General features: G+C 65.0%; 52 protein-coding genes and 2 tRNA genes (2 of these 54 running past the window's edge). 23 read left to right on the top strand and 31 right to left on the bottom strand.

Annotated elements, in window-relative coordinates:
- From NKH51_RS09090 to NKH51_RS09080, 3 genes are all read right to left on the bottom strand, one after another.
- Nucleotides 1-1,111 carry the 5' portion of a hypothetical protein gene (locus NKH51_RS09090; RefSeq protein ID WP_254765061.1) on the bottom strand. Its footprint begins 599 nt before the window's first position, so the window shows 1,111 of its 1,710 coding nt (coding positions 1-1,111); its start codon is at nucleotides 1,109-1,111; its stop codon lies off the left edge, out of view.
- Complete coding sequence (locus NKH51_RS09085) at nucleotides 1,108-2,382, bottom strand: Single-stranded DNA binding protein (protein ID WP_254765060.1); 1,275 nt, start codon at nucleotides 2,380-2,382, stop codon at nucleotides 1,108-1,110. The genes NKH51_RS09090 and NKH51_RS09085 overlap by 4 nt, the downstream gene beginning before the upstream one ends.
- A 93-nt stretch (nucleotides 2,383-2,475) precedes the next feature.
- Nucleotides 2,476-3,471, bottom strand: coding sequence for a phosphate signaling complex PhoU family protein (locus NKH51_RS09080; protein ID WP_254765059.1), 996 nt, complete (start codon nucleotides 3,469-3,471; stop codon nucleotides 2,476-2,478).
- Nucleotides 3,472-4,010: 539 nt separating this feature from the next.
- On the opposite strand from NKH51_RS09080, the gene NKH51_RS09075 reads away from it, so the two are divergent.
- The 11 genes from NKH51_RS09075 (at nucleotide 4,011) to NKH51_RS09025 (ending at nucleotide 17,000) form a co-directional block, all read left to right on the top strand.
- Nucleotides 4,011-5,069: a PstS family phosphate ABC transporter substrate-binding protein gene (locus NKH51_RS09075; RefSeq protein ID WP_254765058.1), complete on the top strand. Its 1,059-nt coding sequence runs from the start codon at nucleotides 4,011-4,013 to the stop codon at nucleotides 5,067-5,069.
- A gap of 71 nt (nucleotides 5,070-5,140) precedes the next feature.
- The gene (pstC, locus tag NKH51_RS09070) at nucleotides 5,141-6,259 is read left to right on the top strand and encodes a phosphate ABC transporter permease subunit PstC (protein ID WP_254765057.1); all 1,119 of its coding nucleotides are present in this window, start codon (nucleotides 5,141-5,143) and stop codon (nucleotides 6,257-6,259) included.
- Entirely contained in the window at nucleotides 6,256-8,439 is a 2,184-nt protein-coding gene (gene pstA, locus NKH51_RS09065) for a phosphate ABC transporter permease PstA (protein WP_254765056.1), read from the top strand. Before pstC (NKH51_RS09070) ends, pstA (NKH51_RS09065) begins: the two co-directional genes overlap by 4 nt.
- The gene (pstB, locus tag NKH51_RS09060; protein ID WP_254765055.1) at nucleotides 8,436-9,362 is read left to right on the top strand and encodes a phosphate ABC transporter ATP-binding protein PstB; all 927 of its coding nucleotides are present in this window, start codon (nucleotides 8,436-8,438) and stop codon (nucleotides 9,360-9,362) included. Before pstA (NKH51_RS09065) ends, pstB (NKH51_RS09060) begins: the two co-directional genes overlap by 4 nt.
- Before the next feature lie 4 nt (nucleotides 9,363-9,366).
- On the top strand, nucleotides 9,367-10,089 hold the full coding sequence (gene phoU / locus NKH51_RS09055; RefSeq protein ID WP_254765054.1) for a phosphate signaling complex protein PhoU: 723 nt from the start codon (nucleotides 9,367-9,369) through the stop codon (nucleotides 10,087-10,089).
- A 181-nt stretch (nucleotides 10,090-10,270) separates the two neighbouring features.
- Nucleotides 10,271-11,299: a PstS family phosphate ABC transporter substrate-binding protein gene (locus NKH51_RS09050; RefSeq protein ID WP_254765053.1), complete on the top strand. Its 1,029-nt coding sequence runs from the start codon at nucleotides 10,271-10,273 to the stop codon at nucleotides 11,297-11,299.
- A 492-nt stretch (nucleotides 11,300-11,791) separates the two neighbouring features.
- Nucleotides 11,792-12,772, top strand: coding sequence for a PstS family phosphate ABC transporter substrate-binding protein (locus NKH51_RS09045; RefSeq protein WP_254765052.1), 981 nt, complete (start codon nucleotides 11,792-11,794; stop codon nucleotides 12,770-12,772).
- 48 nt (nucleotides 12,773-12,820) lie between these two features.
- A complete protein-coding gene (gene pstC, locus NKH51_RS09040) occupies nucleotides 12,821-13,762 on the top strand; it encodes a phosphate ABC transporter permease subunit PstC (RefSeq protein WP_254765051.1) in 942 nt (313 codons plus the stop codon).
- Nucleotides 13,763-13,796: 34 nt separating this feature from the next.
- Complete coding sequence (gene pstA, locus NKH51_RS09035) at nucleotides 13,797-15,416, top strand: phosphate ABC transporter permease PstA (protein ID WP_254765050.1); 1,620 nt, start codon at nucleotides 13,797-13,799, stop codon at nucleotides 15,414-15,416.
- A gap of 3 nt (nucleotides 15,417-15,419) precedes the next feature.
- The gene (pstB, locus tag NKH51_RS09030; protein ID WP_254765049.1) at nucleotides 15,420-16,343 is read left to right on the top strand and encodes a phosphate ABC transporter ATP-binding protein PstB; all 924 of its coding nucleotides are present in this window, start codon (nucleotides 15,420-15,422) and stop codon (nucleotides 16,341-16,343) included.
- 165 nt (nucleotides 16,344-16,508) lie between these two features.
- Nucleotides 16,509-17,000, top strand: coding sequence for a metal-dependent hydrolase (locus tag NKH51_RS09025; RefSeq protein WP_254765048.1), 492 nt, complete (start codon nucleotides 16,509-16,511; stop codon nucleotides 16,998-17,000).
- Nucleotides 17,001-17,068: 68 nt separating this feature from the next.
- On the opposite strand, the gene NKH51_RS09020 is transcribed toward NKH51_RS09025, so the two are convergent.
- Nucleotides 17,069-17,518: a universal stress protein gene (locus NKH51_RS09020; RefSeq protein ID WP_254765047.1), complete on the bottom strand. Its 450-nt coding sequence runs from the start codon at nucleotides 17,516-17,518 to the stop codon at nucleotides 17,069-17,071.
- A gap of 171 nt (nucleotides 17,519-17,689) precedes the next feature.
- Between NKH51_RS09020 and phoU (NKH51_RS09015) the strand changes: the two genes are divergently transcribed.
- Nucleotides 17,690-18,361, top strand: a complete 672-nt coding sequence (gene phoU / locus NKH51_RS09015) for a phosphate signaling complex protein PhoU (protein ID WP_254765046.1) — start codon at nucleotides 17,690-17,692, stop codon at nucleotides 18,359-18,361.
- A 44-nt stretch (nucleotides 18,362-18,405) separates the two neighbouring features.
- Here phoU (NKH51_RS09015) and NKH51_RS09010 read toward each other — a convergent pair whose 3' ends face one another.
- The 6 genes from NKH51_RS09010 to NKH51_RS08985 all read right to left on the bottom strand — a co-directional run bounded on the left by NKH51_RS09010 (nucleotide 18,406) and on the right by NKH51_RS08985 (nucleotide 24,840).
- A complete protein-coding gene (locus tag NKH51_RS09010; RefSeq protein ID WP_254765134.1) occupies nucleotides 18,406-18,978 on the bottom strand; it encodes a hypothetical protein in 573 nt (190 codons plus the stop codon).
- A 170-nt stretch (nucleotides 18,979-19,148) separates the two neighbouring features.
- Nucleotides 19,149-19,643 (bottom strand): DUF8055 family protein, encoded by a 495-nt coding sequence (locus NKH51_RS09005; RefSeq protein ID WP_254765045.1) that lies wholly within the window; start codon nucleotides 19,641-19,643, stop codon nucleotides 19,149-19,151.
- 1 nt (nucleotide 19,644) lies between these two features.
- Nucleotides 19,645-21,318, bottom strand: a complete 1,674-nt coding sequence (locus NKH51_RS09000; protein WP_254765044.1) for an FAD-dependent monooxygenase — start codon at nucleotides 21,316-21,318, stop codon at nucleotides 19,645-19,647.
- Nucleotides 21,311-22,900, bottom strand: coding sequence for an electron transfer flavoprotein subunit alpha/FixB family protein (locus tag NKH51_RS08995; protein ID WP_254765043.1), 1,590 nt, complete (start codon nucleotides 22,898-22,900; stop codon nucleotides 21,311-21,313). The genes NKH51_RS09000 and NKH51_RS08995 overlap by 8 nt, the downstream gene beginning before the upstream one ends.
- Nucleotide 22,901: 1 nt before the next feature.
- Nucleotides 22,902-23,765 (bottom strand): electron transfer flavoprotein subunit beta/FixA family protein, encoded by an 864-nt coding sequence (locus tag NKH51_RS08990; RefSeq protein ID WP_254765042.1) that lies wholly within the window; start codon nucleotides 23,763-23,765, stop codon nucleotides 22,902-22,904.
- Nucleotides 23,766-23,982: 217 nt separating this feature from the next.
- The gene (locus NKH51_RS08985) at nucleotides 23,983-24,840 is read right to left on the bottom strand and encodes a polymer-forming cytoskeletal protein (protein WP_254765041.1); all 858 of its coding nucleotides are present in this window, start codon (nucleotides 24,838-24,840) and stop codon (nucleotides 23,983-23,985) included.
- Nucleotides 24,841-24,988: 148 nt separating this feature from the next.
- On the opposite strand from NKH51_RS08985, the gene NKH51_RS08980 reads away from it, so the two are divergent.
- On the top strand, nucleotides 24,989-25,186 hold the full coding sequence (locus NKH51_RS08980; protein WP_254765040.1) for a DUF5800 family protein: 198 nt from the start codon (nucleotides 24,989-24,991) through the stop codon (nucleotides 25,184-25,186).
- 22 nt (nucleotides 25,187-25,208) lie between these two features.
- Here the strand turns inward: NKH51_RS08980 and NKH51_RS08975 are convergent, their stop codons facing one another.
- The 3 genes from NKH51_RS08975 to NKH51_RS08965 form a co-directional block, all read right to left on the bottom strand.
- Nucleotides 25,209-25,772 (bottom strand): DUF420 domain-containing protein, encoded by a 564-nt coding sequence (locus NKH51_RS08975; RefSeq protein ID WP_254765039.1) that lies wholly within the window; start codon nucleotides 25,770-25,772, stop codon nucleotides 25,209-25,211.
- A gap of 160 nt (nucleotides 25,773-25,932) precedes the next feature.
- Nucleotides 25,933-26,070 carry a rubrerythrin-like domain-containing protein gene (locus NKH51_RS08970; protein WP_254765038.1) on the bottom strand — a complete coding sequence of 46 codons (138 nt, stop codon included), beginning with the start codon at nucleotides 26,068-26,070 and terminating at the stop codon, nucleotides 25,933-25,935.
- Between the two features lie 220 nt (nucleotides 26,071-26,290).
- A tRNA-Leu gene (locus tag NKH51_RS08965) sits at nucleotides 26,291-26,375 on the bottom strand.
- Between the two features lie 244 nt (nucleotides 26,376-26,619).
- Between NKH51_RS08965 and NKH51_RS08960 the strand changes: the two genes are divergently transcribed.
- The gene (locus NKH51_RS08960) at nucleotides 26,620-27,396 is read left to right on the top strand and encodes a TVP38/TMEM64 family protein (protein ID WP_254765037.1); all 777 of its coding nucleotides are present in this window, start codon (nucleotides 26,620-26,622) and stop codon (nucleotides 27,394-27,396) included.
- Nucleotides 27,397-27,457: 61 nt separating this feature from the next.
- Here the strand turns inward: NKH51_RS08960 and NKH51_RS08955 are convergent, their stop codons facing one another.
- From NKH51_RS08955 to NKH51_RS08945, 3 genes are all read right to left on the bottom strand, one after another.
- A complete protein-coding gene (locus NKH51_RS08955; protein ID WP_254765036.1) occupies nucleotides 27,458-27,982 on the bottom strand; it encodes a response regulator in 525 nt (174 codons plus the stop codon).
- Nucleotides 27,983-28,061: 79 nt separating this feature from the next.
- On the bottom strand, nucleotides 28,062-28,238 hold the full coding sequence (locus tag NKH51_RS08950) for an HVO_2523 family zinc finger protein (RefSeq protein WP_254765035.1): 177 nt from the start codon (nucleotides 28,236-28,238) through the stop codon (nucleotides 28,062-28,064).
- A gap of 112 nt (nucleotides 28,239-28,350) precedes the next feature.
- Complete coding sequence (locus NKH51_RS08945) at nucleotides 28,351-31,467, bottom strand: adenosylcobalamin-dependent ribonucleoside-diphosphate reductase (protein ID WP_254765034.1); 3,117 nt, start codon at nucleotides 31,465-31,467, stop codon at nucleotides 28,351-28,353.
- 437 nt (nucleotides 31,468-31,904) lie between these two features.
- On the opposite strand from NKH51_RS08945, the gene NKH51_RS08940 reads away from it, so the two are divergent.
- Nucleotides 31,905-32,090, top strand: coding sequence for a hypothetical protein (locus tag NKH51_RS08940; RefSeq protein WP_254765133.1), 186 nt, complete (start codon nucleotides 31,905-31,907; stop codon nucleotides 32,088-32,090).
- A 49-nt stretch (nucleotides 32,091-32,139) separates the two neighbouring features.
- On the opposite strand, the gene trpG is transcribed toward NKH51_RS08940, so the two are convergent.
- Genes trpG through trpD form a run of 4 tightly spaced genes read right to left on the bottom strand, consistent with a single transcriptional unit; the run spans nucleotide 32,140 to nucleotide 36,162 of the window.
- Complete coding sequence (gene trpG / locus NKH51_RS08935) at nucleotides 32,140-32,796, bottom strand: anthranilate synthase component II (protein ID WP_254765033.1); 657 nt, start codon at nucleotides 32,794-32,796, stop codon at nucleotides 32,140-32,142.
- The gene (gene trpE / locus NKH51_RS08930) at nucleotides 32,793-34,481 is read right to left on the bottom strand and encodes an anthranilate synthase component I (RefSeq protein WP_254765032.1); all 1,689 of its coding nucleotides are present in this window, start codon (nucleotides 34,479-34,481) and stop codon (nucleotides 32,793-32,795) included. The genes trpG and trpE overlap by 4 nt, the downstream gene beginning before the upstream one ends.
- A gap of 5 nt (nucleotides 34,482-34,486) precedes the next feature.
- On the bottom strand, nucleotides 34,487-35,143 hold the full coding sequence (locus tag NKH51_RS08925) for a phosphoribosylanthranilate isomerase (protein ID WP_254765031.1): 657 nt from the start codon (nucleotides 35,141-35,143) through the stop codon (nucleotides 34,487-34,489).
- A complete protein-coding gene (trpD, locus tag NKH51_RS08920; RefSeq protein ID WP_254765030.1) occupies nucleotides 35,140-36,162 on the bottom strand; it encodes an anthranilate phosphoribosyltransferase in 1,023 nt (340 codons plus the stop codon). Before trpD ends, NKH51_RS08925 begins: the two co-directional genes overlap by 4 nt.
- 190 nt (nucleotides 36,163-36,352) lie before the next feature.
- Here trpD and NKH51_RS08915 point away from each other — a divergent pair.
- A tRNA-Val gene (locus NKH51_RS08915) sits at nucleotides 36,353-36,427 on the top strand.
- 655 nt (nucleotides 36,428-37,082) lie between these two features.
- Nucleotides 37,083-37,991: an AEC family transporter gene (locus NKH51_RS08910; RefSeq protein WP_254765132.1), complete on the top strand. Its 909-nt coding sequence runs from the start codon at nucleotides 37,083-37,085 to the stop codon at nucleotides 37,989-37,991.
- Between the two features lie 57 nt (nucleotides 37,992-38,048).
- On the opposite strand, the gene NKH51_RS08905 is transcribed toward NKH51_RS08910, so the two are convergent.
- From NKH51_RS08905 to NKH51_RS08890, 4 genes are all read right to left on the bottom strand, one after another.
- Nucleotides 38,049-38,756, bottom strand: a complete 708-nt coding sequence (locus NKH51_RS08905; RefSeq protein ID WP_254765029.1) for a hypothetical protein — start codon at nucleotides 38,754-38,756, stop codon at nucleotides 38,049-38,051.
- Between the two features lie 104 nt (nucleotides 38,757-38,860).
- The gene (locus NKH51_RS08900) at nucleotides 38,861-39,643 is read right to left on the bottom strand and encodes a YihY/virulence factor BrkB family protein (protein WP_254765028.1); all 783 of its coding nucleotides are present in this window, start codon (nucleotides 39,641-39,643) and stop codon (nucleotides 38,861-38,863) included.
- 177 nt (nucleotides 39,644-39,820) lie between these two features.
- Entirely contained in the window at nucleotides 39,821-40,570 is a 750-nt protein-coding gene (locus NKH51_RS08895; RefSeq protein ID WP_254765027.1) for a CAP domain-containing protein, read from the bottom strand.
- A gap of 81 nt (nucleotides 40,571-40,651) precedes the next feature.
- A complete protein-coding gene (locus NKH51_RS08890) occupies nucleotides 40,652-40,972 on the bottom strand; it encodes a lycopene cyclase domain-containing protein (protein ID WP_254765026.1) in 321 nt (106 codons plus the stop codon).
- Between the two features lie 107 nt (nucleotides 40,973-41,079).
- Here NKH51_RS08890 and NKH51_RS08885 point away from each other — a divergent pair, with 107 nt between their 5' ends.
- Complete coding sequence (locus NKH51_RS08885) at nucleotides 41,080-42,237, top strand: CBS domain-containing protein (RefSeq protein ID WP_254765024.1); 1,158 nt, start codon at nucleotides 41,080-41,082, stop codon at nucleotides 42,235-42,237.
- 63 nt (nucleotides 42,238-42,300) lie between these two features.
- Here NKH51_RS08885 and radB read toward each other — a convergent pair whose 3' ends face one another.
- A complete protein-coding gene (gene radB, locus NKH51_RS08880) occupies nucleotides 42,301-43,041 on the bottom strand; it encodes a DNA repair and recombination protein RadB (RefSeq protein WP_254765022.1) in 741 nt (246 codons plus the stop codon).
- 178 nt (nucleotides 43,042-43,219) lie between these two features.
- Here radB and NKH51_RS08875 point away from each other — a divergent pair, with 178 nt between their 5' ends.
- Complete coding sequence (locus NKH51_RS08875) at nucleotides 43,220-43,957, top strand: RuvC family protein (protein ID WP_254765020.1); 738 nt, start codon at nucleotides 43,220-43,222, stop codon at nucleotides 43,955-43,957.
- A 19-nt stretch (nucleotides 43,958-43,976) separates the two neighbouring features.
- On the opposite strand, the gene glmS is transcribed toward NKH51_RS08875, so the two are convergent.
- The 3 genes from glmS to NKH51_RS08860 form a co-directional block, all read right to left on the bottom strand.
- Entirely contained in the window at nucleotides 43,977-45,773 is a 1,797-nt protein-coding gene (glmS, locus tag NKH51_RS08870; RefSeq protein ID WP_254765018.1) for a glutamine--fructose-6-phosphate transaminase (isomerizing), read from the bottom strand.
- A complete protein-coding gene (locus NKH51_RS08865) occupies nucleotides 45,773-46,957 on the bottom strand; it encodes a sugar phosphate nucleotidyltransferase (protein WP_254765016.1) in 1,185 nt (394 codons plus the stop codon). Before NKH51_RS08865 ends, glmS begins: the two co-directional genes overlap by 1 nt.
- A 114-nt stretch (nucleotides 46,958-47,071) precedes the next feature.
- Complete coding sequence (locus NKH51_RS08860; RefSeq protein WP_254765014.1) at nucleotides 47,072-48,145, bottom strand: DUF1616 domain-containing protein; 1,074 nt, start codon at nucleotides 48,143-48,145, stop codon at nucleotides 47,072-47,074.
- 476 nt (nucleotides 48,146-48,621) lie between these two features.
- On the opposite strand from NKH51_RS08860, the gene NKH51_RS08855 reads away from it, so the two are divergent.
- Nucleotides 48,622-49,524 (top strand): DUF7982 domain-containing protein, encoded by a 903-nt coding sequence (locus NKH51_RS08855; protein WP_254765012.1) that lies wholly within the window; start codon nucleotides 48,622-48,624, stop codon nucleotides 49,522-49,524.
- A gap of 45 nt (nucleotides 49,525-49,569) precedes the next feature.
- On the opposite strand, the gene NKH51_RS08850 is transcribed toward NKH51_RS08855, so the two are convergent.
- Complete coding sequence (locus NKH51_RS08850; protein WP_254765010.1) at nucleotides 49,570-49,848, bottom strand: DUF8044 family membrane protein; 279 nt, start codon at nucleotides 49,846-49,848, stop codon at nucleotides 49,570-49,572.
- 209 nt (nucleotides 49,849-50,057) lie between these two features.
- Between NKH51_RS08850 and NKH51_RS08845 the strand changes: the two genes are divergently transcribed.
- The 3 genes from NKH51_RS08845 (at nucleotide 50,058) to NKH51_RS08835 (ending at nucleotide 53,324) form a co-directional block, all read left to right on the top strand.
- Entirely contained in the window at nucleotides 50,058-50,213 is a 156-nt protein-coding gene (locus NKH51_RS08845) for a hypothetical protein (RefSeq protein ID WP_254765008.1), read from the top strand.
- Nucleotides 50,214-50,342: 129 nt separating this feature from the next.
- On the top strand, nucleotides 50,343-51,755 hold the full coding sequence (locus NKH51_RS08840; RefSeq protein ID WP_254765006.1) for a flippase: 1,413 nt from the start codon (nucleotides 50,343-50,345) through the stop codon (nucleotides 51,753-51,755).
- A 546-nt stretch (nucleotides 51,756-52,301) separates the two neighbouring features.
- Complete coding sequence (locus tag NKH51_RS08835; RefSeq protein ID WP_254765004.1) at nucleotides 52,302-53,324, top strand: peptidoglycan bridge formation glycyltransferase FemA/FemB family protein; 1,023 nt, start codon at nucleotides 52,302-52,304, stop codon at nucleotides 53,322-53,324.
- Between the two features lie 73 nt (nucleotides 53,325-53,397).
- Here NKH51_RS08835 and NKH51_RS08830 read toward each other — a convergent pair whose 3' ends face one another.
- A complete protein-coding gene (locus NKH51_RS08830; RefSeq protein ID WP_254765002.1) occupies nucleotides 53,398-54,441 on the bottom strand; it encodes a lipid II:glycine glycyltransferase FemX in 1,044 nt (347 codons plus the stop codon).
- Between the two features lie 180 nt (nucleotides 54,442-54,621).
- On the bottom strand, nucleotides 54,622-55,993 hold the 3' portion of the coding sequence (locus tag NKH51_RS08825) for a hypothetical protein (RefSeq protein ID WP_254765000.1). It continues 452 nt past the right edge of the window; 1,372 of the gene's 1,824 nt are visible here — the last part of the coding sequence; its start codon lies off the right edge, out of view; its stop codon occupies nucleotides 54,622-54,624.

Here is a 55,993-nt window from a genome sequence, read left to right as displayed (position 1 = left end):
TCCCGCCGTCGTCGGAGCCGGCGTCGAAATCGCCGAGGTCGTCGTCCGTCGCGGCGTCGTCGTCCGACGCCGCGTCGTCAGCCGTCGTTTCGATGTCGTCGTCGGTCGACTCGGTGGCCTCGCTCGCCGCCCCGTCGGCTTCGACGCCCGCCGATGCCGCCTCGGGTTCGGCGGCGTCGACCGTGACGGTTTCGCCCTCGTCGCTCGTCGCGGTTGCCGTGCCGGCCGCCGAGCCCGACGCTCCGTCTGATGCGGTCGCCGTCTCGCCGCCGGTCGCGACCGCCGCGGGCTCCGGCTCCGATGTCGGCTCCGATTCCGGTACGGATTCGGTCTCGCCGCCGGTCTCGAGCGCGTCGGCGTCGACACCGAAATCGGCGAGTGACTCGAACGTCGCGTCGAACTCGGGGCTCGTCGCGTCGGGCGCGAGGTCGAGTCCACTCACCTGATCGCGGTCGCCAGCGACGACCTCGCAGGCCTCGAGCGCACAGTCGCGCAGCGCCGCCAGATACGACGGCGTCGTCCCGTAGTGGTCCTGCGCGAGCGGGATTCCGGCCGCGAGGCCGGATTCGACGCCGGCCTCGAGCAGGGCGTCGGTCAGCGCCTCGCCGCTCGCGTCTATCCGGACGGCCGCGGCGTAAGTGCCGACGCGCTCTATGGTCTGCTCGGCCGCGCTGACGACCCAGCGGTCGCGGGTGTCCGCGTCGACCGTCGCGATGCTCTCCGGTCGGATCGACGTGTAGACCCGATCGGAGTCCTCGGGCTGGAAGGTCCGGGCCTTGCCCGTCACCGCGACGAACGCCGGCGGCTCGGTCTGCTCTAAGAAGGCCAGTTCGTCGGGCTGGTACTGGCCGGCGTAGACGACGAACGCGCCGGTCGGGTCGACGACGCGGGCACGGACCATCTCGTCGTTGACCGACGTGACTTCGGTCAGCGTCCCGACGGCGAACACGCGGTTGAGTCGCGCGCCGGTCGGCGAGATCACGTAGTTCGGCGCCCGCTCCTCGTCGCTTTCGGCGTAGGACAGCGAGGCATCGTCGTACTCGGCCGCGAACAGTCGGTACGCGATCTCTCTACCCGGAATCTCGTCGTCGCCGTCGCCGTTCGCGCTCATGCGTCCACCTCCTTGAGCAGGGCCGTCGCGCGGGCGGCCGGATCGTCCGCGCTCTCCTCGAAGGTCTCGGCGTCGAGGTTCGCGCCGTACTCGTCGACCGAAAGGTGACCGCGCACACGGTACTCGCGGCCGACGATACGCTCGCGGATCGTATCGGCGACGACCTCCTGGTCCATCGCCTCGCGGGCTTGCTCGAGGGCATCGTCCAAGGTGCCGCCGTAGACCCGCTCGGTCAGCTCGTCGTCGAGGACGACGGTGACCGTGCCGGTGCCGTCGTCGAGGATCGCTTTGACGCGTAGGTCATCGATCCCGTCGACATCGCCGTGGGTCCGGCACTGTCCCTTCTGGATGACGCGGTAACACTCCGGACAGCGCTGGATCAGTCCCGATCCGTCGCGGACCGCGAGTAGGTTCCCGACGACTTCGACGTCGTAGATGCCGCCCGTGCGGACGGCCTCGCCGACGTTCATGGTCGTCGTGTCGCTGCCGACATCGATCTCGCGCTCGAGCGCGGAGACCGTCGAGAACTCGGAGACGTTGACCTCGGGGACGCCCCGGAACTCCTGGACGTAGGCGTTTTCGATGCGAACCGTACCGCCGTCTTCGATCGCCGGCGCGGGGTCCCAGTTCGTAAAGGGGAGCCGCCCGCTCTCGTCGCCGAAGACGCCGCTCAAGATGTCTGTCTCGCCGTCGCGACCGTCGATCGTCTTGCGCTCGCACTCGAGGACCGAGACTTCGATCGTGACCGCGCGGTCGCCGGTCCGCAGGTCGGCCAGTTGGGCGTCGCCGCCGGTCTCGTAGGGGACCTCGAGCGGGTCGTCCACGAACGAAAGCGAGGTGCTCTCGCCGAGGTTGAGCTCGGGTTCGCCGTCCCATTCGCGAACGCCAGCGTTGCCCGCGGTGATCGTATCGCCCGGCGAGAGGCCGAAGTCCTCCCAGGCGGTGTAGTCGATGACGCCGGTCTCGTCGGCCAGTCGGCCTTCGACGATGACGTGATCGGAGCCCTGATAGCGGATCGACCGCTCGCCGGCCGTCAGGACGACGCCCGTGACCGTGACGTTGCCGTCCTCGGGCGTGATCTCGGCGATGTCTTTCGCCGACGGCGTGCCGCCACCGCCGCTTTGCCCGTCGCCGTACTTCCGTCGGAGGCTCTGTTTGGCTTCGTCGATCGGGACGCTGTACTCCACGAGGTTCTGCAGGTCGTCTTTGACCTCCTCTTTGTCAACACCGAGGTCGGAGGCGAGATCCTCGGCATGATCGTCGAGTTCCATCGTTTTCCTTTCGCAGTGGGGCTTAAAAAGCGTTCCCGGAGGAGGGCGACGTGAACGCGGCCGAGCGTCGGTTATCTGCGAGCCACCAGCAGATTATGGACGCGGTGCGGCCTTTTGCAGCGCCGTCTCGGCGATGTTCCCGCCGTAGTCGGCGCTGCGGGACAGCGAGTCGACGATCAGCCCCAGCGACTGCGCCTGAACGGGATCGAGGTCACGGAGGGTGTCGTCGATCTGGCGCGTGTGCTCGTCGATCTCGAGGACGGCTTCTCGAGCCTCGTGACCAAGTTGGTTTGCCTCCCCGGTTTCCTCGGCGAACAGCGCGTCCATGGACTTCTCGAGGACCGTAGAGGCGTCCGCCTGCAACTCCTCGAGCCCGTCGGCGACCTCCTGGGGGATCTCGTCGAGTTTGAGCGCGAGATTGCTGATCTTGGCCGCGTGATCGGCGACCCGCTCGAGTTGGCGGGCGCTGGAGTGGAAGTCGAAGCAGTCCTCGCGGGGAACGCCGAGTTCCTCGGCCGCACGCGGGGAACGCAGCGTCGCGCGGAAGATCCGCGAGACGACGAGCCAGAGGCGGTCGACGTCGTCGTCGCGCTCGATCACGTCTTGTGCGATGTCGTCGTCGTTCTCGATCAGCGCCCGCACGGCGTCCTCGAGCATCGATTGGGCGATCAGGCGCATGCGCGTGACGGCGTTGACGATCGAGAGCTCCGAGGAGTCGAGTAAGTCCTGAATGACCACGCTGTCGGTCGTCTCCTCTAACACTTCGACGCCGACGAGTCCTTGCGTCGCGTCGCGGATCGCCCGGCGCTGGTCGGTCGTGATGCGGCCGGCCTCGAGGCGGATGATGTCGAAGCCGCTGACGTACATCGTCATCACGGCCCGGGTCAGCCGCTCGCCCTCGAGACTCGAGATATCCAGCGAGCCTTCCTGTCGGTCCGTCTCGCTGCGGGGCGTCAGTAAGAGCGAATCGTCCTCCGGGTAGAACTCGACGGTCGTCCCGGCGCTGACGTCGTTTTTGGTCGCCCACGTCTTCGGAAGGGAGACCGTGTACGTCGAGCCGCCGGTTACCTGGACCTTTCGCGTCTCCATGAGACGGGCTTTCGACCGATCGAACATAAATATACGTGGATCTATAGAGAGGTGTCGGGTAGTCGGTAGAGAAGCGTTGTGGCCCCGTTTCTGGCCGGGCGTCGATCAGAGGAGTGTATACGAGTACGGTTGATGGGGGAGTAGAAAATAGCAGTATATAGTTATGGGTAGTCACTCGGGGTTCCCCCTTGCGAGCGGGGGCACCCGGTGTGGAGAGACGAATACCGAGATCGGCAGATTATCCTATAGCGTTCGTCCCGCACCCGCGAGTCACCGATGATGGGTATCGGCCGCGGTCGATCGCGTGATTGCTCGCTGCCGACCGACAGTAGCTGTACCGATAGCGCCCGAATTCGAGACGGCACCGCTCGGTTACCCGACGATGAACCGGCCGAACCTGTCGCGGTTCACCACTGGACGGCACCTGTTCGGCCGCTACCGCAATCGCCAACATATAACTATATAGGAATATGTGTCCACTGATCGGTATATATGGTTCATAGCATCCCTTTTTTATACCGTCTCGAATCAACCTCGTGATGGCAGACAACCAGTTCGGACGCGACGCAGTATCGCGACGGAAGTTCATCGCTGCGGCCGGTGTCACCGGTACCATGGCAGCAGCCGGTTGCCTCGGGAGCGACGGAGGAGGGGACGGTGGCACCAAGGCGCTGACGGCCGACGGCTCGTCGACCGTCTACCCAATTACCAACGACGCCGACTCGCTGTGGAACGGGAATCCGCCGGCGGACGATCAGGAGTACTGGGGACCAGGTCAGTACGATATCGATACGGACCAGAACCTCGCGGACTACTGGGCGGGCCTCTACGGCTTCGAACCGACGGAAGAACGCAGCGTTCCGCCGTTCCCGACGCAGGTAGCGTTGAGCCACTCCGGGACGGGTGTCGAGGGGGTCATCAACGAGCGCGTCGACATCGGTGACGCGAGTTCGACGGCCGAATCCATCCTCGGATCGGACCACGAAGAGCTAGACAACATCGTCGACCACGTGGTCGCAGTCGACGGCCAGCCGGTCGTCGTAAGCCGAGAGATCAAGGATGCTGGCGTCACTCAGGTCACTGGCGACGAACTCCGTGCAATCTACAAACAGGAGATCACGAACTGGAGCGAAATCGGCGGACCGGACAAGGAGATCTACGCGATCGGCCGCGCGGAAGACTCCGGTACCGACACGGCGTTCCGGGCGAACCTCTACGGCGACCCCGACGCGCCGATCGAACCTGACACCCGGAAGGGACAAAACCAGCAGGTCGCGACCCTCGTCGAGCAAAACGACAACGCGATCGCCTACATCGCGCTCGCGTTCGTCGAGCCCGACGGCGCCACGCCGCCGATCGGCCTCGAGCTGGACGGCACCCTCTACGAGTACGGCAAGAACCTCGGTGCGAAGGGGTACCCGCTCAGCCGTGATCTTCACTGCTACACCTACGACGGGACCGACAAACGCGAGAGCGCTTTCATCAACATGATCCTCTCGGAGTTCGGGCAGACGAACTTCGTCGAGCCGAACAACTACTTCAAGCTCCCGCCCGAGCGCCGCGAAGAGGAGCGAGGGAAGCTCGCGGACCAGGCCTAACAGGCGTTCCAGCGCGTCCGACCGGTTCTCGGTCGGTCCGACTCCGCTCAGGTTGGGGATCTTAAATTATCATGCTTGAGACTGTGGATATACGCACGACAATAACGCAAGCAGCGTCGCAGACGCGGCGCCGGGCGCTGTCGCTGTACCGGACGGCGGCGGAACTGGACCGGCCAAGTCTGCTCCTTGCGACGGTACAGATACTGTTGATCATCGCGGCGTTCGTCGGATTTGTCGTTCAGTCGGCGTGGACGGTCACGTTCTTGTACGGCTTCCTGTTGGCCACGGGCGTCGGCTGGGTCGCCCGACAGGCGCTGACGGCGAAGGTCGTGACCTTCCTGATGACGGCTGCAACGCTCTCCACGCTCGGGCTCATCGCGGCGTTTCTGGTGCTCGAGGCACTTCCGGCGTTTCGCCACGCCGGGCTCGACCTCATATCGCCGTTTGGCTCGAACGAGTGGAGCACCGCGCAGGGGCAATTCTCGCTCATCCCGATGCTCTGGGGAACCCTTCTCACGACGGTCATCGCGATTCTGGTCGCGGCCCCGTTCGGGGTCGCAGGCGCGCTGTTTATCAGCGATATCGCACCGGAGTGGCTGCGAGAGATCGTCAAGCCGGCTATCGAGCTGTTGGCTGGTATTCCGTCGATCGTCTACGGATTCATCGGATTCACGGTTATCAACCCGTACGTCGGCAATTTGCTCTCGATCAATCCCGGTGCGCTGTTCGCCATCGGTCTCGTGATCGGTTTCATGGCGCTTCCGACGGTCATCTCCGTCGCCGAAGACGCGCTGTCGGCAGTCCCGGAGTCGATGAAAGACGGCTCGATAGCGATGGGTGCGACGGAATGGCAGACGATGAAGAGCGTCTCGATCCCGACCGCCTTTTCGGGCGTTTCTGCGGCCGTTCTGCTGGGGATTGGCCGGGCGATCGGCGAGACCATGGCTGCGACGGTCATGATCTCACACAGTCGCCGATTGCCCCAGCCCGAACTGTACAACGTCTTCGATAGCACGGAAACGTTGACGACGTTTATCGCCTCTAGCTACGGGCACGTGACACCCGGACAGCTGTTCTGGAGCGCGCTGTTCGCAGCAGGTGTCCTCTTGATGATCATCGTGACGGGACTCGGTATCGCCTCCGAACTCATCGAACAGCGAATGCATCGTAAACTGGAGGGCGGTCAATGAGCGGAGCGCACGAGGTCCGTCTCGTCGAGACCGGCGGAACGACCTACGAACGGATGGCGATCGGTGTCGTCATCGGCTCGTTCGTGGCCTTCACGCTCAGCATCGGTGTACTGTTCGAGTGGATCGCAATCGATGGAACGGTAAGCGGCGTGCCAACGGCGATTTACTTCGGCGGTGCGCTGCTCTTTCTGGGGTCGGCGACCGGAGCGCTCGGCGCGTTTTCGCGGTGGAGCGGCGTTCGAACGACTCCCGACCGCTCGCCGGCTCTCAGCACGGTCGGCAGTCAGACGGTCCTCTGGACGATCACCGCTGCCTTCGTCGCCGGCAACACGCTGGGACTCGGCGCACTCGGATGGTTCGTCGCCGCGTTCGTGGGGCTGCTCGTCGCCTATCTCACGATCACCGCACGCGAGGACCTCGGCGCGACGGTACCCGCTGCAACCTTCGTCAGTTTCGTCGGCGTCCTCGTCCTGACCGGTGTGATATCTCCGACGTGGACGTGGCAACCAGCGGCGTTTGATGCCACCATTCCCGGCCAGCTCGCGATCCCCTTATTGGTGTTAATCGGGAGTCTCCTCACTGGTCAGTCGAGCGCGACTGCCTACGCGGGATTCGGAACACGCGGCAGACAAAACGGGGCGTTCCTGTTGATCTCGCTGGTCGTTCTGCTCACGCTCTCGGTGCTCCTGTTCCTCCTCGTGTTCGTTTTCGAGCGGGGGATACTGGTCGTACTCGAGAACCTCACGGTCAGTGCCGCGACGGTACTGTTCCTCCTGGCGGCGGTACTCGTCTCCCTGGTCCGGTACGGACACGTCAACCCCGCGACCGCGGACGGCACCGATACCCTCGTCTCGTTCGTCTCTCTCGCCGCGGCGAGCGTCGTTGGACTCATCGGCGTCGTTCTGGCGTCCGCTATCGCAACGAAGTACACCATCTCGGGATACGCGGTCACGATCGAACCAGCGGCCGTCGTCGGCGCGCTGCCGGGACTCGTGGTCGGCCTCGTCTTTCTGGACGTGCTTCGCCGGTCGGGTGGCTCGTGGACTCCCAACACGAAGACCGGTCACTCTCTCAGCCGCGCTCTCCGCGTCGTGCTGGGGCTCATGGGTGCGATCGTACTGATCGAGTTCCTCGTCGGAACGTCCCTCGCGCTCGGCGGTATCGGGATCGTTCCGATAGTCGCGATCGTCGTCGGCGGCGTTTCGATGATAACTCTCGTCGCGACCTGGGGAGCACGATTTACCGGGCGCACTCTCCCGTCGTGGATCCCGCCGCTGACGTGGACCGCGAGCATCGCTGCGGTGACGTTCGTCGTCTGCTGTCTCCACGCTATCGCCACGGGCGACTCGGTCGGCGGCACCGTTGGCATCGCCGCCAGCGGAGCCGTCGACTGGCCCTTCGTCATGAACCCGTCGCAGGGCCTCGGCATCCAGAAAGGCGTGATGCCGGCGATGCTAGGGACGATCTGGATCGTCCTCGGGGCCGTCGTCTTCGCCGTTCCGCTGGCAGTCGGTGCCGCCGTCTTCCTGACCGAGTACGCAGAGGATAGCCTCTTCACCCGCGCGGTCGACATCGCCACAAACGGTCTCTGGAGCACCCCCAGTATCGTCTTCGGTCTGTTCGGCCTCGCGTTCCTCGTGCCACGGTTCGGTGGCACGCCCTCCATCTTCGCCGCGCAGCTAGTACTCGGGTTCATGCTACTCCCCCTCGTGCTCATCACGAGTCGGGAGGCCATGAAGACCGTCCCCGACGAGTATCGGGACGCGAGCGCCGCACTGGGCGTCTCGAAGTGGGACACGATCCGGAGTGTCGTCATCCCCGCCTCGATGCCTGGCGTTATTACCGGGATTATCCTGGGCGTCGGCCGGATTGCGGGCGAAACCGCACCTCTGTTGCTCGTTCTCAACGGGCCGAATTTCCCGACCGCCTCTCCGGGAATTCTCTCCAGTTTCACGGTTAGCGTCGGTCTCCAGCCGCCGTTCGTCCACGTCTCCAATCCCGCGCTGCTCGAGCGAGCGAGCGCACTTCCCTATCAGCTGTACGCGATCATCACCGCCGGCGTCGGTGCCGAGGAGTCCTTCGGGTGGGGGACGGCGCTCGTCTTGCTCGGCGTCGTCCTCTCGTTCTTCGCGATGGGCATCGCGAGCCGACGGTACTTCAGGAGGAAACTACACCAATGACAGAATCAAGCATTCCCACCACGGCAACGGATCGAACCGATTCCGACGGAGCCCCGTCGAGCGACGAAACGACGACCGGTGAGAGCAACGAGCGCACGAAAGCGGAATGGCGCGAGTATTCGTTCCCAGGTGACCCGGTCCTATCGGTCGAGGATCTGAACGTCTGGTACGGCGACGACCACGCGCTCAAAGATATCTCGATCGACATTCCCGAGAAGAGCGTCACGGCGCTCATCGGTCCCTCGGGCTGTGGAAAATCCACGTTCCTCCGGTGTCTCAACCGGATGAACGATCGAATCAAAGCTGCTCGTATCGAGGGGGATGTTACCTTCAACGAGCAGAACATCTACGCCGACGGGGCCAACCTCGTCGAACTGCGGAAACGCATCGGCATGGTGTTCCAGCACCCGAACCCGTTCCCAAAGTCGATCCGCGAAAACGTCGCCTACGGCCCGCGAAAACACGGCGACCTCGAGCGTGGGCTGGTTCCCCGGTTGCTCGGACGCGACGACAAGGACAGGGAGGACGAGCTGGTCGAGCGGTGTCTTCGCAACGCAGCCCTCTGGGACGAGGTCGAAGACCGCCTCGGCGACAACGCGCTCGGCCTCTCCGGCGGCCAACAACAGCGACTCTGCATCGCGCGCTGTCTCGCCGTCGACCCCGAGGTCATCCTGATGGACGAGCCGGCGTCGGCGCTCGACCCGATCGCCACCGCGAAGATCGAGGATCTCATCGAAGACCTCGCCGAGGAGTACACGGTCGTCATCGTCACCCACAACATGCAGCAGGCCGCCCGCATCTCCGATCAGACGGCGGTCTTCCTGACCGGCGGCGAACTCGTCGAGTACGGCGACACCGATCAGGTGTTCGAGAACCCGCGGAGTCAGCGAGTCGAGGACTATATCACTGGTAAGTTCGGGTGAGGCGATGGCCCGCGAGGACTACCGGGAGCGCCTCGAGCGCCTCCGCGAGGCCGTCGTCACGATGGGCGATCTCGTCTACGAGCAGCTCGCCGACGGGTTTACCGCGCTGTTTACCGGCGATCGGTCGCTCGCACGCGATGTTATCGAGGGCGATCACACCGTCAACCGCCGCTCGCTCGAGCTCGAAAGCGAGTGTTTCGACCTGCTCGCGCTCTATCAGCCCCTCGCGGGCGACCTGCGGATCGTCGTCGCCGCGTTCAAGATCGCCACCGACCTCGAGCGTGTCGGCGATCTCGCGACCAATCTGGCGGAGTACGCCTTAGACGCGACCGAATCGTCGCCACCGCTTCCCGACGTGGATTTCGAGCGGACCGCCGCGCTCGCACTCGAGTTGCTCGAGGAGGCCCTCGAGGCCTTCGTCACGGAAGAGCCGGCGACCTGTTTCGCGGTCGCCGAGCGAGACGACGAACTCGACGATCGCTGTGTCAGCGTCGCCGAGCGCGTCGTCCGGACCTGTATCGACCTTCGGATCGAGGGCATCGACGCGACCGGCGGTCGGACGATCGGGTCCGATCCGGTCGGTGATCCGTCAGTGTCCGATCTCCTCGCTGACGTGTCGCGGACGCTCGTAATCGCTCGCGACATCGAACGCATCGGCGACCACGCCGTCAACGTCGCGGCACGGACGCTGTACGCCCTCGAGAACAGCGACGAACTGCTCTTCTGATACGTAAGCGACGCTCAAGCGCGTCGGCACTCGCGGCCGCGCGGTGGACTACCGAGAGTCGTCGGGCCGCCGATCGACCACCGCATCGAACGAGTCGATCGCGTATTCGAACACGGCTCTATTGAGCACTATACAGGTCTCATAGCATCCCTTTTTTATAGCCTTTCGAGTCCTTCACGTGATGCAGAACGACCGGTTCGGGCGGTCCGTCGAGAGCGTATCGCGACGCAAACTCCTCGTGGCTGTCGGCGGAGGCGGAACGGCCGCGCTTGCGGGATGTCTCTCGAGCGAGAGCGACGATGGCGACGAAACGGACCCCGACGGCGACGACGGTGGCGGCGAAACCGGCGGCGATGGACTCTCGGGCGAGGTCGTCGTCACGGGCTCGAGTACCGTCTTTCCGATCTCGCAGGCGATGCGCGATCGGTTCATGGACGAGCACCCGAACGTTACCGTCAGGGTCGAGTCGACCGGCAGTGGCGGCGGATTCGAGAATCACTTCTGTCCCGGCGATGCGGACATCAACGCGGCTTCGCGGCCGATCAAAACCGCCGAACGGGATCACTGTACCGGAAACGGCGTCACGCCAGTCGAGATGCAGATCGCAGGCGACGCCCTCACGATGGCCGTCAGCACCGAGAACGACTGGGTCGACTGCATGTCCTTCGATCAACTGGCGCGGGTCTGGAGCGAGGGCGGCGCGGAGACCTGGGCCGACATCGACTCCGACTGGCCGGACGAGCCGTTCGAACTCTACGGTCCCGACACGACCTCCGGGACCTACGACTGGTTTACCGCGAACGTCGTCGGCGACGCCGGCCACCGCAGCGATTACGTCGGGACGGAAGACGACACGACCATCGTGCAGGGACTCGAGGGCAGCCCGTACGCGATGGGCTACTTCGGTTACGGCTACTACGCCGAGAACGCGGAGCGCGTCAAAGCGCTCGAGATCAAAGCCAGCGAGAGCGACGCTTGCGCCGAGCCAACTCTCGAGGCGGCCAAAACAGGGTCGTATCCGATGGCACGCCCGCTCTTTATCTACCCATCCGAGGAAGCGCTGCAGCGCGAGGTCGTCTCCGAGTTCGTCCGGTTCTACCTCGAGAACTCGACCGCCGACTGGATCGCCGAGGAGGTCAACTACGTCCCTTCGAGCGAGGCGCAGGCCAGCGAGAATCTGAGCGCGCTCGAGGAGATCACGGGCGCGTAGTCCGGTCGGTTTCGAACTGCGCCGATCGTACTCGAGCGGTCGTCTTTTTCTGCGGCGGGTCCCCTTCGTCGTGCCGTCGACCTGAGCGAACCGATTCGGCTACCGGTCGGCGAGACGTCGACGGGACCGATCGCTCGAGGCGAAAACTCCACCAGTCGAAACTCGCAGCGGATCAATAGACGACCAGCCACTGTGAATCGGCCCGTATCGACGGCTTTGATGGCACGAGTGGGGTCGCACGTTATTGAGGTTTGTTCACACGGGGCAGCCACTATAGTTCGGGTGGATCTATAGTCCCATTTGGCTATAGTCTGCTATGTAATCGGTTATGATAGTGATCGTCGTCGTCACAACTGCCTATTCGTGCCAGAGAGGGGGTCAAATTCGATTATTCTGTTCGTCGGCCGGCTCCGATCGCGGCTATGGCCCAGTATGTAGCACTATATAGCTAACATAGCATCGTATTTCTATATACAGTCGGACGTTCACCTGATGACTGATACCAAGATGGATCGTTCGGTTCGCTCGTTTTCTCGACGGAAGTTTATCGCCGCGACGGGCGCAGTCGGCGCGCTCTCGCTGGCCGGCTGTACCGAGAACACCGGAAACGGGGCCGGAAGCGGCGGGGATCGTGAACGTGTCGTCGTCACCGGCAGTAGTACGGTGTTCCCGGTCTCCGACACGCTCGCCGAAGAGTTCATGAACGATCATCCTAAGGTAAACGTCCCAACCAACCCGACCGGTACCGGGGGCGGGTTCAGCAACAACTTCTGCCCCGGAAATTCCGACATTAACGGCGCATCGCGTCCGATTCAGGACGAGGAGCTCCAGAACTGTCAGGACAACGGCGTCGAGCCGATCGAGTTCCAGATCGGAAAGGACGCCGTCACGATGGCCGTCAACAATGACTCACCGATCGACTGTCTCAGCTACGACCAGCTCGCCCAGATCTGGAGACAGAACGGTGCGGAGACCTGGTCCGATGTCAACTCCGAGTGGCCCGACGCACAGATCAAGCGTTTCGGTCCGCCGTCGACTTCGGGAACCTTCGACTGGTTCAGGAACAACGTGATCGGCGACGCTGGGAGCCACATCCAGCAGTACGAAGCGACCGAAAACGACAACGAACTCGTTCAGGGAATCGAGACGACGCAGCACTCGATCGGCTACTTCGGCTACGCATACTATCGGGAGAACCAGGATCGGATCAAAGCGGTCGGAGTCCGTCAAGGCGAAAACGGCGAGTGTACCAAACCGAGCCTCGACGCCGCACAGTCGGGCGCATACCCGATGGCGCGGCCCCTGTACATCTACGTCAGCAAGGAATCGCTCCAGCGCGATCCGGTCTACAACTTCGTCGAGTTCTACCTCGAGCAGTCGTCGACGGACACCATCAGCGACGTCGGCTACGTCCCCGTCAGCGAGGAGCAGGCCCAGTCGAACCTCGAGAAGCTCGAGAACGCAGTCAACTGACGCGGCGAACCGAACGATTCACCATGCGACGACACCCACATCAGAGAAATGAGTGAGCAATCGATAGACGTCGATCTGACGCGATCATCGTCGAGTCAGGTCGTCAAAGAGCGAATCTACAAGTGGCTGCTGTTCGCTTGTGCCGCGCTGACGGTGTTCGTCACGGGGAGTATCATCGTCACGCTCGCGAGAGACGCGCTCGTGTTCTTCACCATGGTCTCCCCGGTGGAGTTTTTCACCGGCACGACGTGGTTCGTCCGCGGCGACAGCGGGACCTACGGCGTCTGGCCGCTCGTGAGCGCGACGCTGATCATCACCGTCGTCTCGGCACTCGTCTCGGTTCCGACCGGCGTCGCGGCCGCCGTCTATCTGAGCGAGTACGCGAGCGATCAGATGCGATCGGTCCTGAAACCGGCGCTCGAGGTGCTCGCCGGTATCCCGACGGTGGTCTACGGCTACCTCGCGCTGGTCTATCTGACGCCCGCGCTCCAGTGGGTCGGCATCCCGGTCAGCACGTTCAACCTGCTGTCCGCGTCGATCATGGTCGGGATCATGATCATTCCGATGGTGTCGTCGCTCTCCGAAGACGCGATGAGTTCCGTCCCCGACTCGCTTCGACAGGCGGGCTACGGGATGGGCGCGACGAAGTACGAGGTGTCGACCGGGATCGTCATCCCCGCGGCCGTCTCCGGCATCTTTTCGTCGTTCATCCTCGCGCTCTCGCGTGCGATCGGCGAAACGATGATCGTCGTCATGGCCGCCGGGCTCCGACCGCGGATGTTCAACTTCGCGAACCCGCTCGACAACTTGCTCAGTTCGGGACAGCCGATGACCGCCGGCATGGTCAACGCCGTAACGAGCGACGCGACCGGCGGCTCCTCGACGTACCTGAGCATGTTCGCCCTTGGACTGACACTGTTCGCGATTACGCTCGCGATGAACCTCGCGAGCGACTACGTCGCAGCGCGCTATCAGGAGGAGTACCAATGATCGGAATCGAGGCGATGACGGAGGTGTACAGCTAATGGCGACCGAACAGCAGGCCGGAACCGGGGGCTGGTACGGGACGGACGAAGCAGTCAGTCGGATTCGCGGCCAAGCGTTCAAGGCGCTCTGTCTGGGTGCGACGTTGCTCGCCCTGCTGGCCGTCTTCGTCCTCCTCGTGTACGTCGCATTCGACGCCTTCCAGCCGCTTACGGCTGACCGCGGCTGGCTACTGACGTTCGGTGTGACGGTCGTGCTCCCCCTGCTCGGTGCAACGGGCTACTACTACACGAGGGACACACGCGCCGGCGAAACCGCAACTATCGCCCTCGGCCTCCCGGTCGTCTCGCTGTTGCTCACCGGCGGCGTGTTCATCACGTTCGAACACATCGTCAGTGTCTATCGGTGGCTCGCGATCCTCGTCGCACTCTTCGTGGCCGGGACCGTCGTCTACGCGCACAGCCGAGCACGACCGACGGCTGACCTCGAGCGACTGCTCGTGGTCGTCGCCGTTCCGGTTCTTGCGCTCTATCTGATTCCGAGAGTCATTCTCTCGCTGCCCGTCTTGCCCACGGAATCGATCGCGCTGTTCGCCTCGTTCGTCCTGCCGGTCGCGGTCGCCGCCGGTTGGTTCGTGCGCAGACAGCGCGAGGACGACCGCGCCGGCGTTACCGCGGCGGTGCTGACGCTGCTCGCGGCGGCGATCGGCTTCGGTGCCGCGCCCGTCGTCGGCATCGATCCGTTCGTCTGGATGCTGCTCGTCGCGGTCACTGCCGTTCCCGTCGGGCTCTACGTCGAGAGTGTCGTTCGCCGCGGAGCCGGCGTCAGCGGGCTCGCGTTCCCGCTGCTCGTCGCGGGCGGGATCGTCGCCGGAGTCTTCGTGACGGACGCCCTCGGTTTCGCCGGACCGAACTCGTGGCTCGACTGGGGATTCCTGACGAGTGCCCCCTCGAGAACCCCCGAGGACGCCGGCTTCTACCCGCCGCTGGTTGGCTCGGTGATGATGCTGCTCGTGATCATCGTCTCCGCGTTCCCCGTCGGCGTCGGTGCCGCTATCTATCTCGAGGAGTACGCGCCGGAACGGGGCCGATGGGGCCGCCTCGTCGACCTGATCGAGGTCAACATCGGCAACCTCGCCGGTGTCCCGTCGGTCGTCTACGGTGTCCTCGGACTCGCATTGTTCATCCGCTGGGGCGGCCTCGGCTCCGGGACCGCACTGGTCGGCGGGTTTACCGTCGGGCTGCTCATCCTCCCGATCGTTATCATCTCCTCGCAGGAGGCGATCAGCGCTGTCCCCGACTCGATGCGGAGGGCGTCCTACGGGATGGGCGCGACCAAGTGGCAGACGACTCGCAACGTCGTCCTCCCGGAGGCCCTGCCGGGGATCATGACCGGGAACATCCTCGCGATGGGACGGGCGATCGGCGAGACGGCGCCGCTGCTTCTCATCGGCGCACCGGCCGTCGTCCGGCTCGCCCCGAATTCGTTCACGAACAAGTTCAGCGCGATGCCTCGCCAGATCTACACTTGGTCGAGCGAGATCGACGCGGCGTTCCGACACGGCGTGCTGGCGGCCGGCGTCGTCACGCTGCTGGTCGTGCTACTGCTGATGAACGGCGCTGCCATCATCATTCGTAACAAGTATCAACGCCGAGACTGACCCATGTCACAAGATCCTATGACTGACCCGAACAGCCGTACCGATACCCAACCGACCGACGAGGGGCGAGCGGACCTCGCGAGCGACGATCTCGACGGTTCCGATCCGACGAGCGAGCCCCTGGTCGACTCGTCGATCGATGTCGACGGTCGTTCGGGTACGCCCTCGAGCGCGAGTCAGACCGTCATCGAGTCGAAATCGCTCGACGTCTACTACGACGACGTGCAGGCGCTGCAGTCGATCGACATCGAGATCCCAGCAAAGCAGGTTACGGCGATCATCGGGCCATCCGGTTGCGGAAAGTCGACGTTCCTCCGGTGTATCAACCGGATGAACGACCTCGTCGACGCCGCACGGATCGACGGGGAATTGCTGTTCGAGGGGAAAAACGTCTACGACGATGATGTCGATCCGGTCGTGCTCCGTCGCAAGATCGGAATGGTGTTTCAGGCGCCGAACCCGTTCCCCAAGAGCATCTACGACAACGTCGCGTACGGACTGGAGGTCCAGGGTATCGACGGCGATTACGACGCGATCGTCGAGGACGCGCTCCGTCGCGCCGCCCTGTGGGACGAGGTAAAAGATCGCTTAGACGAAAGTGCGCTCGGTCTCTCGGGCGGCCAGCAACAGCGGCTGTGTATCGCACGCGCGATCGCGGTCGATCCCGACGTGCTGTTGATGGACGAGCCCGCGAGCGCGCTCGACCCGGTCGCGACCTCGCAGGTCGAGGACCTGATCGACGATCTCTCCGAAGAGTACACGGTCGTCATCGTCACCCACAACATGCAGCAGGCCGCGCGAATCTCCGATAAGACTGCCGTCTTCCTCACCGGCGGCGAGCTGGTCGAGTTCGACGACACGGAGAAGATCTTCGAGAACCCCGAGCACGATCGCGTCGAGGACTACATTACCGGCAAGTTCGGGTAGGCCCCAGCGAGGCCGATCGACGCGGGTCGTCGGCACACGGGTCTCGATTCTTGCGTCGTCTCCGTTCTCTCGAGTCAGTCTCTCCGGACCGGACAGTCCTAACGCCGTTCAGTGGCGAGTGCCGTCCGCGAGCTTATCCGTCGACGGATCGTGTTACTGTTGCACATGGTCGCCGACGGGGCGCACATCCTGGTCAGTCTCGCGCTGGTTCTGATCGTGTTCCGGTCGCGACGACCCGAACCGTACCTCGTGACCGCGCTGGCCGCCGCCTTCCCCGATATCGACATCGTCGTCTTCCATCCGTTGGTCGAACTCGGCTACGTCGACGGCGTCCTGTGGACCCATCGAGGACTAACCCACTCGCTGTCCGCCGCGGTAGTCGTAGTCGTCTTACTCTCGTACTTCGGTCCCTGGAGAGCCGCCGCCATCGGTTACGGCTCGCACATCCTCTTCGATTTCCTGACCGGCGGCGTTCGGCTGTTCGCGCCGTTCAATCACGTGCTGTACGGGCTCTCGTTCGATTGGCTACTCGCGAATCTGCTGGTGTCGGTCTTCTCCGTCGCCGTCATTCTCGGCGGTCTGCTCGGAATGAAGTACGTGCCCGAGATGGGGCTTCCGTCACCGACCGCACAGGCGGTCCTCGAGCGGTTCCAGTAGCGGCTGCGGCGGCGATCACCGCCGACCGGTTGGCGCGTCCCCGTCGATCATCGTCGGCACGCGGGAGCTCAGGCGGCGTCGACGCTCCCGTCCGGGCGGACCGTCACGACCGGAAGCGGGGCCGTTCGAACGACTTTATCGGTGACGCTCCCGAGGATCCGCCGTTCGAAGCCGCTCCGACCTGCCGTGCCGATGACGATCATGTCGGCGTCGATCTCCGTCGCGTACTCGACGATCTCGTCGGCGGGGGTTCCCGATCGGACGACCGCTTCCGCCTCGAGTCCCCGGGCTTCGGCGCTCGCGGTGAGCTCGTCGGCCCACTTCGCGGCGATCTTCGTCACGTCGTCTTTCGTTCGTGGCGGTCCGCCGCCCACCGACGAGACTTCCGTGAGGTTCACGTCGCCGACAGCGAGCGCGTGAACGGTCGCCCCCATTCGTTCTGCCAAATCGAATCCGACTTCGGATGCATTTTCGGCGTATTCGCTCCCGTCTGTTGGTATTAGTATAGAATTAGGCATCGATTGTATTCTTCATTGTAGAATTGCGGAACGATTGTATAATAGTTCTCTCCGTGGCAATACTTCCGAGGGCGTCCTCAAGCCAGTGTGTGGCGTACTCGCGCGCCCTCGCGGGGGGCTCGATCGTCGGTGAGCACAAGCTATATCTTCGCCCGGAAAGGTGCGTGAATCATGGCCAGAAAATCCTATCAGGAGAAGCTCACGGAGCTTCGCGAGGACGTGCTCTACATGAGCGAAGTCGTCATGGAACGCCTTCGCATGGGGCTCGACGCCTTGGAGCAGAAAGACGAGGAACTCGCCCGCGAAGTGATCGAGGGCGACGGCGAGATCAACCGGATGTACCTCGACTTGGAGAAAGACTGTATCGACCTGCTCGCGCTGCAACAGCCGGTCGCGAGCGACCTGCGGTTCATCGCGGCCTCGTTCAAGATCATCACCGATCTCGAGCGGGTCGCCGACCTCGCGACCAACCTCGGCGAGTACACGATCGACGCCGAGCGGGACCTGTTCCCCGACGTCGACGTCCAGGAGATGGGCGAACTCACCCTCGACATGCTCGAGGAGGCGATGGTCGCCTACGACACTGAAGACACCGAGCGGTGCCGAGCGCTCGCCGACCGCGACGACGAACTCGACCAGTTCGCCGAGCGGGCCAGCGAGATCGTCGTCCGGGACCTTATCGAGCGCGAACTCGAGTCGCCGGACGAGGTCGAACAGTTGCTACAGGACGTATCGCGGCTGCTGTTGACGATCCGCGACTTGGAACGCGTCGGTGATCACACGGTCAACATCGCCGCGCGGACGCTGTACATGGTCGAAAACGACGACGAACTCATCTACTGACCGTCTCGTCTGTACCAGCGAAACCGATCGACGGAGGCGAACTCTTACCCGGTCGTGTTGTTGCCGCCGGTCATGTTCCCGCTCTCGTTGTCGGACATGTTCTCACTCTCGTTGCCGGTCATGTTCCCGCTCTCATTTCCGGTTTCGTTGCCGCCGCCACCGCCGCCACCGCCGTCTTGGAGCTGGATCTCGCCTTCCATCGCGGGGTGGGGCTGACAGTTGTAGGTCGCGATCTCGTCGGTCGCCTCGAACTCAATGAACTGGTCTTGGGGATCAGTGACTGGATCACCGGTGGTGTACTCGTCGACGACTTCGCCGTTCGAGTTGCGCAGTTCCATGTTGTGAGCGGCACCGTCGCCTTCCGACCAGCCGATCTCGTAGGTTTCGCCGCTCTGGAGAATCAGCGTCGGGTTCTGCTCGCCCTCGATATCGGATGGTGCGAGCCCTTCCCAGTAACTGGTCTGGCCGCTGAAATCGATCTGTGTTCCGGGCTCGATCTCGTAGCCGCTACCGCCACCGCCGTTGCCGCCGTTACCACCGTTGCCGTTACCGTTACCGCCACCGCCGCAACCGGCGACGAACGCCGTCGATGTCGCGACACCTGTCAGCTTGAGCATCCGCCGTCGGGATAACCGATCGTCTCGTGCCATCAAGCTGACTTTGTGCTCAACCGGAATAGTCGAATACCCGTCTACTGCGTGGGAGTCAAGTGCGGGCCGATTCGAGACGCGTCTTTCGCTCGATTTTCGGCTCGTGGCGCGCGGGCGACAGCGAGGGGGCCCGGCCGTCACCCCGTCGGGGTCGACGCCGGCCGGCGCTCGGGAACGCGGGTCAACAGCTGTGCCGTATCGACGATGTTGCGCGTCTCGAGCAACAGTTCCGCCGCTTCCCGGACCGTAAACGACGCCTCGAGGTCGACGCCGTGGCAGGTGGCGTAACACTCGAGCCAGCGGTTCATCGCGCGCTCGAGCGCGTCGAACTCGGCCTCGCTGAACGGGACCAGCCGGCCGCCGGTGCGGGCCTCGACGTAGAGCCAGACGGCCTGTCCGGCCCCGTCGCGCAGATACTCGTCGGCGTCGGCAGGCGTCGCCTCCGTCTCGCGGGTCGCTTCGCTCCCCGCTCGCCCGTCCGGGGCGTCCTCAGAAGTGTGAAGCACTTCTGACGGGCTGCGAGAATCGCTTTGCGATTCTCGAGCGCTTCGCGCCTCGCTCTCCTCGAGCGCCGCCCGCTCGCGCTCGGCGCGGCGAGCCAGTGCGGCGATCCGGGGGCCGTATCGGCTCACGTTACCCCTCGCGGTACTCGACGCCCTTGCCGCCGCGGGGGTGTTCCCACTCTGTGTCGGCGACGATGGCGCAGGTGCCACACTCGACGCAGGGCTGAGTGTCGAGACTGACCAGGGTCTCCGCGGTACCGTTGGTCTTGACCGTCTCCGAGCGGTAGCAGCCGCCGCCGAAGTCCGCGGCGCTGACCGGGCAGGCGGTGACCGCCGTGCCGCTGGCGTCGAACGACTCGTCGAGCAGTTCGATGTGTGGGTTGCCCACGTCGGTGTCGTAGGTCAACTCGCCGATCCGCTCTTCGAGGCTCGGCGGCTCGATCTCGTTCTCCCAATGAATCGTCTTACCGTGTTCCTCGGCGATCAGCGTCGGCAGGGAGACGTAGCCGGTCTTCGTGTCGGGCAGCATCGACACGAGGAACGGCGAGTTGTAGGCGCGTTCGAGCAGCCGGTCGGCGATCGGGTTTCCGACCGCCAGCGAGCCGACCGGCGAGTCGAGCACCCGTTCGATCGCCGCGGTCACGGTATCGTTTTCGCCGACGGTCCGGCTGAGCTCGTAGCGCCGGGGCCGGAGCTTGTCCATCGTGCCCGAGTCCTCGAGCATCTTCGCGTACCGTCGCCCGGCGGCCTCGGAATCGGCGCTGCCGCGGGTGACGGCGAAGGCGTCCGCCGCGAGCGCGCCGGCGGTGATGGCGTGGTTCATCCCCTTGATGATCGGTCCCTGGGCCTGCATCTGGCCGGCGGCGTCGCCGACGAGGACGAGCCGGTCGCGGTAGGGGCTTCGGTGGGCCACCTTCTTCGAGTCGGGAACAAGCTTCGCCGCGTACTCGCGTTCGTGGTACTCGTTTTTGAACCAGCCCGCGAGCAACGGATGGGTCAGCAGGGCGTCGAGCAGTTCGTGGGGCTCTGCCTCCTGTTCGACGAGGCTGTCGAGGTGGAAGACGGTCCCGATCGACAGCGAGTCCTCGTTCGTGTAGAGGAAGCCGCCGCCGCGAACGTCCTCGAAGAGATCGCCCGAAAACAGGTGGGCGGCCCCCTCGTCGGGCTCGAGGTCGAACCGATCGTCGATCGCGTCGGGCTCCATGTCGACGACGGCCTTGACGCCCTGGAACCACTCGTCGGGCTCCTCCCAGTCCATCAGGCCGGCATCGCGGGCGAGTTCGGAGTTGACGCCGTCGGCCGCGACGACGAGGTCCGCTTTGATCGGGTCGAGTTCGTCGCAGGTGACGCCGACGATTTCGCCCCCTTCGCGCAGGAGGCCGTTCACCCGAACGTTCGTCAACACCCCGCCGCCGGTCTCGCTGGTCTTCTCGTGGACGCGGGCCTCGAGCCAGGAGTCCATCTCGCGGCGCAACACGGCGTCACACCAGTCGGTGTCGTGCTCGTGGAGGTCGACCAGGTCGTAGGTCTTGACCGTGTTCCCGGCGACGTTGTGGATGTAGTAGTCGGTAACGGGTCGTTCGGCGGCCGCCTCGCGGAAGCCGTCGAAGAGGTCGTCGATCGTGTACGGCGCGGAGTCCTCGGCGTAGATCAGTCCGCCGGAGACGTTCTTCGACCCCGCTTCGGCCCCGCGCTCGAGTACGAGCGTCTCGATGCCGTGATCAGCCAGCCGGGACGCCGCCGCGGCCCCGCCGGGGCCACAGCCGACGACGACCGCCTCGTAGTGCTCGTAGTCGTCAGTCATCGTCACCACCTCCGTCGGCGACGGCTTCGGGCTCGAGGGCCGTCTCACCCGATTTCACGGCCTCGGTGAGCCGCGGCAGGACCTCGAAGAGGTCGCCCTCGATGAAGTAGTCCGAGAAGTCCCGGATGCGGGCGTCGGTGTCGGTGTTGATCGCGACGATGGTGTCGGATTCGTCCATGCCGACTTTGTGCTGGACCGCGCCGGAGACGCCCGCCGCGATGTAGAGGTCGGGCGCGACGACCTGGCCCGTCTCGCCGATCTGGCGTTCCTCCTTCGAGTACTCCTCGACGTGGCCCTCGAACTGGTAGGAGGAGGTGACGATCCCGCGAGTGATGCCGAGTTCGGCGTTCTCGAAGGCGTCCACGAGATCGAGACCGAGTTCCATCCCTTCGGTGGGGGCGTCCGCGATCCCGCGGCCGAGACAGACGATCACGTCGTGGCCGGCGAGGTCGATCCCGGCCTCGAGCCGGTCGTACTCCTCGATCTCGACGCGGAACCAGTCGTCGTCCAGTTCCATGTCGTGTTCGACGACGAGCCCGTTCCGGTCGTGATCGGGCTCCATCGGCTCGAAGCTGCCGGGGATGACCGAACAGCCCTGCGGGTGGAACTCCCGGCCCGGATTGTCGAGACAGAGGATCGTCGAGTACTCGAAGCCCGAGAAGTCCGGCCGTTTCATGTGCAGGACCTTCTCGAAGGTCTTCTTGACGCCGGGCTCGCCGGTCTTGACCGGGTTCGAGACCTCGTTCTCCTCGATGAAGAGGTCCGAACAGTCCGAGGCCAGCCCGGAGTCTAGTTCGGCCTGCACCTTCGCCGAGAGGTCCCGTCCGTTGTTCGTCGCCGGGAACAGCACGTACCGGGGCTTGTCGTAGTCGCGCCAGTCGGTGCTCTCGACGGTGCCCTCGCCGCGGGCCATGTGCGACGAAATCTCGGTGTAGGGCTTGTGCAGGAACCGTTCCAACCTGCGGTCGTCGTGGTAGACCGCTACGTCGGCCCCGTAGGCGATACACTCCTCGGCCAGCCCCTCGCAGTCGTCGCCCATCAGGAACGCGACGACCCGCTCTTCGTCACCGTAATCCGCCGCGAACTGGTCCATCAACTCGCGGGCCTTGCCGAGCATCTCCTTCGAGACCTCGAGCAACTCGCCGCCCTGGGTCTCACAGAAGACCCACATGTCGGCGTACTCGCCGTCCGCGAGCGCGCGGACATGTCGCTTGTCGCGGGTGGGATGGGAGAGGTCGTCGTCCTCCTCGAGTTCGTCGTCCGCGTCGGCTTCGTCCCCGTCTGCCGATTCCGTCTCGGCTTCGTCGGCCGACTCCGTCTCAGTTGCTTCCTCGCCGTCGGCCTCGTCGCCGACGTCCTCTTTCGTCCCTTCGTACTCGCCTTCGGTCTCGGTGCCCGCCTCGATCCCCTCGAGGTCGGCACCGATCTCCGCGAGCCGATCGCGGACCGCCTCGCGGGCCGTCGTCCGATTTTGGCCGGAGCGTTCGGCCTCGAGGACCGATGTCAGTTCCTCCTCGTCGTCTACCGCCTCGAGTTCCTCGGTCAGTTCGTCGACGGTGTGGTCGTTCGGATCGATCGTCATCTCAATCACCCGCCTCCGCGGCGTAGGGGTGCATCTCCTCGAGTACGTCGCCCATCCCGTCGTCGGGGTCGATCATCGTCGCCTCCCGCTCGGACGGTGCTTTGGGGATCGGATCGACCGACGAGACGATCGTCGGCGAGCCGTCGAGCCCGATGTAGTCGGGATCGAGGTTCAGGTCGACGTGGTCCCACGTCGTCAGGTGCTCGTCGTGTTCGGCGGCTCGCTCTTCGGTCTCGGCCCGAAGCTGTTTGTGCGTTAGCCGGTGGGAAGCCTTTCGATAGGTCGGCTCGAACTCGGGATCGGTGATGACGAAACACGGCAGCGGCGCTTCGACCGTCTCGATCTCGTCGATATCGCCCTCGACGAGCCGTTTCGCGCGCAGCGTCCGCTCGTCGGGATCGATGTCGAGCGCGATGACGTGCGTGACGATCGGCCAGTCCATCGCCCAGCAGGTCTGGGGCCCAGTCTGGCCGGTCTCGCCGTCTGCCGTCTTGAACCCCGCGAAGACGATGTCGATGTCCGCGACCTCCTCCTGGTACTTCTCGAGGCCGGCCGAAAGCGTGATCGCCGTCGCCCACGTGTCGGAGGCGGCGAGTTCGCGGTCCGAGAGCAGGTAACTGTCGTCGGTGTAGACCGACTCCATCGCGTCTCTCAGCACGTCGGCGTATCCCGGCGGCCCCATACTCATCCCGCTGACCTCGCCGCCGTGACGTACCTTCGTCTGGAGCGCGGCCTCGAGCGCGAACGCGTCGTTGGGGTTCATCACCGTCGGCGTCTTCCCCCGCTCTAAGTGCCCGTCCTCGTCGAACGAGACGGCACCCTCCGAGAAGTCGGGGACGCCTTTCGTCAGCACGATCGATCGCATGGATACCTCCATCGGCCGTGTGTGGTTGACTGTAACATGCCTGTCGTCCCCTATCATATTATCAGTATTAAGAATAGGGGTCAAAATCGCCGATAGAAGGCGTCGCTCGTAACGCGGTAGGTTCGGGTGTTGTTCGGCTTCCGAGGGCGGTTCAGAACAGTCCGGCACACTCGAGCGGAGAATCGACACCGAAACCGATCGCTGCGGAGCGGCCAGCTTACTCGCGTTCGCGCTCGGTCGTCCCCATCGTGATCTCGCCGTCGGCTCGGATCGTGCCGTCGATCTCGGCGTCGGGGCCGAGCTCGAGGTCGTCACAGGAGACGTCGCCGAGGATGCGCGCGTCGCGTGCGATGGTGACGTCGCCGTCGCGGGTGGTCAGATCGCCGTGGATTCGGGTTCCCTCGCCGACGGTGATGTCGCCGCGGGCCCGCAGACTGCCGAAGATGTTGCAGTCCTGGCCGACGTCGATCGTCTCCGCGCGGACGTTGCCGTGGAGTCGGCAGTCGTCGCCGATCGTTGCGGGCGTCGAGACGCGCCAGGCGTCGTCGCCGACGGTCGCGTTGCGGGGGATCACGAGCGGCTCCGCTTCGGGCGCGTCGTCGTCGTCGTCCACGAGTTCGGAGATGACCCGCTGGGCGGCGTCTTCCTCGCCGATCAGGAGGAGGTGTTTGAGGTAGACGAACAGGAAGACGATCGTCGGCATCGGGTTCCGAATGACGATCCAGCCGTTGGCCTCGAACCCCTCCTCGATCTCCACGTCGTCGCCGATATCAAGATCGCCGGCGACTTTCAGTTTGCCGCCGATGTGGACCCGCTCGCCGATGTAGGCGTCCTGGCCGACCAGCACGTTTTCGGCCACGTCACACCACATATCGAGCCGGCAGTCGCCGTCGGCCTCGATCGCGCCGCCGAACTCGGCGGATTCGCCGGCCAGCACGTTTCGGCCGCGGACGCCGAACTCGACGGTCGCTCGACCGCCCACGAAGACATCCCCGTCGGTCACGAGGTCGCGTTCCTGCGCTTCCGTCCCGTCGGGAACGACGAGTTCGTCGAGGGGATCCCTGCTGAAGGCCACACTCGCATCCAAAGGGAACACCGCCTAATAAACCTCGCGCGTCGTCAGTCGTCCGTCTGACGCCTGGCTGCTCCTTCCCCCCGTTCGCGCCGGTTTCGTGGCGAGCCGACCCGCCTCCCTTTTACACCCCCACCGCATACCCCCGGACATGACTACGCTCGCGTTCGACGACGACGGCGTCGACGTCGTCTACGAAGGCACGGAATTTCGCCTCGAGAAAGCGCTCGTCGAAGAGGCCACCGAGAAGTCCTACTACGACGTGACCGATCACGAGGTGCTGAAGATCGTCGCCGAGCAGCCCAACCTGCAGGGCGAGCCCCGCCGTATCGGCGACATTTTGGACTAATCCGCGGTCCGTCGGGCTCGGCTCAGTAGACGACGTGGAGTAACACGAAGACGACGATACCGAGCGAAAAGGAGACCAGCCACAGCGTCGCCGCGACCCGACCGATGCGGGCGTGGCTCGTCCGTCGGAGTTCCGCGACCGGCCGCGAGAACGCGAGCAACAGAACGTAGTACAGCAGCGGGATGCAGACGATCGCCAGCAGGATGTGGATCGCGAGCAGCGGCAGGTAGACGAACTGGTAGACCGCCTCGGGGCCGGGAAACGGCTGCGGGCCGCCGGTGGCCGTCAGCCGGTAGAGATACAGCGCGAGAAACCCCACGAACAGCCCGAACGAAGAGAGCATCGCAATCCGGTGGCGTTCGACGTTCCCGCGTCGGATCGCCCGCCAGCCGACCGCGATCGTTCCGATGGCGGCCGCGCTGATGACGGCGTTGACCAGCGGAATCGTCTCGAGCACCCACTCCGGCGTGGCCGGCACGCTCGAGGACGGAATCCGGCCGCCCGCGGCCGCGAAGACCACCGCCAACGACACCACGCTCAACACGCCGGTCAGCAGGCGCACGCGCTCTCGAGGAACGTACTCCATGCGTGGTCGTTCGAGCGTAGCGGGAAAGCAGTTACCGTCTCGGTCCCACTACGGCGGCCATCGGGCCAGTGCCCCGCTCACTGGGTCGCCACTCGGCACTCGCCGACGGATCGCCGGGTCGCGCCTCGCGCCGGGTAACAGTGAGCGAGGCGGGTTCGACCTATTGCGTGACCACGTTTCGCACCTCGCTGCCGCAGCTCGGACACGTCGGCTGGTGGCTGGCCGCCGTCGTTCCGTAGTCGCAGTCGCGACACTCGAACCGTCTTTGCTCCGGCGTGTACGGATCTCTGCGAACCATGGTCGCGCCTCCACCGAACAGTGTGTTAAATCTTACCACGGTGGGCTCGAGCGGTCCGTGTGACTGCGGCCGTTGGCAGTGGTCTTCGACCGTGCCGGCCGTTCCGTGGGAGACGGAACTGTCGCTCGTCGGTGTAGCGTCGGAAAGGATTATGCGTGGGTGATGTCCACGAAGGGAAATCACCTGCATCGGTTGCGGTGGAGCTCAGCCACCTGTGCGATGCGTGGGACCGGATTCGAACCGGCGGACCCCTACGGGACAGCGCCCTCAACGCTGCGCCGTTGGCCTGGCTTGGCTACCCACGCTCGCGGTCTCTGTCTGCACTCAATCGTATCCAGTGTGATTATAAAAGCCCTTTCCTTTGGGTCGGAGACTGCGGCCGGGTCACACGACCGATCCGGCCCGCTGGTGACAGGTTCACCGACTGCTCGCACCGCCGACACGCGAGTACCAGCGGTGGCTTCGGTCACCCCCTACACCGCCGCCTCGAGCCCGCCCGCGCTCGCGAGAGACACAAAGGTTTCAACGCTCGAGGGACAGTTCCGACCGATGACACTGCCGGCGGTCCGAACGCGCGCGCTCGCGGGAGCGATCCCAGTAGTCGGGATGGTCGCCGCGGGGCTGCTCGTCTCGCCATCGACGCTGTTCGGAACCGTCGACTCGCTGGCGGCGGAGCCGGCCCTGTTCGGACTCGTCGTCGCGGGACTCTACCTCGTGCGGCCGCTGCTGGCCTGGCCCACGACGCCGCTGGCGGCGATCGTCGGCTACGGCTTCGGCGTCGCGGCCGGCGTCCCGATCGCGCTCGCCGGCGTCGTCGTGACCGTCCTGCCGGTCTTCTTCGTGGCCCGCTGGCTCGTCGCGGACGACGCCGCGGTCGCTCGAGCGACCGAGACCGACTGCGCCGCATCGACGGCGTCGCCGACCGAGGGTGCGGACGGCGACGGACTCCTCGAGCGCGCCGGCGAGACCGTGACGCACTACTACGACGCGACGGGGCCGCTGCGGGGCGTCACCGCCTCCCGGCTGGCTCCGATCCCGTCGGACGTGGCGACGTGTGCCGCCGCGGTCAGCGACGTCGAACCCCGCCATCTGGTCATCGGCACAGCCATCGGGGAACTGCCGTGGACGACCGCCGCGGTCGTCGTCGGCGCGTCGGCGGCGACGCTCACCTCGAGCGGGTTCGGCGAGTTCGGAATCGCGCTCTCGGCAGCCTGTGCTGTCGCTGCCGGACTCCTGCTGGCCGGGCCGGCGTACCGCGCGGTTCGAACCCGGCGTCGAACGCGACCGGAACGGACGGACGAGACGAGCCGCTCGACCGACACCTAAAATCGAAGACACGGTCCGAGAGGTTCAGCGGCGCCCGAGATACGGGCTCTCGCTCGGCGGCTCACTCGCCGTCGAGGTCCTCGACCAGCGAACCGCTCAGCTCCTTCAGATCCGACTCGAGGTCCTGATAGGCCTCGGTATCGGCTAACTCTTCGACGGAGTGTTCGTCCTCGAGGGTCTCCATCTTGTTCGAGAGCGATCGAAGTTCTCGCCGACCGTCGTCACCGTAGCGCGACTGCACACGGAGGTTCTCGATGATTCGCGTCAGCTGCGTCCGCGTCACGGGTTTCGTGACGTAGTCGTCGATGTCGAGTTCGACGATGTCGAGTCCGGGGTCGACCGCGGTCACCATGATCACCCAGCAGTCGTGGCCCGCCGCTCGAATCTCCTCGAGAACACGGTCGCCGGTGATGTCGGGCATGTGTCTGTCGAGCAACACGACATCTATCGCGTCGCTCACCTGTCCGAGCGCGGCTCGTCCGTCGTAGGCAGTGATCACCTCGTAATCTTCGCCGACCCACATCGCGTAGAGGTCGGCGAGTTCCCGCTCGTCGTCGACGACGAGGATCGTCGGTTGTGCAGACATAGAGATCGTTGACAGCAACCACCGACCGTCGTCTTGTAGGGGTTCCGGCCGACTCACGACTCGAGTCGGACGCTGAATCCTACCGGAAGGGATCACTGCAGTCGATGATGACTCCGTGCTGGGGACAGACGTACTTGCAGTGGCGTTTGAACATCGCCGCGTCGCAGTGTGGACAGCGCGGACTCCCCGCTGCTCGGTCGCTCGAGCCGTCCGCGTCGGCATCACCAGCGGAGCCCTCCCCGCCGTCGGCGCTCATACGACAGCGTTCACGGCGGTCGATGCTAAGTGTGGTGTTTCCGGCGGTCCGGTACGAGTCCGGCGAGAAAAACGACAGCAAAACAATACCGTGAAACGACCTCAGTCAGCGCTCAACACTCACTCCAGCCGCAGGACTCGCAGGTCTTGCAGCCTTCGGAGAAGTACAGCGACATCGACCCGCAGTCGGGACACTCGGGCGACTCGCCGGCGTCGATGAGGTCCTGGGTCGTATCGTCGGCGTCCGCGGGTCCGCTCTCGGCGGCGGCCGCGCCGCCATCGGTCTTGGGGCCGTCGTAGTCGGCGATCTCAGCGTCGGCAGATTCCTCTAAGGTCTGCTGTTTCGGGTACGGTTTGTCGATTTCGCCCTCCAAGTAGCGGCGCATCGCGGTGCCGATGGCGTCCGGGATGGACTGGATCTGCTCGCCCTTGTCCCAGGCGACCTTCGGCGAGCGAGTGCCACAGAGCTCGTCGACGATCTCCTCGGGGTCGACGCCCGAGCGCAGCGAGGTCGAGATGACCTTCGCCAGCGCCTCGGTAAAGGAGTTCGTGAAGCCGCCGGAGTGACCGATGTTGGCGAACAGCTCGAACGGCTGGCCGGTCTCGGGGTCCTCGTTGATCGTCACGTAGATCTTTCCGTAACCGGTGTCGATGCGCTGGCTGACGCCCTGTAAGGCATCCGGTCGCTCACGCTTCTCGGTGAAGTCGATCTGTGCGGGCTCGGCCTCGCCGAGCAGCGCGCCGACGTCTTCCTCGAGCACGTCCTGGACCTCCTGGCTCTCGAGGAACTGCTCTAAGCCGCCGAAGATTTCGTCGATCTGCTCGACCAGCGCCTCGGCCGCTTCGGTCTCGTCGGCGAAGTCAGCGTTGTCGGCGCGCGTGGTCAGCACCTGCTTGCTGCGGGTGCCGTCTCGGTAGTAGGTGACGCCCTTGCCGCCGTTCTCGTAGACCCACTCGAAGACCTCCTTGGCGTCCTCGAGCGTGGACTCGTTGGGCGCGTTGACCGTCTTCGAGATGGCGGAGTCGACGCCGTGCTGGCAGGCACACTGGACCGCCGCGTGCTGTTTCGCCGAGAGGTCGCTCGTGATGACGAACAGTTCGCCGATCGCGTCGGGCACTGTCGAGAGCCCTTCGACGCCGTCGAACTGGTTGGTCGCCATCTGCTCTTGGGCTTCCTCCTTGACCGCGTCCACGTCGATGTCGTTGGCCTCCAGCGTTCGGAGGAAGTAGTCGTCGAACTCGACCAACATCTCGTCGCCTTGCACGTCGTCGGTGACGTTCTTGTAGTAGGCGACGTTGTAAATCGGTTCGCAGCCGCCGGTGGTGTTGCCGACCATCGAGGTCGTCCCGGTCGGTGCGATAGTCGTGACGTTGTGGTTGCGGATCGGGAAGCCCTCGGCCCAGTCGTCGGCGTCCTCGCCGGTCTGCTTCTCGAACCACTCGCGGTACTCGGTCGGGGTCGCATACTTCGAGTCGTCCCAGTCGTTGAACGAACCCCGCTCGGTCGCGAGTTCGTGACTGGTCGCCTTCGCGCCGTGGTTGATGTGGGTCATCAGCTGGCGGGCGACCTCGTTACCCTCCTCGCTGCCGTACTTGATGCCGAGCTGGACGTACAGCTGCGCCAGCCCCATGACGCCGAGGCCGATCTTGCGCATGTCCCGGACCTTCTGCTCGATCTCCGGGACGGGGAAGTCCGACATCGTGACGACGTTCTCCAAAAAGCGCGTGCCGTACTCGATGCGCTCGTCGAACTCCTCGAAGTCGATGGCCTCCTCGAGGAAGGCCGCGACGGCCGCCTCCTGGGAGTCGTACTCGTCGCCGTGTTCGTCGGCCCAGACGCGCCAGTCGGGCGCATCGAGGTCCGCCAGCGTCGAGAGGTTGATGTGCCCGAGGTTGCAGGCCTCGTGTTCTTCCAGCGGCTGCTCGCCACAGGGGTTCGTCGCCAGAATCCGGTGGTCCTCCTGCTCTTCGATGTCGAAGGAGTGCTGTTTGTTGACTCGCTCGAGGTAGATGACGCCCGGCTCCCCGTTCTCGTGGGCACCGGAGACGATGCGTTCCCAGACGAGTTCCGCGGGGATCGAGAGGGGGTCGCCGACTTCGACGTGCTCGCCGAGGTCGTAGCGGCTGTACATCTCCTTGGTCTCCTCGGTGGCGATGTGGGGCTCCTCCGTGCGCGGGTTGGTGAAGGTGTACTCCTCGCCGTTCTGGACGGCCTCCATGAAGCCGTCGGTGACGCCGACGGAGATATTGAAATTCGAGAGGTGGCCCTCGACCGCGTTGCGCAGGTGCTTGGGCACGCGACCGTCGTCGTCGATCAGGTCGCGGGCCTCCTCGAGGGCCTCGCTGAAGCTCGTGTACGTGTAGTCGTCGGGGTCGTTGAGACGGAGACAGTGGGCCAGCGAGACGTCTTTGTTCTTGGCGTGGATGAACTCGATGACGTCGGGGTGGGAGACGCGCATGATGCCCATCTGGGCGCCGCGGCGGGTGCCGCCCTGAGCGATGGTCTCACAGAGCTGGTCGTAGGTCCGCATGAAGGTGATCGGCCCCGACGCGATGCCGCCGGTCGAGCCGACCGCGTCGCCGTAGGGGCGCAGCTGCCAGAAGCCGTAGCCGACGCCGCCGCCCGACTGGAAGACCTCCGCCGCCTTCTTGGCAGTTTCGTGGATGTCCGAGAGGTCGTCGTCGGGGGACATGACGAAACAGGCCGAGAGCTGCTGGAGTTCGTCGCCGGCGTTCATCAGGGTCGGCGAGTTCGGCATGAACGAGAGCGACTCCATGCCGTCGGTGAAGGTCTCGGCGACGTCTTCGACGTGTTCGCGTACCTCGTCGGGGAGCTCGGGAACGAGCGTCTCGTAGGCGAGCTTGTTGACGTTGCGCTCGGTGAGCACCGTTTCGGCGTCGTCTTCGACCGTGGTCCCGTCACCGAAGACTTCCTCGGCGAGCTCGTCCCGTCGTGGGTGGTCGGGCTTGAGCTGATCGGGCGTGACGGTGATCTCTACGTCGCGCTTCTCGGCTTCGTAAACGGCTTCGGCCAGCGCGATGTTCTTGCCGACGCGGTCGAAGAGGTCCTCCTGTTCCTCGATCAGATCGCCGTCGGCGTTCCGGCGGAGATATCGGGCCGGGAGAATGTTCTGGTAGGCGTTGTCGGTCAGTCGCTTCTCTAGGGTCTCCCCCTCGGTGCGTTTGATCGGAAGCGTGAGATCCGCCGCGGAGAGTTCTGCGTCGCTCATGCGCGGGCCACCTCGTCGCAATACCGCTGCAGCATGGTGATTCTGGCGTCAATCCGAGTCCTTGCTCTCATCATTCGTGACGAAGGTTCGGTATTCATGCATCCATCATAAAACGTGGTGTTGTTGTCCTACTTTTCTTGTAGTAGCACAAATTCAATTTCAAAGATGTCTCTGTGACCTTTCGTTTCTCGTTTCCCCCGGCCGACGAGACGGCCGCCTGTGTGGTCATTGAGTCCTACGTCGCCGACTCCCTTAACGATTTTCAGACCGGACTGAAAGTGGCCGGGAGAGACGGGATCGCGTCGCTTGCCGGCGGTTTTCTCTTTCACTACTTTGCGCTCTCGCCGGTTCCGACGGACGGCCGCCGTGTCAGTCACCACGGGTTGAAAATCACGATATCCAGAAAGATTACGTCCGTGCAGTGCGGGAGGGGACATATGATCGATGCAATACTGTCGGCCCCGCCGATCCTCCTGGTGTTGGCCGCCCTCGCCGTCTTCGCGGTCGCCGTCATCGCGATCCGAATCGCGATCAAACTGGCCGTCCGGGTGGGTATCGTCGCGGCAGTCGTCCTCGCGGCCCTCTACGCGGTCGGCAAACTCGAGCTGATTCCCGGTATCTGAGGCCAGGACTGACACCGGATACGCTCGGTTTTCGAACCAGAGAGAGCGCTCACTCGAGCGTCGCGAGGAAGTTCTCGATCACGTCGTGGCCCACCGCCGTGAGCACGCTCTCGGGGTGGAACTGCACGCACTCGAGGGGGTACTCCCGGTGGCGGACGCCCATGACGAGCGTTTCCTCGCCGTGTTCTGCGGTTGCAGTGACGTCGAGACAGTCCGGCACCTCTGTCGTGACGAGCGAGTGATACCGTCCCGCGCGAAAGCCCTGCTCGAGGCCCGCGAAGACGCCCTCGCCGTCGTGGTCGACCGACGAGGCCTTGCCGTGGATCGGCTCGGGTGCCCGGCCGACGCTCCCGCCGTACTCGTAGACGGCGGCCTCGAGGCCGAGACAGACCCCGAGCGTCGGCACGTCGGGTGTGACCTCCCGGAGGACGTCCATCGTGACGCCGACGTCGCGGTCGTTCTTCGGGTGGCCCGGCCCCGGACTGATGACGATCGCGTCGGGGTCGACCGCTCGAATATCCGCGAGCGAGGCGGTGTTCTTCAGGACCTCGGTTTCGGTCCCGGGGAGCTGGCTGACGTACTCGACGAGGTTGTACGTAAAGGAGTCGTAGTTGTCGACGAACAGGACGGTGACCGGTTCGGCGTCGCTGTCGCCGCTACCGACCTCGTCGGCGGGCTCCTCGCCGACAGCCGCGCGCTCGCTCATCGACCCACCTCCGGGGTCGCTTCGGTTTCCTGATCGGGAGCCGCGTCGTCGGGGAGTTCGATCGCCTCGAGCGCCGCCAAGACGCCGCCCATCTTCTGCTCGGTCTCCTCGTACTCGGCGGTGGGATCGCTGTCGGCGACCAGCCCCGCGCCGGCCTGGACGGTGATCCGGTCCCGATCACCTTCGTCTTCCACGGTCGCCGTTCGAATGACGATCGCGAAGTCCGCGTCGCCGGTCCACGAGTAGTAGCCGACGCCACCGCCGTAGAGGCCGCGCGCTTCGGACTCGAGGTCGTCGATGATCTCCATCGCACGGATCTTCGGCGCGCCCGAGAGGGTCCCGGCGGGGAACGACGCGCGGGTAGCGTCGAAGGCGTCCGCGTCAGCGGCCAGCCGGCCGGTCACGGTCGACTCGATGTGCTGGACGTGGCTGTACTTGAGGACGTTCATGAACTCGTCGACGCGGACCGAGCCCGGCTCCGAGACGCGGCGCACGTCGTTGCGCGCGAGGTCGACGAGCATCGTGTGCTCGGCGCGTTCCTTCCCGTCGGCCAGCATCTCGCCCGCGAGCCGGCGGTCCTCGACGGGGCTCGAGCCCCGGTCGCAGGTGCCGGCGATCGGATTGGACATGACCTCGCGCCCGCGGACGGAGATCAGGGTCTCGGGGCTCGCGCCGACGACGGTCAACTCGTCGTGGTCGAGCAGGTACATGTACGGCGACGGGTTCACGTCCCGCATCGCCGCGTAGAACCCGAGGGGATCGATATCGCCGTAGAGCTCCCGCGTTCGGGAGATGACGCCCTGATAGATGTCGCCATCGAGGACGTGCTCTTTGGCCCGACGGACGCTCTCCTCGTACTCGGTTTTCGGTCCGGCAATTTCCTCATCGCGGACGAATCCGCCCGTCTCGGGCGGCTCGGCCTCGCGTAGCGTCGCGGCGACGCGGGCGGCCTCCGCCCGGAGCGCGTCGTACACCGCGCCGGGATCGTCGTCGGCCTCGAGAACCGGCGTAAAGAGCAGCGAGACGGTGCCGTCGCGCTCGTCGAACGCCAGCGTCTTCGTCGTCAGGAGGAACTGCGCGTCGGGGAACCGCGAGTCGGGTCGCTCGAGGCCGACCTCCTCGAGCCAGAGGTCGTAGACCGCGTCGTACGCGAGGAAGCCGACCAGTCCGCCCTCGAGGTGCTGGCGGTCGTGATCCGGCACGTTCTCGAGGCGCACGTCGGGCATCGCGTCCCGCAGCGCGTCGACGGTGTCGCCGTCGTCGCCAGCCGGGCCCGCGCCCATTTCCGCCAGCGGCGCGTGGTCCGAAAGCGCCTCGACGGTGGCCTCCCCCGACTCGACGGTCACGACGGCCTCGGGGTCGTAGCCCACGTACGAGTAGCGCGCGTGACGCTCTGCGTCCGCGGTGCTCGGCCGGAAGGCCCCGTCCGGATCGCTCGAGGCGGTCTTCTCCGCGCTCTCGAGCAGGAACGCGTACGGCGATCGCTCGCGGTCGCTCGCCTCGGACCGCCCGGTGAGCGCGGCGTAGGCGGCCAGGGGGGTCGTCTCGGTCTCGAGCGTGGCGACGGTGCGAACGACGGCCGGCCGGTCCGCGCGGTCCGCACTCGAGCCCGCGTACTCGCGGAACGTCTCGCGGTCGATGTCGAACGCCGGCGGCTCGGAGCCGGCGGGGTCGGAGTCGTTCATACCCGTCACGGCTCCGCCTCCGCCGGGCGGCGAGCGCGCTTGGCTCGCTCGACGAACGATCGGACCGCGTCGACGTCCTTGACGCCGCCGCTGTCCTCGACGCCGCTGGCCACGTCGACGGCGAACGGGCCGACGGTTTCCACCGCGTCGGCGACGTTCTCGGGCGTGAGCCCGCCCGCGAGGATCAGCGGCGACTCGAGGTCCGTGGCGGCCAGTCGGGTCTGATCCCAGTCGTGGGTTCGACCGGTTCCACCGCCGCCGTCCTCGCCGGCCGTGTCGACGATCAGCCCGTCGACCACGTCGTCGTAGGTCTCGGCCGTCGTCGCGTCGTCGGCGTCGACCGCGAGCAGGAGTTCGACATCGAGTTTCGCGCGCAGGTAGGCGAGGTCGCCCGGTCGAATGCCGCCGTGGATCTGGACGGCGTCGGGCTCGATCGTTTCGACCAGTTCGATCGCGGCTTCGGGGTCGTCAACCATCGTCACCAGCACGCTGGTCACGAACGGTGGCGTAGCGGCCGCCAGCGCTGTGGCTTGCTCGAGGGAGACCTCCCGCGGCGTGTCGACCGGCACGTCGCAGATGATCCCCACTGCATCCGCGCCGGCGTCGACGGCGGCCGCGAGGTCGGCCTCGCTGGTCAGCCCGCAGATCTTGACGCGGGTCATCGTCCCTCGGCCGTCGGCTCCGCGGTCGCGCCGCGGAGTTGCTCGAGTTTTCGTACCGCCGCGCCGGAGTCGATGGCCTCGCGTGCGGCGTCCGCGCCCGCCTCAAGCGAGTCCGCCTCGCCGGCGACGTAGATCGCCGCGCCGGCGTTCGCGAGGATGACGTCGCGTTTCGCGCCGGTCACGTCGCCCGCGACGATGCCGCGCATGTCGGCCGCGTTCTCCGCGGGCGCGCCACCGGAAATATCCTCGATGTCATGCTCCGAGAGGCCGAGGTCGGCCGGCTCGAGCGTGTACTCCTCGACCGAATCGCCGTCGACCTCGGCGGCGACGGTGTCGCCGTGAATCGCGATCTCGTCGGTGCCCGCGCCGTGGACGACCAGCGCGCGGTCGACGTCCATCCGGGAGAGCGCGTCCGCGAGCACGGGAACCAGATCGGGATCGTAGACGCCGACGACCTGCGCGTCCGCGCCGGCGGGGTTCGTCAGCGGGCCGAGCACGTTGAAGATCGTCCGCATACCGAGTTCCTTGCGCGGCCCGATGACGGCCTTCATCGCCGGATGGAACACAGGCGCGAGCATGAACCCGATGCCGTCGGCTTCGATGGCCTCCTCGACGGCCGGCGGCTCGGCCTCGACGTTGACGCCGACCTCCTCGAGCACGTCCGCGCTGCCCGACGACGAGGAGACCGAGTAGTTGCCGTGTTTGGCGACCGGAACGCCGGCGCCGGCCGTGACGATCGCGCTCGTCGTCGAGACGTTGATCGTGTCGTAGTCGTCGCCGCCGGTGCCGCAGGTGTCGACCAGCGGCTCTCGGTCTGGCGAAATCGTTCGCGCCGCCGCGCGCATTCCTTCGGCGAAGCCGGCGATCTCGGCTTCGGTCTCGCCTTTCGCCCGTAGCGCCGCCAGCAGCGCGCCGATCTGTGCCTCCGTCGCGTCCTCGAACACGGCCGTCGAGGCCGCTCGAGCGTCTTCCTGCGTGAGATCCTGCCCCTCCGTGACTCGTTCGACGTATTCCTTCATTGTGGTCACCAATGTACGTTGTTGTCTTGTAATGCTCAAATCCGTACATCGACTTAAACGTATCGACCGCCCGCGTGGGGGCGACTCGCGTACGGCGGTCGATTCGAAACCTTCAATTGTGGTGGCGGGCAACGAACGAGTGCAGACAGCGTGACGCCGCGTGTCAGGCTGTGTGAACGCAAAACCAGGCGGGTTGGTGGTCTAGTCTGGTTATGACACCTCCTTGACATGGAGGAGGCCGGCAGTTCAAATCTGCCCCAACCCATTTTTGCTGACGCAACGACGAGGAGCGCAGCGACGAGTCTACGTCAGCAAAAATGGTCGGCAGTTTGAATTAGACGAGACGCGCACAGCGGAGCGAGCACGTCTCGGCGTAGTTCAAATCTGCCCCAACCCATTTCTGACGATACAACGACGACGAGCGGAGTCGTTCGAACCGGCAAAGCCTTTCGTGATGACGAAAGATGCGTCGTGTCTTTCGAACCACGACGAACTCTATCGGTCGAAATCAGTCGGCAGTTTGACCCGGACGAGTCCCAGCGCCCGAACGAAGCGAGGGCGGCCGTCCCGGCGTGGTTCGTATCTGCTCCGAGCCACCTTTTCCGCGACGATCAGCTACGAGCGCTCGCTCGATCGCCACGCTCTCTCGAGTGCTGACCACTACTCGGGACGGACCAGCCACCCGAGCGCGAGGAGTACCGCGACGGACACGACGAGAACGAGCAGGGTTTCCGACAGCCATTGGAGCGACCGAGGGTCGACGTTGCCGATCGCGACGAATGTTGGTCGTTGCTGTTAGCGTTCCGAGACGTGAGCCGATGCCGTCGACCGGTTCGTCGCGCGCTCGAGCGACGGCCGTCGTTCTCAGATCGCAGACCGGAACCGAACGGTACAAGCCGTCGAATCGACTCGAGCGTGACATGGATGTCGTCGGTCGGCTGCTGGCACTGCTCGCCGTGCTGTTGGTCGGCGCGGGCCTGCGGACGACCGGAATCCTCGACGGACGGCGGACCGAACTGCTGAACGCCGTCGCCTACTACGTCGCGCTGCCCGCGCTGATCTTCGTCTCGACGTACGACCGGTCGATCGACGAACTCCTCTCGCCCGCGTTGCTCGGCGGGCTCGTTTTCGTGGTGGTCGCGATCGCGGGGCTCGCGTGGCTGGTCCACCGGAATCGCGACTCGAGCGCGCGCCGGAGCGTCGCGATCGTGCAGTCGTACCACTCGAATCTCGGCTATCTCGGCCTGCCGCTGGTCGACGCGACGTTCGACGCGTCGGTGACGGCGATCGCGAGCGTCGTGCTTGGGGTCGTGACGCTGACCCAGTTACCGGCGACGATCCTCGTGCTCTCGACGCTCAACGGGACCGACGCCTCGGTCGCGGCCGAACTCCGCGGGCTGGCGACCAACCCCGTTCTGGGGACGCTGGTCGCCGGCCTCGTCGTCGGCTCGGTCGGCCTCGCCGTCCCCTCGCCGGTCGCGACCGGCCTCGAAGGCGTCGGCTCGCTGGCGTTGCCCGTCGCGTTGCTCTGTGTCGGGGCCTCCCTGCAGGTCGATCTGCCGTCGATCGACGTGGGTGCAACGGCCGCCGTCGTCGCGCTCAAAGTCGGTCTGATGCCGGCGCTGGCGTGGCTCGTCTTCTCCGCGCTTCCCGTCGGCTCCGCGGCGTTTACCGCCGCCGTGGTGATGCTCGGGACGCCCACTGCGGTCTCGACGTTCGTCTTCGCGAGCGAACTCGGCGGCGACCGGGAGTTCGCGTCGCTGAACGTCTTCGTCACGACGCTGTCCTCCGTCGTGACGCTGTTTGTCCTGATTACGCTCGTGGGCTAAGCGGGACGCGACCGCGCGACACTCGAGTCCGATCGCCCCGAAAACGACCCGGTGATCCTACCGCGAGAAGAACCGTTTGAGGCGCCCGAACAGTCCGGCCCCGTCGTCTTCGCCCCCATCGCCCCCGTCACTGCTCGCACCGCCGTCGATCGAGCCCGCGAGCGGGCCGGCGTCGTCGGGCCAGTCGTCTCCCGTGGTGCTGGTCCCCGAGGCCGTCTCGAGGTCGTCCAGCGAGAGGTCGACCTCGTCGATCTCGGGGGTCGACTCGCGTCCCTCGCCGGCCTCGGCCGCGCGAACGTCCGCGCCGGTGACGGTGCCGTCCTCGACGCGGGCGGCCAACTCCTCGAGCGAGGCGTCGGTGGCGTCGGCGGAGAGCGACGATGCAGCCGCGTCGACCGACGGCGAGTCGGCCGAGTCCGGTTCGTTCTCGGCCCTCTCGTCGGTCGCTTCGGGGTGGTCGGGTGTGTCGGCGTCGGCATCGGCTGTGGGCCCGTCGGCGTCGGCAACGTCGTCCTCGTCGAACTCGGTCACGACGGCGTCGCCCGCGTCGCTCGGTTCGGCGGCTTCGGCGGTGACGCCGTCGGACTCAGCCGGCTCCGGTTCCGTCGCGTCGAGCGAGTCGAGGATGTCGTCGACGCTCTGCTCGGAGACGACGCGCTGGGGGCCGCCGCCGGGCTCGAGGCTGTCGCTCGCCCCTGTCGTCTCGGCGTCGTCGTCCGCGCCGGTTTCGCCGGTCGCGCGAGAGGGTGCTTGCTCGTCGCTCATGGTGGTGGTCTGTCGCTGCCGGAGACATAATCTTTCCCCTGTACGACCGGTTCAGGAAGTAGCGTCGCGGTTCGCGCGCGCCGTTGTCGGGGACTGAAACGGCGCTACTCCGCGATCAGCGGATGTGCGCGGACGACGTTGAGGACGGCGCCGACGAGGATGATGATCCCGGCGAAGTAGAGCCAGGTGACGAAGAGGAGCACGGCACCGACGGCGCCGTAGGCCTGATACTGCGCGGCGTTCGACGCGTAGAGTTGAAACCCGAACTGGAGGACCGTCCAGCCGACGGCGGCGAAAATCGCGCCGGGGAGGATCTCGCTTACTTTGACTGGGATCGGCGGCAAGACGTAGTATATCGGGAGGAAGACGAGGACGAGCCCGACCAGTAACGCGAGCCAGCCTAGGGCACCGACGAACGGGAGGGTATCGGCCACGATCGTGAGCACGGCGCCGATGACGATCATCAACGCGAGCGCCCCCGCGCCGGCGGCGATCACGGTGAGGCCGTCGGTGAGCTGGCCGACGAGCGACTCCTCGGCAACCTCGTCGTAGACCTTGTCGAACGCCAGGCTCAGCCCCCGAAAGACCTTGAGCGCACCCCAGGCCGCGACCGCGATCGCGACGACGGTCGCCTCGGCGCGGCCGGATTCCGTCGTCAACGCCTGCGTGACCAACTCTTCGCCCGCTGTCGGAAGGTAGTCGCCGGCGGCCGTAACTAACCGCTGGGCTACCTGCTCGCCGCCCACCAGCGAGCCGACGACGATCGCGAGCAGGATGAGCGGAATCAACGAGACGAACGCGTAGTAGGCGAAGGCGGCCGCGAGAAAGGTCAGATCCCGATCGCTCGCCGTCCGATAGATCGCCATAGCCGTCCCGGAAACGTCCATAGGGGTCGTACGGCCTTCGGGACCAAGAACCTGTAAGTCGTTCGCAGTTACTGCATCCGATTCCGTCTCGTCGTTTCTATCGCGCCTGTCACTCGTCGCGCCTGTCACGGCTCGAGCGAGAGCGAGATGGAACGCAGCGCCGAGCGGGCCGCGAAGGTGCCGCGGCCGACCCCCGATTCACCACGTCTGACAGAAGTTCTGGCCCGCGTAGACCGCGCCGTCTTCGGTGATGTAGACGCCGACGCCGGCCCGATCCCACTGGGGCGTCTCCCCTCGCTCGAGGATCGCCCGCCGGTGTGGCGTGGAGTTCATCCACTGGTTGACGAGTCCGGTCGCGAGGCCCTCGGCAGTCCGGTGTCGGACGGTGCCGTCGCCGCCGGGTTGCCTGACGGGCCGGCCGATCCACGTCTTGGCGATGTTCTCGCCGTACCCCCGGCAGTAGCTGTCGACGTCGCTGAACCGATCGTAGGGCCCCTCACCGTCGGGGTTCGTGTGGGCGAAGTAATCCCGCCGGGCCATGTCGGAGCTGTGAGCGCGCGCGACGGACGCGACCGTCCCGTCCCACTGGAGGGGTTCGAGGCCGTGTTCGGCCCGTCGCTCGTTGACCTCGGCGTGGACGAAGTCTTCGACGGTCGCGGACCGGATCACTTCCACGTCGGTCTCGTAGCTCGAGTTCCCGGGGTCGTCCGGATCGGACACGGCGGGATCGCGATCGCCGGCCGGCGGCGGCTCTGCGCTGGGCGACGGCGGCTCCTCGAGGCCGAGGCCGGTGCCGTCGAGCAACTGCGGCGCGAACAACGCGGCACCGAGCGCGAGCGAGCAGACGAGGGCGACGGCGGCGAGGAAGTTGACCAGTCCCCGAAGCAGTGCACGGTCGTCACTCTCGTCCGTGTCCGTACTCACCGTTCCCGGCCGCCGACGATCCATTCAGTCGTCTCTTGGGCTGGCGGTACAAGACGGTCGCGGCCGCTCACAGTCAGTGAGACGATGATGTGGGCGAAGTGATAGTTAGGCCGTCGTTTCCGCCCCGTTGGCGTCGCCGAAGATCGTCTCGTGGATCCCGATGACGAGGCCGGGAACGACCGCCATAAAGAGATGTTCCTCGAGCGGGATGCCGGCGACGTCGATCCCCGTTCGGAGCTTGATGTCGAAAACGCCGACGGCGAGGGTATAGCGGTCCCAGACGTAGGCGATCGGATACAGTGCCAGGATGGTGACGGCCGCCTTCCGGCAGGCGTTCGCTCGCCGAAGGAGCACGGCGGCGACGGCTCCCCAGAGGAGCTCCGTGACGAGGTAGGTGTATCGACCGAAGACGCTGATGTCGTACATTACGGATGGGCTTCAACGGCCCGTACAAAAACCCCGCGGCTGAAGCCACCCGGACAAAACGGGGCAGTACGTTAAATACCTCGGCGACAGTACGTCTCGGTAGAAGGATGAATATCGCTGATATCGCCACCACGGAGTTTATCGAAGTCGACGTCGGGACGCGAATGGGGAAGGTCCGGTCTCTGTTCGAAGACGGCAATCCGAAAGGGTTCATCGTCACAAATGACGGGGAGTACGAGGGCGTCATCAGCGAACGGGAGGTGCTCCAGTCTCACGTCGAGGACGACGCCAAGGTTGCGGCACTCACCAAACCCAGCCGGAACGCGCCGGCACCCAAGGTCGACCGCCAGGAAGACGTTCGGGAGACCGCCCGTGTGCTCGTCGAGAGCAACGCCAAGGTCGCGCCGGTGTTCGAAAACGGCGAGCTCTGGGGCGTCATCACCGACGACGCCATCCTCGAGGCGGTCCTCGAGAACCTCGACGCGCTCACCGTCGAGGACATCTACACGGCAGATCCGGTCACGCTCGACGAGGACGACGGGATCGGCAAGGCGATCAATCTCCTGCGGGAACACGGCATCTCGCGGCTGCCGGTCATGAACGAGAACGGCTACCTCTCCGGCGTCGTGACGACCCACGACATCGCCGACTTCGTCATCCGGAAGAGCAACTCGACGACGACCGGCGACCGGGTCGGCGACAGCCAGCGGATGCTCGACGTACCGGTCTACGACATCATGAACAGCCCCGTCGAGACGATCACCCTCGAGGCGACCGCGAAGGAGGCCGTCGAGGCGATGCTCGAGCAGGACTTCGCGGGGCTGATGGTCACGCCGGACGACGACGATCGGATCGTCATCGGCGTCATCACGAAGACGGACGTCCTGCGCGCGCTGACGTTCACCGAAGAGGAGCACATGGACGTCCAGATCACGAACATCTCGATGCTCGACACCATCAGCCGGGAGTCGATCGTTCAGGGCGTCGAGGAGGTCGCGGACAAGTACGCCGACATGCAGGTGATGCACGCCCACGTTCGCTTCCACGAACACAACGAGAAGCTCCGTGGCACCCCGCTGGTTCAGTGTCAGATCCGCCTGCGCACCAATCAGGGCCAGGTCGCCGGCACCGGCGAGGGCTACGGCGCCGAGAACTCGTTCCGCGTCGCGCTGGACAAACTCGAGCGCAACGTCTTGGAACTCAAAGGCGTCACCAGCGACGAGGAGTACCGCGGCCAGCTCCTGCGGAAACTGAACGAGATCTAAAGATCTAACGCGGACGGCAACCCCGTCGCCGTCGATTGGTCCCTGTTTTTCGACCGCTTCGCGTCACGGGCGGGCCGCCCCGTCGCCGCCCTCGAGTCCCGCGTCCGTGATCTGGAACTGCGCCGACTCGCCGGCGGGCTTCGAGCGGTGTTTCTCGAGAGTCGCGCGCCGGTTGCCGCCCCGGAAGCGCTCGAGGCGGACGATCACGCCGGTCCAGTGCTCCAAGGTGTTCCCGCCGAGCCCCTTCGTACGGTCGGAGTCGGGATCGGCGAACACCTGATTCGTCAGGACGACGGCCAGATCGTGTTTGCGAGCCAGCGAGAGCAGGTGGGTCACCTGTCGAGTGACGCTGCGTAACGCCTCGCCCTCGTCGCCATCGCCGGTGCGCTCGAGGCGGTAGAATCCGGTCGCGCTGTCCAAGACGATCAGGTCCGCGCGCTCGGCGAACTCCTCGGCGTCGCGGACGGCTTCGGCCTGTTCCTCGAAGTCCAGCGCGTCCTCGATGACGATTCGCGAGGCGACGGCCTCGACGTCGTCGACCGACTCGTCGCCGCCGTCTCGCGCGGGCTCGTCGTCGACGGCGGCCTCGAGCAGCTGCTGGAAGCGGTCGACCGAGACCCCTTCGGTGTCGATGTAGACGACGGTGCCGCCGTCGACGGCCGTCTCCACGGCCGCCGACAGCGCGAGGTTCGTCTTCCCGGCGGCCGGCGGACCGTACAACTGCGTGACGGTGCCGCGTTCGAACCCCCCACCGAGCAACTCGTCGACCGGGCCACAGCCGGTTGGAATCGCCTCGTCGATCACGGTTCGAGTTGGCAGGGTACGCGCAAAAAGCCCCCGGAACGGGTCGATGATGGGCGGCGAGCCCGGATCGGGCCGAACTCGGGGTTCGTCCGGCCCCCCGAGCGAGTGCCGGTCCGACTACCGCGCCGGACGCGGGCAGGTCGCGCACGTTTATTGGCTGCGGGAGCGAAGCGCCGCTGTGATCGTCGTCGCGACGGCAGACTTCGAGGTGTACCACGGCGCCGTCAACGAGCTTCGCGACCGCGGGACGACGTTTACGACCGTCGAGCCCGACGAGGAGCTGCCGGAGCGAACGACGGTGGTCGTCACCGGAGCCGATCACGCCGACGACTTCGCCGACGTGCCGACGATCGTCGCCGACCCCGACGACCCCCGGCGCGCGGTCGATCAGGCCCTGGCCGCGGTCCGCGGCGACGGCGGCCGGACGATCATCGGCGTCGATCCCGGCCGCAAACCCGGCATCGCCGTCTGCACCGGCGAGACGATCGTCGCCGCCTTTCAGGTGCCGCTTGGCGACGCCGTCGACGTGATCCAGCGCGAGGCCGCCGAGGCCCCCTCTCCGATCGTCCGGATCGGCGACGGCTCGCGCCTCGAGAGCGCGAAACTCGTCACCGACCTCGAGGATGTCGAGGTCGAACTCGTCGACGAGACGGGGACGACGCCCTATCTCGGCACGGGCGCGCGAGGGATGGGCGACGTACTGGCTGCAGTCAACATCGCGCGACTCAAGGGAGAGGTCGTCGACGCACGCGAGATCGAGCCGACGGACGGCGAGATCCAGGTCATCAAAGACCGCTCGCGTGAGCAGAGTGAGCACAATCGAGCGATCGACGAGGTCCTCGCGCGGCGGGTCGCCGCCGGCGAGTTGACGATCGACGAGGCGCTCGACGAGCATCGGGACGGCTCCGACGACTGAGCTCGACGTCCGTAGTCGGTCATTCGACCGTGACACTCTTCGCGAGGTTTCGCGGCTTGTCGATCGACCGACCGAGTCGGTGGGCGGTCCAGTACGACAGCAGTTGGAGCTGTACGTTCGCCAGAATCGGCATGAAACGCGGCTTCGTCTGGGGAACTCGCAGGATATCGTCGACATCGCTTTGGACCTCGCCCGCCGAATCCGTCACCGCGATCACGGGCGCGCCGCGGGCTTCGACCTCCTTTACGTTCCCGAGCATCTTCTCCGACTTCGATTCCCCGCTGACGACCGCGACCACTGGCGTCCGCTCGTTCACGAGCGCCAGCGGGCCGTGTTTCAGTTCGCCGGCTGGGAACCCCTCCGCGTGCTTGTACGTGATCTCTTTCATCTTCAGCGCGCCCTCGAGTGCGACCGGCGCGCCGTAGCCGCGGCCGATGAAGAAGTAGGCATCTGCGTCCGCGTACGTGTCGGCGCTCTCCCTCGCGCGGGAATCGTCGAGGATCGACTGTATCTGGTCCGGCAACGCCCGAAGGGCCTCCACTGATCCTCGCGATGAAGCGTCCGTGAGGGCGTCCGAGAGCATCGCGAGCGCGACCTGCTGGGAGGCGAACGTCTTCGTCGCGGCGACGCTGATCTCCGGCCCGGCGCGGATGTACATGACGTGATCGGCCTCCCGGGAGGCCGAACTCCCGACCACGTTCGTCACCGAGAGCGTCTCCGCACCGGCTCGGTTCGCTCCCCGAAGCGCGCTCAGCGTATCGGCCGTCTCGCCGCTCTGGGTGACGCCGACGACGAGCGCCTCGTTGTCGAGCGGTACCGCGTCGGCGTCGTACTCGCTCGCATGGAACGCCATCGCCGGGACGCCGCGGTCGCGAAAGAGCCGCGCGGCGTACAGGGACGCGTGGTACGAGGTCCCGCAGGCGACGAAGTGGACGGCCGACGGCCGGCCGACGCCGCCGAGTTCGTCGATCGAGACGGTCCCATCTAAGTCGGACAGTCGGCCGCGGATACAGTCGCGAATCGCCCGCGGCTGTTCGTTGATCTCCTTTTGCATGTAGTGGCCGTAGCCGCTCTTGCCGGCGTCTTCCGGCTCCCACGCGATCGTCTCGACGGACGTTTCGACGATCGAGCCGCGTTCGTCGGTCACTTCGACGCCTGACGGGCAGATCGTCGCGAACTGTCCGTCCTGCAGGTAGATGACTCGATCGGTGTGCTCGAGAAACGCGGGGACGTCACTGGCGATGTGATAACCGTCCTCACCGACGCCGACGACCAGCGGCGATTGGTGGCGGGCGGCGTAGACGCCCTCGAGACCGGAGAACACCGCGACGACGGCGTAGCTCCCTTCTAGCTGGCCGATCGCGCGCCGGAACGCCGTCTCGGCGTCGGCTCCCTGCTCGAGTGCGATCTCGATCAGGTGCGGGATGACCTCGGTATCGGTGGCGCTGTCGAACTCGTGACCCGCCGCCTCGAGCTCCGCTCGGAGCGCCCGATAGTTTTCGATGATCCCGTTGTGGGCGACCGCGACGGTTCCGTGACAGTCGGTGTGGGGGTGGGCGTTCGCGTCGGTCGGTGGCCCGTGCGTACTCCAGCGCGTGTGCCCGATCCCGGCGTCTCCGTCGAGCGAGTCGCGTGGAACCGCGGACTCGAGTTCCGACAGTTCTCCCTCCCGCTTGAACACCGAGACCGACGAGTCCGCGATGGCCACGCCCGCCGAATCGTAGCCCCGGTACTCGAGTCCGGACAGCCCATCGAGTATCACGTCGATGACGCCCTGATTGGTCTCCGCCGGCGTGTATCCGATGATCCCACACATTACGCCTGCACCTCCGTTCCCTCGGCGATCGTTCCGCGAACGGTCGCCCCGACGTGGACGGTGGTGTTCGATCCGACGACCGTCCCTGGTGCGTACGTGACTCCGCCCCGGTCACGGACCCGATCCGCCAGCAGCGCACCGAGCGGTTCGTCCTCGAAGACGCGATCGCCGACGCGAACGTCGCTCGGTCCGCCGGGGACGACGGAGCCGACTCCGAGGGTCACGCCGGTCCCGGTCACGCACTCGAGCGCGGTCGCACCGGTCCCGATTCGCGTGTCGGCGTCGACGACGCTCCGTTCGACGACCGCGTTCGCCCCGACGGTCACGTTCTCGCCGAGGCACGCGTACGGTCCGACCACCGCGCCCGGTTCGATTACACAGTCCCGATCGATCACGACCGGCTCTCGGATCGCTGCGGACTCGTGGACGGTCGACGTCCCGTGACCGTCCGCCGAGCGAGTTCCGTCGACGATTCCCGTATCGAACAGTTCGAACGAAACGTCGAGCAGGTCCCACGGATACGTCGCGTCGACCCAGACGCCGTCGGAGACGACTCCCCGGACTTCGGCCCCCGAATCGACGAGATCCGAGAGCCCGTCTACCAAGAGGTGCTCCCCGTCTCTCGGCTCGGCCGCGCGTACGGCGTCGAACGCTTCTGGCTCGAGCACGTAGACGCCGGCGTTGAGGTAGTAGTCCCGTCCATCGCCCGGATGCTCGACGATGCTCGTTACGGTTCCGTCGTCGACGGTGACGCCGCCGTATTCACCGATATCGCCGCGCTGGAGCAACGCGATGGTCCCAGCGGCGTCGGAGTCGTGTCCGTCGATCGTCTCCCGAACGATACGACTGTCCACGATCTGGTCGCCGTTGACCGCGAGACAGGTGCCGTCGACGGCCGATTCAGCCGTCAGCAGCGCGTCACCGGTCCCGAGTTGTTTCTCCTGCGTGACGTACGTGAGCGGAACGTTCCGGTACGTCGGCCCGAAGTGCGATTGGACGCGATTGCGTCTGTATCCGACAACGACGACGATCTCCGAGACGTCGGCGTCGATGAGTTGATCGAAGACGTGCTCGAGGATCGGTCTCGTCGCCACGGGGAGCATCGGCTTCGGCCGGTTTCTGGTGAGCGGACGCAACCGGTTTCCTTCGCCGGCGGCGAGGACGATCGCGGCGTATTCGGACATATAGCCCGTTCTCGTCGAAATCGTCCCTATAATCCCCTGACGGTAACGTCACTGAAATAACCAATATATAAACGACGTACGCGCTGTCATTACTGTGACCGGAGAAATAGTTTTTTACGCAGCAACGGATTCCACTGTTTCGTTGCCGCTCGTCTCGTTTCCGAACGTGAGTGAGACGTACCGATACGCACCGGCCGTGGACGGCTCCGCAGGCGCACCGTTTCGATAGAGTAACCAGGCAACGCGGGCGTCCTCGCCCCGCAGCGTCGGATCGACCTCGGAGTCGAAGCGCACTGTTTCGCCGGCAGCAACGGTTGCGTTGAATCGGTCTAGCTCCCGTTGCCTCCGAACGACGGTATCGTTTCCGTCCGAATCGACGGTTTGTTCGACTGCGACGACCGTATAGTTCATCCCTCGTCCCTCCTGGTTGTCGATACCGACGGTGACCGCGGCGGTCTGATTTTGCTCGAGATCGGACAGGTAGCTGTCGGACTCGATATCCTCACCGTCCGAGAGGAGATAGATCGTCGAGAACTCGTCGTCTTCCGGCAGGACGGTGGCAGCGTAGCCGACGCTGACAAGTGCGAGCACGACAGTCGCGACCAGCGCGACGTTCAGTATCGACTCGCCGCGCGTGTCGGAGCCAAACAGCGCGGACCGAACCTCGATCAGCCGCTGCCGATACGGAACGCGAAACCGCCTGGCAGGGGGGACGACCGCGCGGCGTCGTATCGCGACGGCCGTCGTGAACGCGGTGGCCACCGAGAGCGCGACGAGGATCGGTCCCGGGCGGAGTTCCCACCCCGCGAGGCTCACCGCGGCTCCGGTCAGCGGAACGACGACGACGCTGAACGCGACCGAGAACGCCGCGCGGTCGACCCCGTCGACGGTTCCCCACCACGCGCGTGACCGCGAGGTCGATCCGTCGTCGGGGGCGCCGTCGTGTTCGGTCTCCGCCTCGCGGTCGACCGATCGGTTCCGCTCCGGAAACAGCGCGGCGACGACGGCGTACCCCGGAACGAAGAGGACGAACGCGAGCACGACCGGAACGCGGAGTATCGGGTGTCGAACGACCGGTGCGAACGTGACGACGTTGACTAGACCGATCGCCGCGAGTACCGCGGCGAGGTCCGCCGGCGGTCGTCGAGCGAGCCGCGGTACCTCCCGGATCGAGCGGAGCCGTTCCATCCTTCTGAGCGTTCCACGGCCGGCGGATAAAAATCGAATTGACGATACGCCACACAGTCACGACGAAACGAATCGTTTGCGATCCGCCCGCCACGGTCTGCTCCGGCCGGCGATGGCGTCTCTTCAGTTCCTGGGTTCGATTCGATATCGGTGAGACCGCTTCCGTTCGACAACCCGTTTAATGGCTGAAATCGGAGGAGAAATTCCGTATTGGTCGCCGTCAGCTTCAAAAGGTGGCCGATGGTAGCCGCGCCCATGCGATTCACACGTCGGGTGGTACCGTGTCGGACCGTCCGCTCTCGTCTCGCTCCGACACACCTCCAAGGTCGCGTTCGCGATTCCCGCCCGATCGCCGAGAGCGCGAGCGTTCGTTCGCCACCGAGACCGGTCTCCTGGGGTCGGGGCCCGTCCAATCGCTATCGCTCGCGTGCCTCGGAGAAACGCGTCCGCCGTCGTCGACGCCACGGGGGGAGCTCGTGAGTCCGAACGACTCGAGCGACGGCGGCGCCGTGACGCCCGCCAAAACCCGCGGTGCCGAGGGATCGAGACTACGTTCCGGGATTGAGTCGACCGAAACGGAACAGCGGTCGGACCGGCTTCGACGGGGGTACGAGTCCCGCCGTTCGACGGGCGACCGTCGGCTGACGGCCGGCCTGCTCGCGTTGGGTGTGCTCTCTTTGGGCGGGGCGATCGCGCTGCCGACCGCTCAACGCGTGCTGTTCCCCCTCGCCGGAGTCGGTCTGTTCGGTGGCGTCCTCGCGTACGGACTGTCGGCCGGCCGATTCATCGATGCCAGTGACGGCGAACGCGTCTACGGCGCGTTCGCCGACAACCTCGCTGCTGTCACGGACACACTGGGACTGACCGACGAACGGACGTACGTCCCGGTCCCGAACTCCACTGGCGTCGAGGTTCGACTTCTGCTCTCCGGACGCGTCGATCACCTCCTGTCCGGCGAAGGGGACGCCCCGATCGTCGATCCGGACGGACGCGGACTGTTGCTCGAGCCGAGCGGTGGCGACCTGTACGACGAGTTCCGCGAGGCGCTGACCGAGCCGGTCGCGACGTCGCCGGAACCGATCGCGGAGCAACTGATCGACGCGCTTTGCCACCGGTTCGAGTTCGTGACGGACGCCGACTGGGTCGTCTCCGGTGACGGACAGCGAGTCGAAATAACCGTCTCCGACAGCGCGTTCGGCCCGATCGATCGGTTCGATCACCCCGTTCCCTCGTTTCTCGGTGTCGGATTCGCGGCCGCCCTCGACAGCGAAGTCTCACTCGAGGTCTCCGTTGAGGCCGAGCGAAACGCGGGTGTCGTGGTCTGTCGATGGCACGTCGGGGAAGCATCACAATCCACCGGAGAGCGCGTTCCGTCCTGACATCGGTCGACGACCCTCGAGCGTTCTCCTCCCTCGATCAGGCGGTTACGGGAGCAGTTCGAGGCCGAACAGTTCGACGAGTCGAACGCAAGCCGCGATCACTGCACCGGCCAGCGCAATCGCCACGGCCCACCGTAGTCGATCGCGCCAGCGCGACCGGACGCGAGATATAGACGAGAGATCGGCAGCGACTACCACGCCCAACGCCGAGAGGAGAACGAACAGCCCGTAGGAGAACACGCCGAACAGCGAGAGCGCGAACAACGCCGCGAGTTGCCAGGCGACCTGGAAGGAGACGAACCGGAGCCTACGCGGAGTCGACATTTTCCAGACACAGTCCGAACGGCGGTATAATACCTCCGGACGGTGCGTGGTGCCGTCGTCGGGTAAACTGGTGTTATTACGTCGCTCGCACGGCCGAGTCGCCGGGCGGTGACACCGCTGCTCGAGACCTCGACAAGATCGACTTAACGACGGCGACGGTACGAAGCTATATTTCGCTGGAGATGGGCGTACGACCGATTCGAGCACGCATGTCTCTGCCCGTCCGGCGCCTCGACACCATCGAAACGGCGAACGAAAACCAGTGGGACGAGGCCGTCTCCCAGGCCGCCCTCGGCAGCGTCTTCCATCGATACGACCGGCTCCGGGTGGTCGAACGCGGCTACGACCGTGACGACAGTGTCTGATCGGGTCGTCAGTGCGGCTCCGACACGAACGGTCGCACCGATACCACGCGGTCGTCCGTTCCGAACGATCGATACCGACCGGTCGGTCCCCAGCGGGGCTTTCCGGTTAACTAGCGGCCAACGTGATCTATGGATATCGCTCGATCGTCGTTGAAAGTCTTCGTCTCGAACGTCGGCGGCGCTGTAGTGTTGTTTCTGGGTATCGCGTTTTTCGCCCGCGAACTCGGAGCGGCGCAACTGGGGGTGTTCTTTCTCTTCCAAGCGCTGCTCAGATTTCTCTCGCTGCCTGCGACTCTCGGATTGAACACCGCGATCATAAAACGGATCAGCGAGGGCCGTAGCCCCGAGCAAACGCTCTCGACAGGACTCGTTCTAAAGCTCGTGCTGTTGTCGGTGATCGTGCCGATTCTCGTGGCCGCGAGTCCGATTCTCAACGAGTATCTCGGTGCGGAGCTGGCTCTACTGTTGGCCGTTACGCTCGTCGTCCAGGAGGTCGCAGAGGTGATGATCGATGCGCTGGAAGGCGAACTGCGCGTCGGTGAAACGGCGATCATCACCTTCACTCACTCGGTCACCTGGATCGGGGTCGGTGCGATTCTCGTGACGCGTGGCTACGGGGCGACTGGATTGGCGTACGCCTTGCTGATCGGCTACGCGGCGGAACTCGCGTTGGCGGCGTACAAAGTCGAAACCGGTATCGGGTCTCCATCCCGGGATCTCGCACGGTCGCTGGTCAACTACTCGAAGTACGCCACCGTCTCCGACGCCAACGGATACATGCACAGTTGGATGGATATCCTCGTCATCAGTTTCTTCCTCGCCCCGGCGGCGGTCGGCGTGTACGAGGTCGCGTGGCAGGTCGCCGCGCCGGTGTTGCTGTTCACGAGCGCGATCAGCACGACGATCTTCCCGCAGATCAGCTCCTGGGAAGCCACCGGATCGATCGAAGCCGTCGAGCGGCTGTTTTCGAGGGTCGTCACGCCGGCGGTACTACTGACAATTCCGGCCTTTTTCGGCGTGTTGCTCCTTTCACGAGAGATTCTCGAGCTGGTCTACGGCCCGGAGTATACGGCGGCGTGGCTCGTCCTCATCATCCTCGTCGGTGGAAAGATTCCGCGAGCGATTCGGATACTCGCCGGAAACTCCCTGTTCGGTCTGAATCGGCCCGACTACGTCACGCGCGCCGCGCTCGTCGACATCATCGGGAATTTGGTGCTGAATTTCGTCCTCATATGGCAGTTCGGGATTGTTGGCGCTGCGGTCGCGACGGTCGTTTCGATGACGGCTGGGACTGTCGTACGAACGTACTATCTCTCACAACTGATGCGACTCCGCGTTCGGTACGACGAGATACTCTGGTGTGTCGGCTCGGCCACCGGGATGTACCTCGTTCTCTACGCGATGAAACAGCGATACCCGGTCGATTCCCTTCCCACGTTGCTCGCATTCGTCGTTGCCGGTGTCGCGATTTACGGTGCGCTCGTCTCGCTACACGGCTCGATGCGATCGCAGTTGTGGCGCCACGCGATAGAGCAGTTCTAGCGCCCTCGGATCGCGGAGTGACACTCGAGGAATCGCCCTTCGGTTCGTCGCCGAAGAACCGGCGACTGGATCGCTCGTCGGCGGTGGTCAGTTCGTAGGCGGCCGACGCGGAGGTCGTCCGCGATGCCGCAGTGTATTCGTAGACGGCGCGCGTGAGCTTCGCCGTCTCCGCCTCGCACGTTCGCCTGGTGACGAGCGATATGGCACCTCACTCGGTCGAGACGCGTGGAGCAGTTGTGGTGTGATCGTCCAGACCCGACACGTTCGATCGACCTGCGAGTCACACTGTTGCCGTCGTCACAGCCAGCGATTACCCGACGGATGGCACGTTCACGTCTGTTTCCGTTCGGCTGGAAAGAGGCCGATCGAAGCCACACTCCGTTCACAATCTGCGTTCGACTGCAGCCGCCCGGTCATCCCCCTCGGAGACCACTCCGTGTAACCCGTTGTTGACCTCGATTTCAACCGACAATCTCACCATTCGTTCGACCGCCGCAGGAAGCTATATTTCGCTGGAGATGGGCGTACGACCGACTCAACGTACGCATGTCTCTAACCGTCCGGCAGCTCGACACCATCGAAACGGCGAACGAAAACCAGTGGGACGAAGTCGTCTCTCAGGCCGAACTCGGCAGCGTCTTCCATCGATACGACTGGCTCCGGGCGGTCGAACGCGGCCGCTCGTTCGACCCCCGACACCTCGTCGTCGAAAAGAAGGGGAATCCGATCGCGGTGTGGCCGAACTTCGTCGCTTCCGTCGGCCCCACGCCGCTCCGGCGGTTGAACACCGTCAAACCAGGATCGGTCGGTCCGATCGCGATGACCGACGAGGAAGCGGCTATCGAACGCCTCCTCGAGGCGGTTCCCGTGCTCTGTGACGGCCGCGTTCTGTTCAATCAGATCAGTATCGTCGACCCCGATTACGTCCGCTACCACGACGTACTCAGCGAGCACGGCTACGAGCTGCGGATCGAGAACTGTCACCTCCGTCTCGACATCACCCACGACTGGGACGAGATCATCGCGGAGATGGACAGTTCGCGCCGACGAGCGATCCGACGCGGCCACGACCACGACGGAACGGTCGTCGACGAGGCGCTCACCCCAGAACTGCTCGCGGACGTGCACAGAAGCTACGAGTCCGTCATCGACCGGCTCGAGGGATGGCGATTGCCGGCGTCGTTCTTCCGCGAACTCGAACACGTACCGGAACTGGTGAAGGTGTTCTCGCTCTACGTCGACGGCAAGCGGCGCGGATCGATGGTGTTCGTCCTGGACGACGAGCGGTCGACGATCCAGTACCTCTGTTCGGCCGTGACGGAAGACGATTTCGAGTACAACGCCTCGGAGTTGATCCACGAACACGCGATCAAGTGGGGAATGGAGAACGGCTACGAGACCTACAATTTCCGTGGGACGGACCCGGACTTCAGAGACGGGCTGTTCCGATTCAAAGAACGGTTCGCGGCCGACCCCGTCCCGTGTCTGACTTGGGAACGCGGCTACCCGAAACCGGCCCTGACGGGCCTGAACGCCGGGCGAACGCTGTACCAGTGGTACACGTCCTGATCGACCGGCTCGAACTTGCCTCTCCTCGGCCACCGTACTCCGCTTGCCGTCGGACGCAGCGAGCGGTCTGTCCTTACCGACCGGGGGCGAGTTTCGTGACGAGTTCGCTCTGATCGCGGAGTCTGAGATAGAGCTGAACGGCCGCTTCGACGCCGGGTCCCGACCGCTTCATCGTGAAGTATGTCCGAACGTCGGGAGCGAACTTCGCTTTCCACTTGTTTATTCGTGGCTCGTTCGCGTCGACCATCTCGTACTCCCGGATGCCCCGTTCCATCGCATCGGTCAGCATGTGCCACTCGAGGAGTTCGTTCGCCGGGAGGTCGACGTCCGGTTTCGCACCCCCTTGCCACCGGTGAGCGATCCCGTCGTCCTCGAGAAGGATCGTCCCTGTGACCGGTTCGCCGTCGACCGAGAGGATGTAAGGACGGACGGTTCCTTCGGGGAGTCGGTCGTAGAGGTCGACGACGAACCCGGTCGAGATCGTCGCCGTCTTCTCCTGGTGGTGATACCGCTCTCGGACGCGCTCCATAATCCACTCGACTGCCTCTCGCCCACCGGTCGTCACCGCGTACTCCTCGTCGAGGTTGTTCCGGACGGTCTTCCGCGTCGTGCTACTGAAACGCTCTAAGAGCTCGTCTTCGTCCGTTTCGAGGTCGATCACGTAGGTGTAGCTCGGCTGTACGTCGAACTCGTTCCATGTGAACGGGCGCAAGTCGTCGTAGCGCCAGCCGGTTCTGATCGAGACGTAGCTGGTCTCCAGTTCGGTCGTGATCCACTCGAGACAGCCGTCGATGAACCGGCGGTGGCGTTTCTCTCGTTTCCGTTGTTTCAGTTTCTGCATGTTGAGCAGCGCCGGTCCGAGGTTCGGAACGTGCAGTTCGTACGGCGGCGAGAACGCGAACGTGAAAGGGCCTCGCTGTGCCGAGAAGACCGGAAAGACGCCGATTGGTTCTTCTCCCTTGTATCCGACCAGCGGGTGAAGCGATGTGTTCGAACAGTCTTCCTGTGCTTTCAGCGCAGCGTACCTGTGAAAGATCGTCCCATGCGGTGACCGTGATACGTATTTGTCCCACTGTTCCCGGACGGTTCCGTCTAGTGTCGTAATCTCGATACTCATGGAGATCGCGTTCGATGTCGCCACTGCAGCGTATTCATAGACGAATCTTTCGAACGTACGAACCGAGAATCCCGTTGTTAATGCGCTAATCGACCACGGCGTCCGGTGATTCGGACCGATCGTCTCTACTTGGCTCGCTGGATCTGTACTTTCGTGCCAGACAGTAGGCCGACCGCGCTGTTACGTGTAGAACACGACCGAACCAGAATCGTACACTCTGTCACGTTTCGTCAGTTGCCAGCGAGGGAGGTCGTCATCGTAGACGTACCGATCGAACTGTAACGGTCTCCGCTCGAGTTCACCTTCTCGAAGGAGGACGCTATCCGGTTCCGAGAGCATCGTACTCGTGTTCGTCGTGTTGACGACCGTACAGTCTCGTCCGATCATCTCCACCATGTACCGGCATGTTGATCGATCGGCTACCACCGGGCCGGCGTATTGCTCGTCGATGTGTTCGAACGACTGGCGCTCTTGCTCGGTCAGGTAGTACGTGTAGAACGGGCGTTCGACGACGGGGTTGTCCCTGGCCACGAAGTCGTTCGAGACGGCGGCAAACGAGAACACCGCCATCACGAGGACGATCACGACGAAGAGCTCACGGCCGCCTCGCGTGATCAGTTGGTGGACGCCCACCGCGGCCGTCAGCGAGAGGAACATGAACGTGTAGTGACCGAACCGTCCGATGTTGACGCCGACGAGCGAGTCGAGGAGCAAGACCGGACCCGGGACGGACAGGGGAAGCAGTATCAGTGTCGAAACACCGAACGCGGCGGCGGACCGAGTCGCCGACTCTTCGCGAAGCCACAGTAGCGCTCCGAGCAGAACGAAGAACACGAAAAACGAATAGGGGACGTAGTTTGCGACCTCGGCCCACGGACTCGTGACGACGCCCGCGGGCGACGGTTCTCCACCTGAACTGGAAAACGTCCCGATGAGCGTCCAAACGATGCGCTCGACGAGGAATTCGGCCGAGTATAGCCAATACGTGAGCGTTATCAATCCGGCCGTGATGAGCGTGGTGTCACTGACGATCGCGGGCCGGGATCGAAATAACCGTTCGACCGCGTAGATAACCGCCAGCGCGACGAAAACGAACGGGATGGAGACGGGATGGTAGATGACGATGGCAAAGACGAACGCGAGCGCAACGAGCCGGAGTTCACGCGTCGGCCGGCCGACGAGCGCGACCAAGAGTGTGAGAAAGAGAACGGAAGTAACGCTCCGTGGAATCGAATACATCCCGTAGAAGATGTACAGCGGATGTGAGATCGCAATCAGCGGTGCCAGCAGTGCGACTCGGCCACTCGGATAGAGGCGACGAGCCAGTCCGTACATCGCAAACACGCCGGCGCCGTACACGAGGCCACCGAGGAGGTAGACGGTCCGGTGAGTCGTCACTTCGCCGCCGAGGAGCTGGTGTGTCATCGCGGCATAGACGTGCCAGAACTGGAACGGTCCGTACGTCTCTATCGAGACCAACGTCCCGGTCTCGACGATCCTATTCACGATCGACACATGGACAGCCAGATCGGTAAATCCGAGGAAGAAGTCG

Origin of the sequence: Natrinema marinum, from assembly GCF_024296685.1 — an archaeon.
Taxonomy (GTDB): Archaea; Halobacteriota; Halobacteria; order Halobacteriales; family Natrialbaceae; genus Natrinema; species Natrinema marinum.
This window is presented reverse-complemented; position numbering and strand designations above follow the sequence as displayed.

What these genes read in the sequence shown, in the direction of transcription:
- NKH51_RS08900 (WP_254765028.1), bottom strand. Translation starts at nt 39,643, where the DNA reads ATGGACGTTTCCGGGACGGCTATGGCGATCTATCGGACGGCGAGCGAT.
- NKH51_RS08925 (WP_254765031.1), bottom strand. Translation starts at nt 35,143, where the DNA reads ATGACCCGCGTCAAGATCTGCGGGCTGACCAGCGAGGCCGACCTCGCG.
- NKH51_RS08905 (WP_254765029.1), bottom strand. Translation starts at nt 38,756, where the DNA reads ATGAGCGACGAGCAAGCACCCTCTCGCGCGACCGGCGAAACCGGCGCG.
- pstC (WP_254765051.1), top strand. Translation starts at nt 12,821, where the DNA reads ATGAGTGAGCAATCGATAGACGTCGATCTGACGCGATCATCGTCGAGT.
- NKH51_RS08990 (WP_254765042.1), bottom strand. Translation starts at nt 23,765, where the DNA reads ATGCGATCGATCGTGCTGACGAAAGGCGTCCCCGACTTCTCGGAGGGT.
- phoU (WP_254765046.1), top strand. Translation starts at nt 17,690, where the DNA reads ATGGCCAGAAAATCCTATCAGGAGAAGCTCACGGAGCTTCGCGAGGAC.
- NKH51_RS08995 (WP_254765043.1), bottom strand. Translation starts at nt 22,900, where the DNA reads ATGACGATCGATCCGAACGACCACACCGTCGACGAACTGACCGAGGAA.
- trpD (WP_254765030.1), bottom strand. Translation starts at nt 36,162, where the DNA reads ATGAAGGAATACGTCGAACGAGTCACGGAGGGGCAGGATCTCACGCAG.
- NKH51_RS09050 (WP_254765053.1), top strand. Translation starts at nt 10,271, where the DNA reads ATGCAGAACGACCGGTTCGGGCGGTCCGTCGAGAGCGTATCGCGACGC.
- NKH51_RS08890 (WP_254765026.1), bottom strand. Translation starts at nt 40,972, where the DNA reads ATGTACGACATCAGCGTCTTCGGTCGATACACCTACCTCGTCACGGAG.
- NKH51_RS08980 (WP_254765040.1), top strand. Translation starts at nt 24,989, where the DNA reads ATGACTACGCTCGCGTTCGACGACGACGGCGTCGACGTCGTCTACGAA.
- NKH51_RS08955 (WP_254765036.1), bottom strand. Translation starts at nt 27,982, where the DNA reads ATGTCTGCACAACCGACGATCCTCGTCGTCGACGACGAGCGGGAACTC.
- NKH51_RS09085 (WP_254765060.1), bottom strand. Translation starts at nt 2,382, where the DNA reads ATGGAACTCGACGATCATGCCGAGGATCTCGCCTCCGACCTCGGTGTT.
- NKH51_RS08845 (WP_254765008.1), top strand. Translation starts at nt 50,058, where the DNA reads ATGTCTCTGCCCGTCCGGCGCCTCGACACCATCGAAACGGCGAACGAA.
- NKH51_RS08830 (WP_254765002.1), bottom strand. Translation starts at nt 54,441, where the DNA reads ATGAGTATCGAGATTACGACACTAGACGGAACCGTCCGGGAACAGTGG.
- pstC (WP_254765057.1), top strand. Translation starts at nt 5,141, where the DNA reads ATGCTTGAGACTGTGGATATACGCACGACAATAACGCAAGCAGCGTCG.
- NKH51_RS08885 (WP_254765024.1), top strand. Translation starts at nt 41,080, where the DNA reads ATGAATATCGCTGATATCGCCACCACGGAGTTTATCGAAGTCGACGTC.
- NKH51_RS08945 (WP_254765034.1), bottom strand. Translation starts at nt 31,467, where the DNA reads ATGAGCGACGCAGAACTCTCCGCGGCGGATCTCACGCTTCCGATCAAA.
- pstA (WP_254765056.1), top strand. Translation starts at nt 6,256, where the DNA reads ATGAGCGGAGCGCACGAGGTCCGTCTCGTCGAGACCGGCGGAACGACC.
- NKH51_RS09045 (WP_254765052.1), top strand. Translation starts at nt 11,792, where the DNA reads ATGACTGATACCAAGATGGATCGTTCGGTTCGCTCGTTTTCTCGACGG.
- glmS (WP_254765018.1), bottom strand. Translation starts at nt 45,773, where the DNA reads ATGTGTGGGATCATCGGATACACGCCGGCGGAGACCAATCAGGGCGTC.
- NKH51_RS08840 (WP_254765006.1), top strand. Translation starts at nt 50,343, where the DNA reads ATGGATATCGCTCGATCGTCGTTGAAAGTCTTCGTCTCGAACGTCGGC.
- NKH51_RS09020 (WP_254765047.1), bottom strand. Translation starts at nt 17,518, where the DNA reads ATGCCTAATTCTATACTAATACCAACAGACGGGAGCGAATACGCCGAA.
- trpE (WP_254765032.1), bottom strand. Translation starts at nt 34,481, where the DNA reads ATGAACGACTCCGACCCCGCCGGCTCCGAGCCGCCGGCGTTCGACATC.
- NKH51_RS08910 (WP_254765132.1), top strand. Translation starts at nt 37,083, where the DNA reads ATGGATGTCGTCGGTCGGCTGCTGGCACTGCTCGCCGTGCTGTTGGTC.
- pstB (WP_254765049.1), top strand. Translation starts at nt 15,420, where the DNA reads ATGTCACAAGATCCTATGACTGACCCGAACAGCCGTACCGATACCCAA.
- NKH51_RS08860 (WP_254765014.1), bottom strand. Translation starts at nt 48,145, where the DNA reads ATGGAACGGCTCCGCTCGATCCGGGAGGTACCGCGGCTCGCTCGACGA.
- NKH51_RS08940 (WP_254765133.1), top strand. Translation starts at nt 31,905, where the DNA reads ATGATCGATGCAATACTGTCGGCCCCGCCGATCCTCCTGGTGTTGGCC.
- NKH51_RS08970 (WP_254765038.1), bottom strand. Translation starts at nt 26,070, where the DNA reads ATGGTTCGCAGAGATCCGTACACGCCGGAGCAAAGACGGTTCGAGTGT.
- NKH51_RS09025 (WP_254765048.1), top strand. Translation starts at nt 16,509, where the DNA reads ATGGTCGCCGACGGGGCGCACATCCTGGTCAGTCTCGCGCTGGTTCTG.
- phoU (WP_254765054.1), top strand. Translation starts at nt 9,367, where the DNA reads ATGGCCCGCGAGGACTACCGGGAGCGCCTCGAGCGCCTCCGCGAGGCC.
- NKH51_RS08950 (WP_254765035.1), bottom strand. Translation starts at nt 28,238, where the DNA reads ATGAGCGCCGACGGCGGGGAGGGCTCCGCTGGTGATGCCGACGCGGAC.
- NKH51_RS09000 (WP_254765044.1), bottom strand. Translation starts at nt 21,318, where the DNA reads ATGACTGACGACTACGAGCACTACGAGGCGGTCGTCGTCGGCTGTGGC.
- NKH51_RS08835 (WP_254765004.1), top strand. Translation starts at nt 52,302, where the DNA reads ATGTCTCTAACCGTCCGGCAGCTCGACACCATCGAAACGGCGAACGAA.
- NKH51_RS08865 (WP_254765016.1), bottom strand. Translation starts at nt 46,957, where the DNA reads ATGTCCGAATACGCCGCGATCGTCCTCGCCGCCGGCGAAGGAAACCGG.
- NKH51_RS09075 (WP_254765058.1), top strand. Translation starts at nt 4,011, where the DNA reads ATGGCAGACAACCAGTTCGGACGCGACGCAGTATCGCGACGGAAGTTC.
- pstB (WP_254765055.1), top strand. Translation starts at nt 8,436, where the DNA reads ATGACAGAATCAAGCATTCCCACCACGGCAACGGATCGAACCGATTCC.
- NKH51_RS08850 (WP_254765010.1), bottom strand. Translation starts at nt 49,848, where the DNA reads ATGTCGACTCCGCGTAGGCTCCGGTTCGTCTCCTTCCAGGTCGCCTGG.
- NKH51_RS09010 (WP_254765134.1), bottom strand. Translation starts at nt 18,978, where the DNA reads ATGCTCAAGCTGACAGGTGTCGCGACATCGACGGCGTTCGTCGCCGGT.
- NKH51_RS08975 (WP_254765039.1), bottom strand. Translation starts at nt 25,772, where the DNA reads ATGGAGTACGTTCCTCGAGAGCGCGTGCGCCTGCTGACCGGCGTGTTG.
- NKH51_RS09080 (WP_254765059.1), bottom strand. Translation starts at nt 3,471, where the DNA reads ATGGAGACGCGAAAGGTCCAGGTAACCGGCGGCTCGACGTACACGGTC.
- pstA (WP_254765050.1), top strand. Translation starts at nt 13,797, where the DNA reads ATGGCGACCGAACAGCAGGCCGGAACCGGGGGCTGGTACGGGACGGAC.
- trpG (WP_254765033.1), bottom strand. Translation starts at nt 32,796, where the DNA reads ATGAGCGAGCGCGCGGCTGTCGGCGAGGAGCCCGCCGACGAGGTCGGT.
- NKH51_RS08960 (WP_254765037.1), top strand. Translation starts at nt 26,620, where the DNA reads ATGACACTGCCGGCGGTCCGAACGCGCGCGCTCGCGGGAGCGATCCCA.
- NKH51_RS08895 (WP_254765027.1), bottom strand. Translation starts at nt 40,570, where the DNA reads ATGGATCGTCGGCGGCCGGGAACGGTGAGTACGGACACGGACGAGAGT.